The organism is Pseudoalteromonas sp. A757 (assembly GCF_004103285.1).
GTDB lineage: Bacteria > Pseudomonadota > Gammaproteobacteria > Enterobacterales > Alteromonadaceae > Pseudoalteromonas > Pseudoalteromonas galatheae.
This window is the reverse complement of the sequence record NZ_QNQN01000065.1, coordinates 115,343-173,013: the sequence shown is the minus strand read 5'-3', so window position 1 is coordinate 173,013 and position 57,671 is coordinate 115,343. Positions and strand designations below refer to the sequence as shown.

Sequence of the window (57,671 nt, the reverse complement as noted above, 5' to 3'; positions counted from 1 at the left end):
TGATTCTCAGGCAGCTGATTTACGATGCTCTTTGAATGTTAAATCAGGCGGAAACGTATGGGGAAATGGAAGTAATCACTGCTCTGGACTAGACTTTTCTTTTGGTAACTCGACTAGCGGTAAATTTTACATTGCTAACGCATCAAAACCGATCAGTAAAGTGATTTGGAACGGTGATGCGAGCTGTTCTGGCGGCACAACATGTTATATGACTATTCGCGCTTATCGCCAATATAATGCTACGGCAACTATTCTATACACTGACGGTACTTACGAGACAACAAACTCTGCTCATATTGATTATGAGACAGGTCATTAATTAACCGTCATGCAGCGAGAGACCTTCTCTCGCTGCAAGCGTTTAATCTTTGCTCCTATACTTCATCTTCCCACCTTAACCAGAGATCAAGCAGTTAATGCTTCAGTAATTTCTCTATTTTTTCCCAGCCTCAGGGAAAGCTCCTTTCATCGCTTTTAGCAGCCAGCTATTGGTGCGTAAATCGCCTTGCCGAATGGAGGTAGGTACCTTAGCCAGAGCAGCACGTGGAAGCGATGTTGCCCCGCAACTCTTTGGTTAGATGAGAAAATCACTTAAAGTGATGTTAAAGCAATGAGTTAGATCTTTACTTATCCTCAACTCAAGTTAAATAGAAAGTGTTGGTTTCTCTAATCGAAAATGAAGGAAGATTGGTTTGACACAACGCAATAATTGCATAACAATACTATTATATAATAAATTTATTATGTGTGGATGATGCAGCTTTCACCTCTTCAATTTTATAAATCTCTAGCAGATGAGATCCGCTTAAAAACGCTTGCCATGCTAATGCTAGAAGGTGAGTTATGTGTTTGCGAGCTAATGGTCGCGCTTGAACAAGATAGCCAACCCAAAGTTTCACGACATTTGGCTCAGCTTAAGAAAGCAGAGATCGTGTGTGATCGTAAGCAAAAGCAATGGGTATTTTATTCCATAAACCCAAGGCTGCAGCCATGGATGAAAGCGGTGATAGAAGCAACCGTGGTTAATCAACCAGAATACATTGAGGTAGAGTTGGGAAGACTCAACATGATGGGTGAGCGCCCAACACGTATGGTGGCTTGCTGTAACTAATAATTTGATATTGGAGGGTTTATGACGATTAAAGTAGGGATCAATGGATTTGGTAGAATGGGACGTTTGGCGCTTCGCGCGAGCTTTGACTGGCCTGAAATCGAGTTTGTACAAATTAACGATCCTGCGGGCAACGCCGAGACACTTGCCCATTTATTGGAGTTTGACTCGGTGCATGGCAAGTGGGCACACGCAGTTTCTCATCAAGATGACCATATCATAATAGCTGGTCATCAGTTATCGGTAACCCAAAATAAAGACATTGCTGATACTGACTGGTCACAATGCGATGTAGTTATAGAAGCCTCTGGTAAAATGAAAACCAAAGCTCTACTACAACATTATTTAGATCAGGGTGTTAAAAGGGTTGTCGTTACTGCACCAGTCAAAGAAGACGGCGTGCTAAACATAGTGATGGGTGTGAATGAGCATATTTATGATGAACAGCCACATGAAATAGTGACTGCAGCATCTTGTACTACAAACTGTTTAGCACCTGTTGTTAAAGTACTACAAGACAAAATAGGTATTAAGCATGGCTCAATGACCACAATCCATGATATCACCAATACGCAAACCATTTTGGATGCGCCACATAAGGATTTACGCCGCGCGAGAGCCTGTGGCATGAGTTTAATTCCGACAACAACTGGTTCAGCGACTGCAATCACCCATATTTTTCCAGAATTAAAAGGTAAGCTAAATGGCCACGCTGTTCGTATCCCATTGGCGAATGCATCCTTAACAGACTGTGTGTTCGAGGTCGAACGGCCAACCACAGTAGAAGAGATTAATCACTGGATGGAGCAAGCTGCTGCTTCCGAGCTTAAAGGAATTTTAGGATATGAATCACGACCTTTAGTTTCTATCGATTATAAAACAGATCCGCGCTCTAGCATCGTGGATGCTTTGTCGACCATGGTGGTTAATGGTACTCAGGTTAAATTATACGTGTGGTATGACAACGAGTGGGGTTATGCAAATCGTACTGCGGAATTAGTACGCAAAGTTGGTTTATCGTTAGGCGAATAAAACATTATGCAGCTGAGCACCTTACCTCAAGATATCAAGCAATACCTTATTGTGACAGGTAACTATTGGGCGTTCACATTGACCGATGGTGCGCTCAGAATGTTGGTGGTACTTTACTTTCATCACTTGGGTTATAACCCGCTTGAAATCGCCATGCTATTTCTCTTTTATGAAATTTTTGGTGTTGTCACCAATTTAATTGGAGGCTGGCTTGGTGCACGTATTGGCTTAAACCGCACTATGAATATTGGCTTAGGCTTACAAATAGCTGCATTATTGATGTTAGTTGTACCAACGCACTGGCTAAGCGTACCTTACGTTATGACCGTGCAGGCGCTTTCTGGTATCGCCAAAGATCTTAATAAAATGAGTGCCAAAAGTGCGATAAAGGCCATTGTAAAATCGGGTGAAGAAGGCACGCTATTTAAGTGGGTTGCAATACTTACCGGCTCTAAAAATGCACTAAAAGGCGTCGGATTTTTTCTTGGGGGGTTGTTGCTTACCTTACTTGGATTTACCGGCGCGATGTGGTTGATGGCAATCATGTTGCTATTAGTTTGGCTATTTAGCCTGATCAGCTTAAAAAGCGATTTAGGTAAGGCTAAAAGTAAACCCAAATTTAGTGATGTATTTTCAAAAAGCCGAGCAATTAATATTTTGTCTGCTGCGCGATTGTTTTTATTTGCCGCGCGGGATGTTTGGTTTGTGGTTGCGCTTCCGGTCTTTTTATCACAGCAGTTCGGTTGGGATCATTGGTGGGTTGGTGGTTTTATGGCTACTTGGGTTATCGGTTATGGCATCGTGCAATCAACAACACCTAGATTTATTAGTCGTGATAAGTTTGCATCAACACCAAGTAAAGTCAGTGGATGGGCGTTATATTTAGCGGCTATTCCGCTGTTGATTGCTATCTCACTTCAAGCACAGCTCTGGACAAGCTTAGCGGTAGTCGTTGGACTTTTGCTCTTTGGCATTGTGTTTGCTATCAATTCATCCCTTCATAGTTACCTTATTGTAAGTTTGGCTGATAGTGATGGAGTGTCACTTGATGTTGGCTTTTATTATATGGCGAACGCTATTGGGCGACTAATTGGTACAGTACTATCAGGTTGGATCTTTTTGGAGTATGGCTTGGCGGCTTGTTTGGTAGTATCAAGCATACTGTTGTTGTTGGCAGGAATAATTTCTCGACGATTACCGAGTTAGTTATAAATGAAGTCTTAGCCGTACTACCCACTTTATTAAAGTAACATTGGCCATACCTTAATTGAGCTTTATTAAAAGTTCGGCCGCTTCTATGTCATTTTGAGGTTATGTCTATGCTGATATTGAGGTGCGCAGGCACCTTCATTCGGCGTGTAATAATAGTTTATTATCTCAATCTGGTTTAAAGAAAATAGCTGATGGGGTATGATGCGCCATACTTTTATTGCAAATTGTTCTCATAATCAATGACATTAGATAAACTTTCCAAAAATAGCGCAGCAACCATCACTTCTCTTACCCATCCAGATACTGCGTTATTAAGTCGAATAATGGCACTTGGAATTATTCCCGGTGAGCAAATAAAAGTCATTAACGTCGCACCACTTGGATGCCCGATACAAGTGAAAATTGGCGATACCTTTGTGAGCGTGCGTAAGGCCGACGCACAGTTCGTTGAAATTGAAGTTTTATAGTTATAAAGGGCTCACGTATGAAAATTGCGTTAGTGGGCAACCCGAACTGCGGGAAAACCACATTATTTAATCGCCTGACCGGCTCTAAACAAAAAGTAGGGAATTGGCCAGGGGTAACTGTCGAGAAAAAATTCGGCTATTTTGCTTTAGAAAACACAAACGTAGAATTGGTAGATTTACCCGGTCTCTATAGCATGGAGCAAATTGAGCCAAGCCAAGATGAGCAAATCGCGTGTGACTTCCTAAAGCAAAATGAAGCTGATGTCATCATTAACATCGTGGATGCCGCTAACTTACAGCGAAATCTAGTATTAACTTCCCAACTGAAAGAGTTAGGTAAACCAATTCTCGTTGTTGCAAATATGGTTGATGTTGCAACTCAGCGCGGGAGAACGCTAGATTTAAAAAGACTCTCTGAACAGTTAGGATTACCTGTAGTGCCTTTCCACGGCGCTAAAGGTACAGGACAAGAAGCGTTGTTGGAACAACTCGCGCAGATCACTCGTTTTCCTAAAACTCCTGTGGCTGCAAATGTCGAAAGCACCAGCAGTGATCCCCTCGAAAAAGCGGTCGCCCGTCACCAAGCAGTAAAAAAATTGGCTGATGGCGTAAGTATCATTACGCCAAAACGTGCAGATACGACAGAAACACTTGATAAAATCGTGCTCAATCGTTGGCTTGGTGTGCCTATTTTCTTAGCCATGATGTATTTAATGTTTACTATTGCGGTTAATGTTGGTGCTGTATTTATCGACTTTTTTGACATCGCCGTGGGTGCCTTACTCATCGATGGTGTAAAGATCCTGCTGGCAGATATTGGCGCACCTCAATGGCTGGGTGTGTTATTGGCTGATGGTTTTGGCGCAGGTATTCAATTGGTGGCGACCTTCATCCCTGTTATTGCTGTGCTGTATCTGTGTTTATCCATTTTGGAAGACAGTGGATATCTTTCTCGGGCCGCGTTTGTGATTGACCGTTTGATGTCATCTATTGGTCTACCTGGCAATGCTTTTGTTCCTTTGATTGTTGGATTCGGCTGTAATGTGCCTGCGGTTATGGCGTCAAGAACGATGGGCCGAGAGTCAGATAGATTACTGACAATTATTATGGCGCCATTTATGTCTTGCGGCGCGCGTTTGACGGTATATGCGTTATTTGCTGCGGCTTTCTTTCCAACGAACGGAGCTAATGTTGTTTTTGGCCTGTATTTGCTTGGCATAGTGGTTGCGGTAGGCTCTGGCTTTTTATTTAGAAAGCAAGTATTCAAAACGCAAAAATTACCCTCGTTTACCGAGATGCCCGCGTATCATATGCCAATTTGGCGCAATATTTTCATCACTACTTGGCAGCGCCTGAGCGGCTTTATCAAACGTGCTGGCAAAACAATTGTCATGGTGGTTATTTTACTCAGTGCATTAAACTCGATTGGTACCGACGGTTCGTTTGGCAATGAGAATACAGATAAATCACTTTTGGCTAAGGCTGCACAAGTGGTCACTCCAATCTTTGAGCCGATTGGGTTAAAAGAGGAAAACTGGCCTGCTACAGTTGGTGTTGTGACTGGTATGTTCGCCAAAGAAGCTATCGTTGGCACTTTAGATGCGCTTTACACCGGTGCTGCAGATGAAGGGGGAGAGTTTTCATTGTTGGCTGCGTTAAAAGAAGCGCTGATGACGATAGTGGACAATAGTAAAGATCTTATTGCAAACCTTGGTGATCCGTTGGGACTTAACGAATTAGAGTCTGGCGCAGAAAGTGGTACTGCGCTACTCACCGCAATGGCCGCGAAATTTAATGGTCAAATCGGTGCATTTAGTTATCTTGTCTTTATCTTGCTCTATACTCCTTGTGTAGCGGTATTAGGTGCAATTAAACGTGAATCAGGCGGTAAGTGGATGTGGCTTGTTATTGGCTGGACGACCTCAATTGCTTATATCATGGCGACTTTAGTCTACCAAGCTAGCCAGTTAAGCACCTCGCCAACGAGTGCTTCGCTTTGGATTGTAGCGATGTTGTTGTTTGGATTTGCGTGGTGGAAAGGGTTGTCTCGACTTGGTAATAGACTCAATCAACCGCCAACCTATCAAATAAACTTAGGTTAGTTATTAAAAGCTTGGTTCCCGGCGCTTAGAGCGCCGTTTTTTATGTTTGGTATCAAGCAAAAAAAGCAGTGTCAACTGAGTCAACACTGCCAACAACTCTAAATCAATCAAGGGGAGTCTTCACAGAGCAGACTACGCTGTGTTATTGACGGAAGGGTGACGCAATAATGAAAGATTTATGACTGTGAAAATTTCACTTTGCTTCTCGCTAAAAATCGCTTAATTTTTAGTTCTATTTTGCTGTTAACAGGGACAATAATGATAACCAATGATACTTCTCTTATTTTGCGCCACCTTGATACTATTCATGCGCTACTCTCAAATTCATATTGGGCAAAACAGATGCCTAAAGCGTTGCTAGAAAAAGCCATTCAAAATAGCCTGAGTTTCATTTATTTGGATGACAAAGGCGAGTTTCAAGGCTTTTGTCGCGTGATAACCGACTATGCCACCTTTGCCTATCTTGCCGACGTGATAGTTGATGAAAGTGCTAGAGGTAAAGGGGTAGGCAAAGCGATTGTTCAAGCTGTGGTTGAGCATCCAGAGCTACAAGGTCTGAGACGCTTTATGTTGGCGACTCTTGATGCGCATACTTTATATGAAAAATTTGGCTTTGTAGCGGTGCCAGATCCAAGTATTTTGATGCAGATCTGCCATCCCACTATATATTCGGATTTACAAGATTAATTTCAGGTTTTTTACTCATTTATATTTTGTTTTTTAGAACGAATACTGGATAAATTCATTTACCCTGAACATAATAAAGACGATAACAACAACAGGTGTTTTTTATTATGTTACTGCTCGCGACTATCTATTTGGCTGCTGCGATATTTGCGGTGCCAATCGCTAAACGGCTAGGGCTTGGCTCTGTGCTTGGATATTTATTGGCAGGGATCTTAATTGGTCCTCACCTTCTTCATCTTGTGGGGGAGCAAACCGACGTCATGCACTTTGCCGAGTTTGGTGTAGTGATGATGCTATTCTTAGTTGGACTGGAGTTACAACCGAAAAGGCTATGGACGATGCGTCGCTCTATAGTTGGTCTTGGTGGTTTACAAGTGGTTATAACAACGGCTGTACTCTATTTCGCGATTGATTTAGCGCTTGGCTTTTTGTGGCAGCAATCATTAGCCATTGCATTAATGTTGGCACTGTCTTCTACCGCCATTGCACTGCAAACCTTAAATGAAAAAGGCTTGATTAAACAATCTGGCGGTCAAAATGCGTTTTCGGTGTTGTTATTTCAAGATATAGCCGTGATCCCCATTCTCGCGATTATGCCGTTGTTAGCATTTAGTGATTTGGCTGTGAGTGATGGTCACGGAAATTTATTACACGCTTTTCCGACTTACCTTCAAGTGGCTATTTCTGTTTTTGTCATTTTAGCTATTATCGCTGCTGGGCACTATGTCGCTGCGCCGTTATTTAGATATATCGCCAGCACTCGAATGCGCGAATTATTTACCGTGGTGGCGCTATTTATCGTTATCGCAACCGCGTTATTGATGCAAAGTATCGGTTTATCTCCTGCGCTTGGGACATTTCTCGCGGGTGTCGTCCTCGCGGAAAGTGAATTTCGCCATGAATTAGAAGCCGATATCGAGCCGTTTAAAGGGCTGTTACTTGGGCTATTTTTCATCACAGTCGGCGCATCAATTGACTTTGCTTTATTAGCTGAAAAGTGGTCATTTATTTTGGCTTCAGTGCTGCTGTTAATGGGGTTAAAGGCAGTTATTTTATATTTGTTGGCGATGGCGTTTTCACTGCACCAGCGAGCGATATGGTTATTTACTGCTGCCCTGTGTCAAGGCGGAGAGTTCGCGTTTGTACTACTTTCGGTTACTGGCAGTTTAGCAATCTTAACTCCAGATCAAGCCGCGTTAGTTACGTTGGTTGTTGCGGTATCTATGCTCGGATCGCCCCTCATTTTTATTCTTTATGACAAAATCGTTGAACGTCAGGCCAATACTACCCATGAAGAAGATAGCTTAGAGACGATGGAAGCGACACAAAACGTCATAGTGATCGGCTATGGGCGTTTTGGTCAAGTGATAGGACGTTTGCTCCACGCGCAGGGCTATCATTTGTCAATTTTGGATCACAGTCCAAGTCAAATTGAGCTACTACGTCGCTTTGGCAATCAAGTGTTTTATGGCGATGGTGCACGATTAGATTTGCTTGAAGCCGCAGGGGCTCACGAGGCGCAAATGCTGGTTGTGGCGATTGATGAACCAGATAAAACCCTCGAAATCGTCAGGTTGGCGCAACAACACTTCCCTCATCTAAAACTCGTGGTTCGTGCGACTGACCGTCGTCATGCCTACCAATTGATAAAATTGGGTGTTACTGCGTTTGAGCGAGAGACCTTTGTCTCTGCTGTGAAGTTAGGTGAACAGGCGCTCAAGTTATTGGGTCATAGTGAAGAAGATGTTGCACGAGCGGGCCACCTCTTTACCAAACACGATGTTGAATCTATGCATATGCTCGCTGATGTGTGGGGAGACGATGAAAGTTATGGTATTGCGATTCGTCAGCGTATGGCAGACCTCAAACAAGTGCTGCAGGCGGACGAAAAAGCACAAGAAGATCTTAATACCTGCCATGGTGAAAATTGTGAAGATAAACCATCAGCTATTGAACGATAGCGTATAAATATTGGATTAGATCAGTATGTTGAGAGTGACATTAGAGCAATGGCGCATGTTTAGAGCCGTTGTCGAATATGGTGGTTTTAATCAAGCTGCCAAAGAAGTACATAAAAGCCAGTCAAGTATCCACACTGCGGTCCATAAAATTGAGGAGGGCCTTGGTGTTAAGCTTTTTAGAGTCGAAGGGCGAAGAACTTTGTTGACCGAAGCGGGTGAAATGATGCTGCGCCGTGCCAATTATCTATTGGAAGAAGCGGCAAAAGTGGAAGCGGTTGGTCAGACGCTAGGCGAGGGAGTCGAGAGTCAACTGCGCATAGCGGTCGATGAAATTTTTCCACAGCAGGTGCTCTATAAAGTGCTAGAAAATACATCTGCACAATATCCCTTGCTGCGTGTCGAGTTAGTTGAGTCTGTATTAACGGGTGCATCTGAACTTTTGCAAAATACTGACGTAGACATCGCCATTTCTCCTGTGACTTTACAAGACGGGTTCAGTGAAGAGTTGTGCCAAATCGAGTTTATTGCAGTGGCAAATCCCAATCACGCATTACACCAATTTGGTCGCGCGCTTACATTCGAGGACTTAAAGTCCCATCGTCAAATCGTAGTAAGAGACTCTGCAATCTCGCGTAAAAAAGATGAAGGTTGGTTGGGGGCGCATCAACGTTGGACGGTGAGCCATATGACAACCTCGATAGATATGATAGCGCAAGGCTTAGGATTTGCTTGGTTGCCCATTCCGGCTATCAAAACGCAACTAGACTCTGGCGTTTTGAAACCGCTACCACTATCACAACATAGTCAGCGTAAAGCACAGCTTCATCTCATTTTTAAAGATGGTGACAGACTTGGGCCCGCCGCGCGCGCATTTATTGGTGAATTAAGATATCAGTGCATGCAGCTGGAAGATTCTATTGAGTAGAATGGTTGATATTAAATTATCAAATTTTATCCGTTTCAAACAGGCAATAGACTGAGATCATCAACATGCGTTTGGAGCGAAACATGCGATATATTCGAAAAGCACAAGATAGAGGTAAAGCAGATTTTGGTTGGTTACAAAGCCAACATAGTTTCTCATTTGGTCGATATTATGATCCCGCCCACATGGGATTTGGTAATCTTAGGGTGATCAATGATGATACCGTACTTGGTGGTCATGGCTTTGATACTCATGGTCACCGAGATATGGAAATTATTTCCTATGTCATTGACGGTGAATTAGCACATCAAGATAGTATGGGCAATCAGTTTACTGTGGCGGCAGGTGAAGTTCAGAGAATGAGCGCAGGTAGTGGCATTCTTCATTCAGAATATAATGCTTCAAAGACAGCGCCTGCCCATTTTTTACAAATTTGGATAGAGCCAAAGCTTAAAGGCATAACGCCGAGTTATGAACAAATTCAAATTAAACAAAGTAGTGCACTTACGCCCATTGTTACGCCTACAGGCGTGGGGGGCACTCTGAGTATCAATGCTGAAGCTGAAATACACCGTTTGCAGTTACATCAAGGTCAACAGATTCAACTGAATGCGCACGCGCAAAAAGCCTATTTGCACATTGTTGGCGGCGAAGTGACGCTCGATAGTGAGGCATTTCAGCAAGGAGACGGTATCGGCCTGAATGCCGGTGACAACATGCAGGTTACTGCAGTAACAGATGTTGAAGCGCTGTGGTTTTTATTACTTAATTAATAAATTCAGCGCCTCAAACTAAAGGAATTGAAGAATGACAGAACCAATTCAACTTGCGGTAATTGCCCTTGTCGTTCTGCTAAGTGGTATTTCAAAGTCTGGCTTTGCAGGCGCATTAGGGGCGTTTTCTGTTCCAATTTTGATGATGGTGTTGAATCCTAAGGACGCCATTGCTTTGATGCTTCCGCTACTTATCGTGGCGGATGTTTTTAGCCTGAAGAGTTACTGGCGCTTATGGAACATGACGGAACTAAAGCGGTTATTGCCAGGTACGCTAGTCGGGATAGCTTTAGCAACGCTTTTTCTTCAGGGCGTCAGTGAATTTTGGCTGACGGTTGTGATTGCAGCGATGAGCATAATATTTGCGCTTAAAAGCCTACTTATTAAAAATACACCTGAAAGTGTTGGGCACTTAAGGTTACTGGCAGCGAGCACCTCTACAGCAGCTGGTATCTCCACCACCTTAATTCATGCTGGCGGCCCACCACTTATGGTGTATTTTAACACTCGAAAATTGGAGCCAACGGCTTATATCGCGACGGTTGCGGTACTATTTGCACTGATGAATGTGATTAAGTTGGCGACCTTCTCTGCAACTGGGTTGTTACAGTGGCAACATGTGCTGCTTGCTATTTGTTTTACACCTTTAGCATTGCTCGGTAATAGACTCGGCGTGTACCTTGCGAAACGCTTGCCTAAAAAGCAATTTTTGCTGGTGATGAACGGACTACTGCTCATGCTTGGAGTGGTATTAATTGGTAAATTGCTGTGATGGTATCGGTTACCAAAATCTAGCAAAGTAAATGCCCACAACATGTTGTGGGCATAGAAAGCTATAGCTGCTCTTCCATCTCTTTTTGATACTCATCTGCAAGCTGCGACTTTTCACTTTTATCAAGTACCTTACCTGCACGTTGGAAAAATGCTTGCTCTTCGTCAGCTAAGTGATGCTCAACTTTGTCTTTGAGTTTTTTCAATTTAGTTAGCCAACTAGGATCGGAAAACTCCGTCTTATCCAGTGCTTCAATTAACTCATCAATCTCATGATGCTCGGCGATACCGTGGCGAGAGTCTTCGATCGTCATGTCGCTTTCCATTAACGGGGCGTAAAAGTACCTTTCTTCTGCGATGGCATGCGCTTCTAGCGCGTCTTTCAACTCTTTATAGTACTTTTCACGGACTTTTGAATCACCAGAAGTGTCAGCCAACATATTCAAAAGGGCGCGTTGATGATCATGATCTTGCTTTATTGCATTAAAAATTTCCATGTAGGTTACCTCTTGTTTTAGTTTAAAACGTCTGCTTTGGTAGTGTTTTTGAAAAACGATATGAGCTTGCTCCGGTGCGCTTCATTATTCGTTTTGATGATGAGCAGCCATTTGCCCTCTGCGATTTTATTCATTACTGCTTGATTAAATGCATCTTTATCTGGACGCAAAGAAATAAGGCCTGAAGCAAATAGCCCTATAAATAAGCCGGGGCTTAGTAAAGCGATAAACGTCAAATAAGGATTCGCTTGTGTAAAAGCGGGGCCGTAGCTCACTAACAGTCCGGCGATGAGAAAGCCTAATATCACCCCCATACTGCCAAGGTACAAATGCCAATTGAGCATATTTTTGGCAAGACGACTTTCGCTTTTAGATTCAAGCTTTTTGTCAGCATTCTTATCATTCGGATTGACCAATTCTAGATGCTCATGCTGAACAAGGTGACTATTTAGCAATTCATTTTGCAATTTTTCTGCGGCTACTCTCCCTGTTAGAACAGCCCCAACTCTATGATCTGCATAGGATAATATTTCAAGATTACCCATTACTCCTCCTAAATTCGTTGCAGCTTGTAATTATTCAAACTGCAAGTGTTATACCGACAGAAAGAGCTTTTTAATCTATTGAATTTTATGGATAATTCCGATTTCCGTGGATTCTAAGATTGAATAAATGAAGCACTAGCCAGAAAGAATTACCGAGTAGTTACTACATGTTTTGATACAACATAATGATTTTAAAGATAGGTTAGGGATGAAATTGGCATATTTACTCATATCGTATCAAAAAATTTACAAAGATATGTTTTGTTACTTAATTCAAGATATTAAGTTTGGGTCTGTTTTTTAAACAAATGCATGAAAGCATTGCATAAATATTTAAAGTAAATTAAATATTATTAAAATGTTAAATTTGGGGTTTATTTATTCGAATTGCTGCCTAGTCTAATAAGGCATGGCGAGTGCCAATGGGCCTGCCATGTCTTCTGCAGTTGAAGGAGAAAACAGTCATATTTCATCCAATGCTTCTTGTAAAGCGATGATGAAAAGGACAATAAAACAACAATACTAGGAGTGTAATTCGTGAAATTATCTACAGTAACTATGGCTACGGCATGTGCGATTGCGTTTACTTCGCTCAGTGCTCAGGCTGCGACAAAACAATATTTAAATCAGCAAGCTGACATTAATACTATGCTTAAATCGGCTTCTCAGACTGTGTTAAGTACACAGCCAGAGGTACTGATTGGCTTAGAAAGTGCGAGCCAGCTAAAAGAGCTTAAAAGCTTTAATAGTAAAAAAGGTGAAGTAACTAAGCGTTTCCAACAAATGTATCAAGGATTACCGGTGATCGGCGATTCGGTCATTTTAACCTTTGACGATGCCGGTACGCTTAAGAAGGCTCACGGCGCAGCAGTTTATAACATCGCGGCTGACATCGGTTCGGTAAAACCTAAGCTAAATGCCAAAATGGCATTGAGTCAGTTTGAAAAGCAATCACTTAGTGCAGGCAAAAAGCTTAAAAAGCATAATGAGAAATCTCGTCTTGCGATCTGGCTTGATAGTAATTCAACGGCGCGTTTAGTGTATGAAGTCACTTTTGTTACTTATGGTGATGAGCCTAAGCGCCCATATTTGATCATTGATGCAAATACAGGTGAAGTGTTAGAAAGTTTCAACAACTTGCAGCATGCCAATGCGACGGGTCCAGGCGGTAACCAAAAGACGGGTCGCTATCAGTATGGTACTGATTATGATCATTTAGACGTGGCGCAGTCAGGCAACACTTGTACCATGACTAATGCGAATGTTAAGACAATCAACCTAAATCACGGTAGCAGTGGTTCGACTGCACATAGCTTTACGTGCCCAGAAAATACAGTTAAAGAAATTAATGGTGCGTACTCACCGCTAAACGATGCCCATTATTTTGGCAATGTAGTATTTAACATGTACAACGATTGGCTAGGTACTGCACCATTGTCGTTCCAGCTTAAAATGCGTGTACACTATAGTAGCAATTATGAAAACGCGTTCTGGGATGGCAGCGCGATGACATTTGGTGATGGTGCAAATACATTCTATCCGTTGGTAAGTCTTGATGTATCTGCTCACGAAGTGAGTCACGGTTTCACAGAGCAAAACTCAGGCTTAGTATACCGTTATAAGTCAGGTGGCTTGAACGAAGCGTTTTCTGATATGGCTGGTGAAGCCGCTGAATTTTATATGAAAGGCAGCAATGATTGGTTAGTTGGTCAAGATATCTTTAAAGGTAGCGGGGCACTGCGTTATATGAATGACCCAACGCAAGACGGTCGCTCAATCGATCACCAATCTAATTATACGTCCAGCATGGATGTTCATCACACCTCAGGGGTGTTCAACAAAGCTTTTTACAACCTAGCAACTACGGCAGGTTGGGATACGAAAAAAGCCTTTATCGTAATGGCAAAAGCTAACCAAATGTATTGGACCGCGAATACTGACTGGGACTTAGCTGGTAACGGCGTAATGGACGCAGCATGTGACCTAGGATATGAGCCCGGTGATGTGCAAGCCGCGCTAGCTGCGGTTGGTGTTAACTCCAACTTAAGCTCTGGCAGTAGCTGTGATACAAATCCACCACCACCTCCCGGTGGCGACGAAGAGTTGACGAATGGTCAACCTCGTACTGGGATCAGTGGCGCGGCAAAAGAGCAAATGTTTTTTACCCTTGATGTGCCAGCTGATGCGACTAGCCTAAACTTCACCACTTCTGGTGGTAGCGGTGATGCTGACCTTTATGTGAAATTTGGTTCTCGTCCGACGCTAGACACCTATGATTGCAATAGCACAACGTCTACAAGCAACGAAAGCTGCGACATTAGCAACATTCAAGCTGGTAAGTACTACGTGATGGTTGAAGCGTGGAATCAGATTTCGGGTGTAACGTTGACTGGTACATATAGCTCAACGGGTGGAACTCAACCAATTGACCGCACTGAGTCAAATATCAGCGTGGCGTCTGGCGGTTGGACACGTTTCACGCAAGATCTAAATGCTAGCTACAACAACCTTGAAGTGAGTATTTCAGGTGGTTCAGGTGATGCGGATCTATACGTAAACTTTGGCTCTCAATCAACAACGTCGAGCTATCAGTGTCGCCCTTATAAAAACGGTAACAACGAGACTTGTACGATTGCAAACCCACAACAAGGTACTTGGTATATTGATTTACGTGGCTATAACGCAGCAAGCGGTGTAACACTGAATATCAAAGCGAACTAAGTAACAGCTTATAGGGAGCGCAAGCTCCCTTGTTGTTAGGGCCTAAATAAAGTCAGAAATTTATCTCATTTGAATAATCCTCTTATTTTGCTCAGTGCTTAAATCATGTTGTTATTCAAATGAGTTGAGGATACAACAATGAAATTAACTACATCTATGCTACTGAGCATTGCCTGTTTGAGTGGCTTTTCTGAAGCGTCTGAAGAGGTTTGGGTGACGATGGATGCGAAGTCTAGCCAGCATTTCCAAGTTCATAATTCTATTCGTGGTACTCACTTCGAGCAGCTTTCTTTACCAAACAGCGAAGTCAAAGCGTTAAAAGTACCCGCAAACTTACATGCACACCTGAGTGCATTTATGCACGACGAATATCACCGCTGCGGTGGTTTTGTCGCCCATGATTCCTTAGAGCAGGCGCAAAGCTATCTTGCACAGTTAGAAAGCGTAAATCCAAGTGCGACACTGGTTAATTACAGCATCGATAATCCTACACGGGTTAACAGCTTAATTTCAAAAGTCAGTACAGTGAGCTTAGACAGCAGTGTCAACTCGCTAACTAGTTTTTATAACCGCTATTATACCTCGCAAACAGGCATTGATGCCGCTGCATGGGTCAAGCAAACATGGAGTGATATTGCAGCAAGTCGCTCAGATATTAGTGTTGAATATTTTAGCCATTCTTGGGCTCAGCCCTCAGTGATTGTCACTATTCCAGGCAGCGAACTGAGTGATGAAATCGTTATTATCGGCGGGCATCTTGATTCAATTAACCAATCTAACTCAAATGGGCTTGCGCCGGGGGCGGATGATAATGCCTCAGGGATAGCTGTGCTGACCGAAGCGCTAAGCGCTATTGTTGAAGATGGGTATCAGCCTCAGCGGACAATCCAAATCATGGGTTTTGCGGCAGAAGAAGTTGGGCTTCGAGGTTCTAAAGCTATCGCGCAGTCGTACAGTTCTCAGGGAAAAAACGTAGTCGGTATGACACAGTTTGATATGACTGGACGCAATGGCAGTAGTGCGGATATTGTGATGATGACAGACTATACAAACAGCGCACAGAATCAGTTCTTAGGCCAATTAATTGAAACTTATTTGCCAAACCTAAGCTATGCCTATGACCAATGCGGCTATGGTTGCTCTGATCATGCATCTTGGTATCAGCAAGGGTTCCCAGCTTCAATGCCATTTGAATCAAGAATGTCTGAGATCAACAGAAAAATTCATACCACCAACGATACTGAATTTGATTCAACACATGCACAAAAATTTGCAAAACTCGCGCTGGCATTTGTTGCTGAGCTTGGTAAAAACGCGGGGGATACACCTCCGCCACCGCCAAACAATGAGCTTGAAAATGGTGTGGCTAAAACTGGCATTTCCGGTGCATCTAAAAGCCAACAGTTTTTCACCATGGAGGTTCCACAAGGTGCAACTAATTTAACTTTTACCACGTCAGGTGGTACTGGTGATGCCGATCTCTACGTTCGCTATGGCTCCAAACCTACTTTGGACACTCATGACTGCAAGAGCACTAACTCGTCTAGTAACGAGCAATGCAATATTTCCGCTGTGCAAACTGGTACGTATTATGTGATGGTTGAGGCATGGAATGCGATTTCGGGAGTTAGTTTGGTAGGGCAGTACGATACCTCGAGTGGCAATACGCCTATTGACGAAACCATTGGTAGTATTTCTGTTGCCAGCGGACAGTGGCAGTATTTTAGTCAAGCACTTGCTGCGGGATACCAAACCCTGACAATTACAACGTCGGGAGGCACGGGAGATGCGGATCTTTATGTTAATTTTGGCGCACAACCTAATACTAACACCTACCAATGTCGACCATACAAAAATGGCAATAATGAGGTATGTACGATCTCCAATCCTCAGGCTGGTACTTGGTATATCGGTCTACAAGGCTATCAAGCCGCAAGCAATGTAACGCTAAATATTAGCGCGAATTAAAACACGTTTAAAATCAAGATCGGAGATAAAACCTTGTTTATCTTCGGTCTTGGTGCTTAGTGATACATTGATTTAGAGAGATTTGATTTAATTGATATTCTGCTTCTGGTAGACTCGATGAGTTATATTAGGAGTTGCGTGTGCCACATAAGTTCTCAGTTAAGATATTAATTCATCTCTTATTATTATTTTGCGGATTGTGGGCAAGCTACTTGTTCAATGTAGCACAGGATGAAGAAAGTGTCCTTGTACAAACTAAAACTAACCTAGAAAAGCTCAATAGCTATATTCAGGCTGAGTTTACTCGCTATCAAGCCATCCAAACTCAATTGAGTCTAAGTACGTTGGTGCAATCAGGCTTACAGCAAGCAAGTACGAAAGACACCAATGAACTGGACAGGTACCTTCAGGACATCCAAATATCCAGTGGTGCGTCAGACGTTTACCTGTTAGACCTCAGTGGAACTGTGATTGCGAGCAGCAACTGGTATTTGCCGCATAGCTACAAAGGCAGTAATTTTGCCTTTCGCCCCTATTTTTACGAAACAATCGAGGGCAACGAGCATGTTTCTTTCGCGCTCGGTTTGCGTTCCAAAACCCGCGGGTTTTATTTTGCTAAGTCTGTCTACAAAGACGGAACACTTGTGGGCGTTGTGGTGATGAAGGTTAACGCCAGTAAATTTGAGTCTGATAAAGCCCAGCTTGATACAGGAACTGATAGTCATTTCTTAATCGTGGACGGCAATAATATTGTGCTGGCATCTGATGTTGAGCAGTGGCGGTTAGCCTCGTTAGGGGAATTGTCCCCTACAAAGCGCAAAGAAATTGAATCCTCAAGGCAGTTTGAAAATGAATCTCTGTTTCCGATTGATTGGCGCGTACTTTCACCAACCAGAGTTAAAACTTCATCTCATGGCAGCGACGCGCTGATGCAAAAGAGGCCGCTTAACAAGCAATATACACTTTATTTGCTGCATGATACTGCGCCCATCAAAGCAGCGCAATGGCCGCGGCTTGGGGTAACCGCACTGATATTAATCATACTCTTCGTTGTTGTTGAGTACACTTTGAGTAAACTGACAGGATACAGGCAGCTGCTTTTCAGCCAACGCAGTCTAGAGGCTGAGGTTGCCAGCCGCAAGCAAGCGCTCGAGCAGGCCCAAGATGCACTTATTCGTGCTGCTAAGTTGGCGACTATAGGGCAGCTCAGCGCCAGTATTAACCATGAAATCAATCAACCACTTAGTGCCATGAGTGCATATGTTGCCAGCGCTAAACGGTTGGCTCAAAAGGGAGATGTGAGCAAAGTAGTCGAAAACATGGTACTGATCCAATCTTTAATCACTCGGGTGCATAAAATCGTGGCGCAGCTAAAGTCTTTTAGCCAGCATCATGATAATAAAATGCTGGTGGCCAACCTTAAACACTCAGTAGATAACGCCTTGGTTATAGTTGGACCTGAACTCAAACGCTACGGTGTAGCAATCCAAAGTGAGGGGCTTGCGTGCAATATCTGGGTTGACCCATTTAAGTTTGAGCAAGTTTTGGTGAATATTTTGAGTAACGCGTGCCAAGCCATTGTTGAGCAAGATAACAAGTGTATTTATATTCGCGCCGTGGAGCATGAAGGCAAGATCCAGTTGTCTATTATTGACTCAGGCGAAGGGATTAAGCAACATGCATTATCCAACATATTTGAACCGTTCTACACCACTAAATCAGGTAATGGCTTGGGCTTAGGGCTATCCATTTCAAAGCAGATCATTGAATCATTTCATGGCAAACTCAGTGCCCATAATCATCCTCAAGGTGGTGCCGAGTTTTTAATTAGTTTACACACAAAGAATCCGCAAAATGACTGAAGAGAAAACACTGTTAATCATCGATGATGAACAAAGTATACGAGATGCACTAAAGCAACTATTCGAAATAGAAGGGTACTCAGTGCAATGTTTTTCCAGTGCGGCGCCTGCACTAAAAAAGCTAACTCGTCAGTTTCAAGGTGTTGTGCTTTGTGACATCAACATGCCCGAGATCAATGGTATTCAATTTTTAGAGCAGGTAATGCAGTTTGATTCTGAGTTACCTGTGGTATTTCTAACCGGCTTTGCGGATGTTGAAGTGGCGGTAAAAGCCATTCAAAAAGGGGCTTACGATTTTTTTGAAAAGCCTGTGTCAGAGCCGCTACTTGATTGCATAGAAAGGGCGCTTGATAAACGCCGGTTGGTGATGGAAAACCGACAACTCAAAGCGCAGGTCAAGAAAAAGTCTGCGCCGGGCGTGCGGATCTTAGGTGAGACAAAACAAATGCAGCAAATGCTACATTTGCTTGATGCCGTAATTGATACCCCAGCTGACGTACTGATTGAAGGTGAGACCGGTACTGGAAAGGAGTTGGTGGCGCGATACTTACATGACCATAGCGAGCGCTCAAATCATAACTTCGTTGCCATCAATTGCGGTGCCATACCAGAAGAACTGATTGAAAGTGAATTATTTGGTGCCAAAAGTGGTGCATTTACAGGGGCTAAAGAGTCTCGCGAGGGGAAGTTTTCTTTTGCCCAAGGCGGCACGGTTTTTTTGGATGAAATCGAAGCCATGTCTGCGGCTTTACAAGTGAAGCTGCTGCGCGTTTTAGAAGAAAGAAGCGTTACGCCTGTTGGCAGCAACACCGCGATAGCACTGGACATCAGGGTGGTTGCAGCGACAAAAGTGGATTTACAAACTTTAGTCGCGCAAGGTAAATTCCGCTCGGATTTATTTTATCGTCTTAACCTCGTCAAAGTAATGATCCCATCACTTCGTTCCAGAAAAGCTGATATTCCGCTGCTATATAAACACTTTAGCTCCATTGCCGCCACTCGCTTTCATAAACCTATGCAGCCTGTTAGCCCTGAATTAGAGGCGCAGCTACTGGCACAAGATTGGCCTGGAAACGTGCGAGAGCTGAGAAACCACGCCGAGCGCCATATTTTACTCGGTGGTGCGATGACTGCGAATAACAACATACAGAGCAATTTGTCTGATGAAACGTTGAGTTTGGCTGAGAAGGTGAGCTACTACGAGCAATCGTTAATTGAAGAAGCATTGGCGCAAAGCCAAGGCAGTATTAAAGATGCGATGAATTTGCTAAAAGTACCGAGAAAAACCTTGTACGATAAGATGAGCAAGTATGGATTAAATCGCACTATGTTCACCAATGATGATGGGTGAGTTTAGTGACACTATATAGATTTAAGTGTGTGGAAAGCCGCACAATTTAGCTGGTGTTAATCTTTTGTTTTAATTTATATATCTGATTTATATCAAAAAATAAACTCTGGTCTCAGAATTGCGTTGTCTTTAGCGACAATAATCAAAAAATGAGACAAGTTATGACAGCAAGTAAATCTTTAGTGGCGGTGGCAGTTGCCAGTGCAACGTTATCAGCCTCTGCGCTAGCCGCAGACTACAGCATTTATGGTAAAGCAGAAGTTCAAATTGCCAACACCGACAAAGGGGTGATGCGCTATACCAAAGAGGGCACACAAATTGACGCGCCATTTTCAAGAATTGGTGTAAAAGGTACTCACGGCTTATCAAGCGATCTAAAACTCGTCTACAAATATGAAGTACAAGTTAAAGGTTTTGAACACGACGATACCACCGAGCCATTTTCAGCAAGGAATACCTATGTTGGCCTTGAAGGTAAATTTGGTACAGTTTTAGTGGGCAGGAACGACACGCGTTTTAAGTTCAGTGAAGGTAAAATCGATCAATTCAACGAAACCCAAAGTGATATTGCCCAAGTGCTAGCTGGCCAAGACAGAGTTGGTGATTCAATTACCTATTCTTCACCTAAATGGAACGACTTTTCTTTTTCTCTGAGCTACACACCTAAAGACGACGCGAGCAACGATGAAACCGGATTTGCAGCAACCGCAATTTATGGTGACCGAGCATTAAAAAGTAAAGATTACTATGTTGCCTTAAGCCATACAGACAGTATTGGTAATTTAGTTGCTACACGTATCGCAGTGGCTTATAAGTGGCAAAAGCTACAACTTGGAGCCATTATCCAAGATAGCGAAAATCTAGCGAAAGACAAATCAGGAAATGGTTATGTACTAAGTGCAAGTTATCAACTCGACGATAATTGGCGTCCGAAACTACAGTTTGCCAAGGACTCAAGCGGATTACGTCACAGCGAAGATGCAACTCAGTGGACGCTAGGTACAGACTATATTTTTGATAAACAAACTAACTTATATGTGATGGCAACGCAGCTCGACCTTGAAACGCAAGACGATACTAGCATCGCAGTTGGCTTAAAATACAAGTTTTAAAGGCTCAAGACAATGACAGAAGAGAATAAAAAAACGATAAAAACGCAGCTGTTTCTGTGGCTTGGTCCCTTAGTTATGTTAGTGATCTGTTCGGTTGAGCCACCATCTGGCATGTCGGTTGAGGCATGGAGAACCGCTGGCTTAGCGTTTTGGCTAGCCTCTTGGTGGATAACGGAAGCAGTACCTATTCCAGCAGCCTCTTTATTACCCTTGGTTATTTCGCCTTTGGTTGGCATTGCTTCTATTAAAGCGGTCGCCGCGCCCTTTGCGCACCCTTTGATTTATCTATTCCTTGGTGGATTTTTGCTCTCGATTGCCATGGAAAGGTGGGGGCTGCATAAACGTATTGCGCTGAATACGATGTTGTTCGCAGGAACTAAACCAAGCATACAGATCTTGGCGATGATGGGCGTGACAGCATTTTTGTCCATGTGGATGTCGAATACGGCAACGGCGGTCATGATGTTACCTATTGCGCTCTCGGTTATTCACTTGGTGAAAGAGCAGGGGGGAGATAGCCAGAGCTTTGCCAAAGCGCTATTACTTTCTATCGCTTATGGTGCAAGCATTGGCGGCATTGCAACCTTAATCGGTACGCCACCAAATGCGTTAATGGCAGCGTATTTATCAGACAGTTATCAAATTGAGATTGGTTTTGCCACTTGGATGATGATTGGTGTGCCTCTGTCTTTGGTGATGCTGGCATTTGCTTGGTTTTGGTTGACCAAAGTGACTTACAAGGTCGATAAAGAAGAAATTAATGTTGATACTAAGTCGTTATTTACTTCCCAATTAAAAGCACTAGGAGAAATGTCTCGTGCGGAGAAAGGGGTTTTTGCGGTATTTATTTTAGCGGCAGTATGCTGGATCTTTAGGCCGCTAATTGGTGATGTTACGGGTCTTAAATTGTCAGATACTGGCATTGCAATTGCGGCTGCACTGTTACTCTTTGTTCTTCCAGCCAAGTCGGGAAGTGACGAACGTATTTTAGATTGGGAAAGCGCGGCTAAGGTGCCTTGGGGTATCTTGCTATTATTTGGCGGTGGTTTATCACTAGCAGCACAGATCAAATCTTCAGGACTTGCCGATTACATCGCTAACTTACTTGCGGGCGCGGATGCCATGGGCTTAGTACTTGGCGTGCTTGTTGTTGCCGCACTTATTACATTCTTAACGGAAATTACCAGTAATACCGCAACGGCAGCAGGCTTTTTGCCTTTACTTGGTCCGGTGGCTGAATCAATCACAGGTTCACCTTTAGCTTGGGTTATCCCAGCTGCAATCGCGGCCAGTTGTGCCTTTATGATGCCCGTTGCAACACCACCAAATGCCATCGTATTTGGCTCGGGTGAGATTAAAATTAAAGACATGATAAGAGCTGGATTTGTTTTAAACTTGGTCGCGATAGGGCTAATTACAATTGTTACCTTGACTTTGGCAAGGAGCATACTAGGGTTTTAAAGTTGCCATTCTCCACAGGCTGTGTCCATCGAAGGGCAACTCGGTCATACGCAGCCTGTCTCTATAGTAATACCTAGCTTTTTGAAGATAGACCCGTTGTTTTTTCCTTGCTATATTCGAATTAGACATTAGCAGGACCTGATAATGATTGAAGATAATACCAGCACCCTAATCGCTACATTTACTCAGTTAAAAAGTCGCTTTAACCAAGAACCTTATCCCGCGCTTGAAAAGCGTTTACGCCTATTAACCGAAATAAAATCACGCATGTTGCAGCGGCAAGATCAATTAGTCGAGGCGGCAGATCAGGATTTTGGTACTCGGAGTCGATTCGATACCGTGATTGCAGACATCATGCCTTGCATCAATTCGATTGATTATATCGCGAAGCACCTGCGCAAATGGAGCAAAGTGCAGCATCGTTCACCCGGTGCGCAGTGGCTACCATCTAAGGCAAAAATTGAGATTGTGCCAAAAGGAGTCGTGGGCGTGATAGCCCCGTGGAATTATCCAATTCAGTTGGCGATTGTTCCCGTGATTACCGCCCTCGCCGCTGGTAACAAAGTTATGCTTAAGTTAAGCGAGTTCACTCCCAAGGTGAATACGGTGATAAGAGCCATTTTTAAAGGATTGGACAATGAAGTGTGCGTCATTGAAGGCGGGCCTGATATTGCATCAACGTTTACTGAACAGCCATTCGATCACTTGCTATTTACAGGCTCAACAGCAGTTGGCAAAAAGGTGATGGCGGCTGCGGCTAAAAATCTCACGCCGGTCACCTTAGAGTTAGGGGGGAAATCACCTGTTATAGTGCTTGATGACGCCGATATCAGCGGCGCTGCGATGAGCGTGTTAATGGGTAAGCTCTCAAATTCAGGTCAAATCTGTGTTGCACCAGATTATGTATTAGTGCACGAAGAAAAATACGACGTATTTATTACTGAGCTAAAACAGCACTACGAAAAAACATATAAATCGAAAGTAGGTGTAAAAAACCAAACTTCAATTATTAACGACAGACAATTTCAGCGCTTAAATGACATTATTACTGATGCCAGAAGTAAAGGCGCGAATGTGTGGCAAGCTGAGACCGCACGCGACAATCGTCAGCTCCCTCTGCATATCATTACCCAGGTCAACAGAAGTATGAGGGTGATGCAAGAGGAGCTATTCGGAACGATTTTGCCCATTCTAAAAATATCCAACTTAAATGATGCAATGAGCCACATTAGAGACGACACCACACCACTTGCGAGCTATTTGTTTACGCAATCTCAGGGCGCCATAAATAAAGTGTCAAAGGAGCTCGCAACGGGTACTTTAGCTATCAACGAAACCATAGTGCAGGTGGCAGTTGAGTCTTTACCCTTTGGTGGCCTAGGTCACTCTGGTATGGGTCAATATCATGGCGAAGAAGGCTTTTATACCTTTAGCCATAAAAAGCCTATACTCCAGTCTAATAACACTAAATGGCGCAACAAGATGCTGCTTAGCCATTCAAAGCTGCTTACAAAGCCATTGGAGTGGCTCTTTTTGAGGAAAAAGTAGTATCGAGCTATTTAGATGCTGCTATATTATTGCTTTAGTTAGGTTTAAAGCTAACATGGCTCTAAAGTTAGGTTCGTGATTAGCTGCATCCCTTGAACTTCCGGTGTACAACTAATTTACAGATTTAAAAAGAAAACTTTTAATGAGGAATTGTAGGCTGAGCTGACACAAAACTGGGGCTATTAATGCTCGTTGTCTTCGCTATCTAATTTCTCACTTTCTTGCTGGGCTGCGATTTTCTCACGCTCTGCTTTTGAGATGTAGCGCGGTTTGTTGCTTTTGTGGAGCTTAGCATTAGCACGCTTGTCTTTTTTCTTTAGGGTTTCGTAAATTTTCTTTTTGCGGTTCATTTTCAAAGACCATTATGAATGAAGTGCTAGTTTACCTTAGTGTTAGCAGATTCAACAATGATAAAAAGATAGGCTTTTTTAATACAAATATCGAAGGAAATAAAAAATGGAATATACGTTAGTGAAAACCGCGACCTATAAAGGGTTAATCAAGGAGGTTAATGAACTAATCAAACAAGGCTGGATCCCTCAAGGAGGAGTCATGGAAGATCAAAATGGTAGATGTTTACAGGCAATGATTAATACCAATTGAATTAATTCTCTAATCAATTTGAAGGGTGAAATAGCATAAAGGCCTCTTATGAGGCCTTAGTTAATCAACTTTTTTCTTAATCTAAACTTAGACTATTTAGTGCGTGTTTCTGCCACGTATTTGCCGGCTTGAATCCGCTCGTAAATACTATTAGCGAGTTCTTTTGCTTGTTCGATTTGTGAAGGGGAAAGCTGTTTTTCGTCGAGCACTCGGCTCTTTGTGGCTTCAGCATAACCATTAAACTCGGCTAACGTGTTCCATACGTACGAGCGTTCAATACTTTTCTCGACTCCCAAGCCCTGAAAATACATGAGTGCTAAATTAAACATGGCTAGGGTGTAGTTGTTCGCGGCGGCTTTTTCATACCAGTTAAGTGCGTGGCGGTAACTTTGCGGTACACCGTCACCGTTTGCATACATCAGCGCTACGTTAAATTGCGCGGCTGGCATGTTTTTGTTTGCCGCTCTAGTCATTAATTCAACGTATTTAGAACGGTCTTTTTTAACACCGCGACCTTCGTCATACATGACTGCGAGCGCAAACATCGCATCGGCTTCACCAAGTTTAACTGCTTGTTGAAATAACTCTGCCGCTTTACGTGGATTTTTGATGACACCGTAGCCGCCTTCGTACATCACACCGAGTTGATATATGCCTGGGGCGTAATTCATTTCAGCTAAATAATTGAATTCTTGTAGTGCTTCTTCGAACCTGCCAGCATTGAGTGCATCTATGCCTTCTTCCAATCCAGCTGTTGCCAACGGTGCTTGGCTTAACAGAGCAATGGCGATACATGCTTTTGAAATCCTGCCTAACATCATAGACCTCCTTAAGGTAGCTATGCTAACTATGTTGTTAGTTATTCTAATGCCAGAAACACAGATTTACAAAATACAAATCTAAAATCGCAGATACTGCGTTAATATAAGGTAATAAAAACAAAAATTGAGGCAATGGGATGAAGAAATTAATAGCACTGGCGCTATGTTTACTGTGTTTGGCTGGATGTAGTCAAAGATTGGCCTATAACAACTTAGGATGGTTAGCGAGTTATTATATTTCCGATTATGTTGAGCTGACGGATGAGCAAGAGGAAAAGCTGGAGGCTGATGTAGAATCTTTGGTTGCGTGGCATCGACAGTCAGAGCTACCAAAATACAAATTTCATATCCAATCACTATTGAAGCGCTGGCAAACCATGACGGAGAGTGATTTGGTAGATATGGTGTATACCACAAGAAACTATTGGTATTCCGTCGTTGAAGCCGTATATCCCAAGTTAGAAACACACCTAAATTCGCTTAACCGTGAACAGCGAGAAATGCTGATAGCCAACATAGAAAAAGAAATGTTGGATGATGACTGGGAGGAAGGAGACCAATTTAACCGTTATGAGCGTTGGCTTGGTGATTTGAGTAATAAACAAAAGGAGCTTATTAACGAATATTATGAACAAGGCGAGTTTGCGCGTCAGGTTTGGCGTGCACATGAACAGAGGCGCTTTAGCCAGTTTAAACAAGCCATGTTATTGAGCGGCACTGAGCAGGTTTCACCTAAACTGTTGCAGCAAGCAATAGTCACTACACCCGCAGCGCTGCCCGAGCGCATCATAGATATTCAAGCAAGGCGAATAAATGAGTATGCAAATCTCGCTGTTAAACTCAAAGACACCATGAGCGACAAGCAAAAGAAGCACTTCAAAGAAGAGCTTGAAGAATTGCTTGAGCTCTTAGAGTCATTGTAAAAAATTAGCCGAGCAGCTTAATTCTGGTTGGCTTATTTGGTTTTGCATACTCTAAGCGATTAATACGCTTGGTACTGTGATACCCGTCTAAACTTGAAATCGCAACACAGTCGAGCGCCTCGATATCAATATAACCGTCTTCGAGTAACGCTTTTTCTTCAACGTGAAGCGATTCAATTTCGCCTATTACTAACTCTGTGTCATTAAGTTTAATGGTTTGATGATCTTTGAGTGCAAGTCCGTATTTTAATCTACTTTCTTTAACGAAAGGAGCAGGGAAATCATTTAAGTACTCTGCGGTTAATCCTGTTTGCTCAAATTCAGATTGACTCTTTTCATATCTGGCAGAGGTTTGATGAGCCGCCATATAAATTTGAATGTTAACTTGATTAATCGTGTATTTTTGCGTCGCTAATATGTTCTCTAGCGTGTGCCTTGGTACGCTATGGGGCCTAAAAATCACGCCAACGAGCGCCGGACTGGCGCCAAGGTGGAACACTGAACTAACAATAGACAAGTTTTCCTGACCTGTCCCATCAACTGTTCCGATTAAGTTAGCGCTTTTGAAACCCGATAATGAATTTATCATCAGTGCGCGGTAACGTTCGTCTAGGGTTTTAATATCGTCACTGGAGAAGTGTTTCATGAAGTGATCACCATTCAATTGATTTATTTTGCCAGTCAACATAGCTCACCGTGCCATCCGGGTGGCTCTTTGCTATGATGCTGCTGAGTTGATCTGCCACAAATTCTGGCGTAAAGAGTTTTTCATCTGGGACATTGGCTTGAAAGGGCTTTGAAAGTGGCGTATCGGTAGTGCCTGGATGGAACAAAATGAGCTTAATATTTTTTGCCCGACGCGCAAGCTCGACAGCCGCGGATTTAAACATCATATTAAGTGCTGCCTTTGAACTGCGATAGCTGTACCAGCCTCCCATCCGGTTGTCACTGATACTTCCAACACGGGCAGAGAGTGCAGTAACTACACATGACTGTTTCCCTTTAATGGTCGGCAATAAAGCTTGTAACCAAAGCATGGGGATCATGGTATTGATGTTGAAAAGTGCCATGCTGTAGCCGAGATCAACATCCTCAAGCTTTTTCTCTGGGAATTTATCAAACTCGTCATGGAGTAGCCCATTAAAAATGGTGACACTTTTAACCGTGCAGTCAAGCTCAAATATTTGTCTCCCAACTTTCTGGATCTGTGCCTCGGAGTAATCGCACTGAAAGTGCAGGGCACTCGCTTTTGAAGCCGCTTTAGCTTGCCGAGACACGGTGATTACTCTTACGTCGGAATTCTGCTCGACTTGCGTTTTTACAAAGGCTCGCGCGATCGCAGAGCTTGCGCCAATGACTATAATTGCGGGGTTAGTCACGATTGCAATCTCCACTATTTTGCATGCTGCATTGACTTGGGGACAAAAGTTTAGAAATTTTCATTCTATGTTTTGCAAAAAACAAATAAAGCCAGTCTGCAATCTTGCGAATTATTGGTAGCCTAAGTAATTTAATCCAGCGATGTTTACCGACTTGACCCCAAGCCGCTGCGGTAACATCCAGCCCGATAATAAGCTTGCCTTGGCTATCGTAACCATGGAGCTTTGCCATTGCTGCTTCACGCGATATCTCAGGAAACTCAGTATCGAATCGGGTATCGTGAATGTTCACCAAATCAATGCTATTGTGTTTATCAAAACGTTTAAGTTCATTCATTTCCCTCATACACAGCGGACAGTTACCATCGTAAAATACAATCATTCGCTCACTCGAATAATACTTATCTTTGTCATGTTGTTACGTTAACGTCTTGAAAATAGATCGTTCGCAAATCAATTTATTCTCGGTATAGTGGAGTTCGAGTATCTTTTCATCAAGGAGATTGTATGACTGAGCAATACGCAAGCCTACGTAGTAATGTGAGCCTTTTGGGGCAGATGTTAGGACACATTATTCAACAAGCGCAGGGTCAAGAGACGCTAGACAAAGTTGAAGAAATTAGGCACCTAGCAAAATCCTCTAGAAGTGGTAATGATTCAGATAGGCAAGCGCTGATTGACACATTACGTAGCCTAAGCGATGAAGCGCTACTTCCCGTTGCTCGCTCATTTAATCATTTTTTAAACTTAGCGAATGTCGCAGAACAATTTCACACCATTTCAAAATCGGGCTCTCCTGACGGCGTGATGATCGAAGTCGATAAGGCGCTTGATGAGTTGCAAAGTAAAGTTGATTCTGGCGCACTGGCACTTAACGAAGTTGCAGATGTAATAAGCAAACTAAAAATCGATTTGGTGCTAACCGCTCATCCGACGGAAGTAACACGCAGAACTATCATCAACAAACACGTCGAGCTGAGCGAATGTTTAAAAGTGCTTGAGGTGACCTCTGGTGAGGATCCTGTTTACGATGAGGTTATTGACCGCATTGAGCAGTTGATTTCACAGGCGTGGCACACCAGCGATATAAGAGAAAAGCGACCTACGCCACTGGATGAAGCAAAGTGGGGGTTTGCGGTTATTGAAAATAGTCTTTGGGAAGCCGTGCCAAAGTTTGTTCGATATTTCAACGCCCAAGTGAAAACGCGATTAAATTTACAACTACCCGCCAATTTTAGTCCTATTCAGCTCACTTCTTGGATGGGGGGCGATAGAGACGGCAACCCGTTTGTTACTTCTCATGTGACGCAATCTGTGCTTGATCATGGCCGCTGGATGGCGCTTGATTTATATCGTCGCGATCTAGAAATTTTGGGCGCAGAACTCTCTATGAGTAATGCGTCCGAAAGCTTTATAGCGCGAGCGGACGGCAGTAATGAACCTTATCGTCATGTGCTAAAGCAACTACGCGCTGAGGTCGAAGAAACCATTGCAGCATTGGAATATAAAATCAAAGGCACACCTTCTCAATATCAGGACAAGATTAAGCAGGTCTCACAGATAAGAGAGCCACTAGAGGCATGTTATCGCTCACTAGTTGATTGTCGTATGGCTAATATTGCTGATGGTTTGTTGTTGGATGTATTAAGACGAATTGACTGTTTTGGCGTGTCTTTATGTAAGTTAGATATTCGCCAAGATTCCGCCAGACATACCGAAGTGTTTTCTGAATTAACGCGCTATTTGGGTCTTGGCGATTATGCTCAGTGGCAAGAAGCAGACAAGCAAGCCTTCTTATTAACCGAGCTAAGCTCAAGACGACCGTTACTGCCGCGTCATTGGCAACCTTCTTCCAATGTTCAAGAGGTGCTAGAAACATTTGCAACGATTGCGGATCAAGACCAAAACGCACTTGGCATTTACATAATCTCAATGGCGCAAAGTGCCTCAGATATTCTCGCCGTGCACTTATTACTCCAAGAAAGCGGGTGTAAATTCAACTTACCGGTAGCGCCGTTATTTGAAACGCTGGATGACTTAAATAATGCACAATCAGTGATCAGCGGATTATTTGAGAACACTTGGTATAAAGGCACGATTGGTGCCAAGCAATATGTGATGATCGGCTATTCTGACTCTGCAAAAGACGCAGGAATGATGGCGGCAGGGTGGGCGCAGTATGATGCAATGGAAAAGTTGGTTAATCTTGCTGATGCCAAGGGCGTTGAGCTGGTGCTTTTCCATGGCCGTGGGGGGACGATTGGCCGTGGAGGTGCGCCTGCTGCACAAGCGCTGAGATCTCAACCGCCTGGTTCGCTAAAAAGTGGTTTGCGAGTAACCGAGCAAGGCGAAATGATCCGCTTTAAATTTGGTTTGCCTAAAGTCGCGATGCAAAGTCTATCCATTTATACCAGTGCGATTTTACAAAGTAATTTGTTGCCACCTCCTCGACCTGAACCTAAATGGGTAGAGGTAATGGAGACGATAAGTGAAGCTTCCTGTAAAAAGTATCGCAGTATTGTTCGAGAAAACCCTGATTTTGTTCCTTACTTTAGAATGGCAACACCAGAACAAGAGCTGTCTAAGTTACCACTAGGCTCACGGCCTTCTAAACGTAATCCAAACGGCGGAGTAGAGAGTTTGAGGGCGATTCCATGGATTTTTGCATGGAGTCAAAATCGCTTGATGTTACCTGCTTGGCTGGGGGCGAAAGAAGGTCTTGAAGCCGCCGTAGAAACGTTTGGTAAAGACATGCTGCAAGAAATGAGTGCAAAGTGGCCATTTTTTAGAACCCGTCTAGAAATGCTCGAAATGGTATTCTGTAAAGCCGACCTTTGGCTCAGCGAGATGTATGATGCAAGTTTAGTCAGTGATGAGTATAAAGGTTTAGGTGGTGAGTTGAGAGACAACTTGCAACAAGCCATCGAGCTTATTCGCGGCCTTGCGCCAGAGTCATCGCTGTTATCACAGCAACCTTGGATCAAAGAATCAATCGGGTTGAGAAACCCTTATACTGATCCACTTAACTTGTTACAAATTGAACTGTTAAAGCGGGTGCGTGAAGAAACCAATCATGATTTGGAACTGGCACTTATGATCACGATGACAGGTATAGCGGCCGGTATGCGCAACACGGGTTAGTGCAACAATTTGAACAATCTATTTTTGTAAAATTTTACATTTATAAGCATAGTAGCTACAAAACCAATCCTAATGGGTTGGTTTTTTTAGTTTGATTGGTTTTTTATTAGTATATTTATTGACAGTAATTCTCATTGATTTAAAATGCGCGGCTGGTTTAACCAGTCGTTTTATTTGTTTTATTCAAGAATTGTCGGTTGATAGGTCTACGATACATGCACAAAATTTCTACTAGTGTCACATTTGATGAGTGTAACGATCTAATTATGATGAAGGTCAGAGGTGTTGCGAGTGCAAACGATGTGGTCTCAGCATACGAGAAAGCAAATCTATATGCTAAAAAGCATAATAGTAGTAAAGTACTAGTGGATGTCAGTGAACTTGAGCATCGCTTTGCTGCGATCGATATTGTCAACATAATGCCAAAAGTTGCACACAACATTGGCAACATGCATATTGCAAGGGTTGTTGGCTTTGAAGGTTATATGCATGATCTTTTTCTTCAGAAAATTAAACGTTTTAATATCAGCGCTGAAAACTTTGAGTGTTTTAAATCTGCAAGAGAATGGTTGAGTCGGTTGTAACTCTTGCGTAAACTATCCTGCCATAGATAAACATGACAACAATATGGCAAAGATAGAACCATCAATAAAAAGTGCGTTAACGCAATACGCCACTGCACATCGTGGGATAATTAGTTATTCCCAGTTAACACAATACCAAAATCGCTTTAATTTATCTGATCTCGAGCTTGAAGCTGCTCTGCTTGAAGTTGCTGCTGAGTTTGCTACACCTCCTATTTCGCAATTTTATGTTGGTGCCATCGCGTGGGATGATAAATCTCATCAAGCGTTTTTGGGGGCGAATTTAGAGTTCTCACACCAAGCACTTTCTTTAGTTGTTCATGCTGAGCAAGCGGCAATTAACAATGCATGGTTAAATGGTGCAATTGAAATCTCTAAAATGACGATCAACGCCGCGCCTTGCGGGTTTTGTCGCCAATTTATGAATGAACTAAACACCGCAAAGAAACTTGAGATTTTATTGCCGACAGGCAAAACCTCGCTCTGTGATTTGCTGCCGACTTCCTTTGGTCCGGACGATCTGGGTAACAGTGAAAAACTTTTTTCTCAAACACATCATTTAGCTGAGGATAAAGCTTTGCCTGAATTAATTAGTGCTGCGCTTTATCATCATTATCTTAGTGCTTATTGTCCCTACACACATAATCAAAGTGCCGTGGAAATTAAACTAGACAGTGGCGAGTGTTTTTATGGACGTTATGCTGAAAATGCGGCTTATAATCCAAGCTTGTCACCATTACAAAGTGCACTAAGCCAACTAGCGATGTCGGGTAAAGTATTATCTGAGGTAAATGTGGCAGGGATCACTTTGCTAGAAAAGCAAGGCTTTGCAAATCAGTTGCAAGTAAGTCTAGCGGTGTTACAGGCATACAATGCTGAGCATTTACTAACACATATAGAGATTGAGTAATCACTCAATCTCTATATCTTCAGCGATTATTTCGAAAGTAAGATTTCAGCTGCTTTTAGCACAGCTGTGACGGCTTTCTTTTCAACAGCTTGATGGTCAACGTTGGGGATCTCTTGGCGTGTTCTGTTTACTAATACACCTGCAAGACATGCGGACTTCAATCCAAGTGCTGCACACATGGTAAACAATGTCGCAGATTCCATCTCATAATTCATCACGTTAAGCTTTTGCCATTCTGCACATAAACCCTGATACGCCTTTCTAACGTAGCCTGAGTATGTGTCATAACGTTCTTGCCCTGGGTAGAAAGTATCACTAGACGCCGTAATACCGACATGATGGGTAATACCTAATGATTCACAGGCTTGTACCATAGCGGCTGTAGTGTGGAAATCAGAAACCGCAGGAAACTCAATTGGCGCAAAATGCTGGCTAGCGCCATCTAAACGCACTGATGCCGTACTCACCAATATATCACCTTCATTGATATGTGGTTGAATTGCGCCAGTTGTACCTATGCGTAAAAAAGTAGTGATGCCAAGCTGCGCTAACTCTTCTACTGCAATTGACGTAGATGGGCCGCCTATACCAGTTGAGCAAATTACCACAGGACTTTCATTTAAAAACCCAAGGTAAATATGAAATTCGCGCGTTTGTGCTAAGCAGACAGGAGAATCGAGATATTCAGAGATGCGTTTTGAGCGCTCGGGATCACCCGGAACAATTGCCAGTGAAGCGCCTTGTAGGTCGGCTTTCGTAAGACCTAAGTGAAATACCTTTTCCATAGTAAACCTTAGTTATAATTAAAGCGTAATGTTTATAGTTAACGGCTATCAAGTACAGGACAGATGTCCTATTTAAGCGTGAGGTGTTTAAATTATACCAATCGTATTAAGTAAATGAGCGATTTTGAAGTGGGGAAATAGTGTTTAGTAGCATGCTCTTGCGTCCTGCCACTGACAAGCTATCTACATCCGTATAAGCAAAGAAAAGTTTTTCTAATCATTTGTTTTAATTAAAAAACTTAAAACACGCTTATATGATAATTTACCCTTCAAATTGGTTGGAGAATTAAAGCGGTTAGTATTATAACTCACAATAGCTTGCGGGATTGTCGATGTTCCACTAAACCTTAACATGAGAGCAACAATGAGGAATGGTTATGCCTGCTACACATTCTATAAATAAAGACAACGAATTTGCACGTTGCTTTGAGTGCAACAAAGTCCCGGTCATGGCACCGTTTCACTGGCTCGCATTAGCCTTTAAAGATATTGCGAATGCGCCATTACTTAGCCTAGTGTATGGACTTATTTTTACCTTGATCCCCGCCTTTATCATGTGGTTAGTATATCAATCAGGAACTCACCTGGTTATTTTGCCTGCTGCGGTTGCCTTCGCACTTATTGGACCTGCTTTCGCAGCAGGTTTGTATGATGTCGCGTGGGAGTTAGAAAAGGGTCATAAACCAACGTTAACACATAGCCTTAAATCTATGTTTCGCAATCCCGCTGGTGAATGGGGGTTTGCGGTGCTACTAATGGTCATTATGATTGTTTGGATGCGCTTGGCAGCACTCATTCATGCGCTATATCCTAATGTTCCTAACCCAACGTTTGAACAGCTTTCGGCGTTTTTAGCCCTCGGCTCAATTGTGGGGGGCATTTTATTGGTTTGCGTATTTGCAATCTCAACATTTACCCCACAAATAATGATGGAGCGTCGAGTCGATATCATGACTGCGGTCATCAGTTCAATGCATGCGGTAAAAGAGAATGTCGGCGCCATGGTGGTATGGTGCGGTATATTAGTGTTTTTGGTGATGCTAGGATTTGCAACTGGGACTGCTGGTTTTATCGTTATTATGCCGTTACTAGCGTACGCAAGTTGGCATGGCTATATTGCTGTAATTAAAACAAAAGTTCCACGCCACTACGAATAACTAAACGCCCTCTATGAATAAACAACCGCAGCGCCAACGAGCATTGTTGGTACTGTGGTTGACTTCCTATTTGAACCTGTTATATGTGCTGCAACAACGACCTAACGAACAGGTAAAGCCTTCCAAAAACTAAGTTTGAAATCAATGAAACTCTATGAATTATAAGGTTTTTTATTTTAAATTTATGGTTTTTACGCATTTTAAATCGACCGTATTTTGAATGTGACGCACACTATAATGCGTAATGGGGAAGGTTTTTCTGGATCGCATGATTATGCACTTAAGAGGGGATAGCGATGTCTGAGAGCAAAAAACAATTCCATAAAAAACTTGAGCACTGTTTATGCCCACCGGGAGATGGTGTGTTTACAGTAAACACAGCGAAAGAAAGAAAAGATGCGCTAAGACAAAAGCTATACGGGCAAACAGAAGATATTGATGCTCTTTGGAAAACATCGCTAGAACAGCTGGGCGAAAGTGAGCATAAAGCGGCAATTCTTGGGATTAGTTCAGATTGTGGTGGTGGAATTTTACGCGGTGCCAACTGGGGGCCGTTATTTTTGCGCTCGACATTAATTGAGCAGCAGCCGCAAACGAATGCGTTTGACCTTGGAGATGTGCGTGTTATTCCACATTTACTTCATGATAAATACTTGAATGAAAGCACGATCAGCAACTGTCAAAAAGCACTTTATGCGGATCCTGAGAGTGAATATTACGTGTCACCTTTATCTATTACAGAAGATGTTTGTGATGGTTTTTACGAAAATTATCCAGATAAAGGTGTGTTTGGTATTGGTGGCGACCACTCAATCAGCTACCCATTAACAAAAGCGTATCTTAAAGCAAAGCGTGCTCGCGGTGTAAAAACAGCAATTATTCATTTTGACGCCCATACGGATTTACTTGTCGAACGCTTAGGTATCGATTTATGTTTTGGCTCTTGGTGTACGCATATCCTAGAGTTCCTGCCTGCACCACACCACTTAGTGCAATTTGGGATCCGCTCTAGTGGCAAACCTAAATCTCATTGGGAGTCAACGTTTGGTGTTAAGCAGCATTGGGCTCATGAAATTAGGGAGCGTGGTGCACAAACGATTGTTGAAGAAGTTATTACACAGTTAAAGGCTGATGGCGTTGAAGAACTTTATGTCAGCTTCGATATTGATGCACTAGATGAAGAATTTGCTTCTGCAACAGGTACTCCTGAAGCGGGTGGTATGACTCCTGACGAAGCGATGCTAATTCTACAAGCGCTGCGAGGCGAGTTTAAAATCACAGGTGCAGACATGATGGAAATTGCACCATTTACCGATAGCTCCCTCGTTGGTCAAACAAGCTCAGAAACGACGCTCAAAGAAGGCGCCAAGTTGAGTGCATTTTTAATTGATGCTATCAACAATAGCTAACGCAATTAAGTAACTAAACAGCTCTGTGATAGGCGTGGGGATCCATGTCTATCACTCATTCACTTCAATAAATTACCCATAATACGCTTTTTAAAGAACCATTCAGCCTTTTTAAAAATTGCTCAACCTTTAAGTTAAGACTATATTATTCAAGTAGCTATGGGGAGAGTTTCAGATGGGTGTATACTCAATTGGTCTTTGTATTTTACTGATGAGTTTCAGTGCGCTTGCCTATACGCTAAATATTGTCACTGAGAACTTTCCTGATTTCCAATACCTTAATGAAAAAGGAGAGTTGATTGGTCGCTCTGCGGATAAAGTTAGGGCCGTGCTTGATGGCGCTGGCGTGGATTACACCATCAACGTACTTTCATGGCCTGCAGCCTATAATGCCGCATTGAGAAAAGAAGATACCTGCGTATTTTCAACAGCCAGAAATACCATTCGCGAAAATGAGTTTAACTGGGTATTTCCAATTGATACTTTTTCTACATCTTTTTATGCGCTACGTGAAAGCAAAATCAAGTTGAATAAATTAGAGGACGCGCAAGTTTATCGAACTGCAGTGATCCGGGATAATTTTAGCCACCAGTTTTTAATGGAACATGGTTTTCAAGAGGGAAGGCAGCTGATCCTGATTAACTCCTTTGACAAGGTTTTTGAACTACTCAAAGCGCGAAAAGACTTTGTTGACTTGGTGATACTAAGTGATGCTCAGTTTCGATTTCGAAGTGCAAAAGAGCAAACGGCTCAATTACTTGAGCCGGTATATACCTTAGATAAGTTTAATACGTCACTTTACTTAGCCTGTAATAAAAATGTTCCCAAACACATCCTTGAGAAACTTCAGGAAACCTACAACGCGCTTTATTCAGCCAAATAAGCTTGAAGAAAACGGATTATTTTTTTATCTCTGGCCACTGAAAGCCGTGAAATGTATCTAGATACAGTTGCTCTACTTTGGTTCTTGCCCAAGGTGTGCGGCGCAAAAACTTGAGACTAGATTTAACGCTTGGATTATCTTTGAAGCAGTTGATATCTACGGCGGCTGCCATTTCTTTCCAGCCTAGCTGCTGTTCAAGTTTTACAATAATTTCTTCTAACTTGATACCATGAAGGGGGTTATTTGCTTGGGTTGTCATCTTCTACTTCTATATAACTTGAGATATTACACCTAGTTTACCCTAATTTTATTTGAAATTTCAGGTCTAATTGGCGTACCAGATGCGTCAGCTTTTACCCACATAAGTTTACTGTTATCTTCGTTGTATTTTTTTGTGGCACAGACAAACAGCATATCAAACTGTAACAACAGTGCGCCTTCGCTATATGATTTACCTTCATACCAGCACACTTCCTTTGGTATTTCTGTATACAACCTTAAATCAGCGGGCGTCGCAGCCAAAATCGGCAGTGAGATCAAATTAACAGCGATTAAACAAATTAAAAACTTCATCAAATTTAGTTTTTTGAACTAGAGTGTTAAATGACTATAGAAGAATAAGGAAAAATGACAATGGCTTTAGACCAAAAATTATTGGATGAATTGACCTTACTAGCTAGATTTCCAAGACATAGTTTGCATCAGGGAATAAAAATTCATAGCAGTGCGCCAGAAGGTGTGCAAGGTGCGGCGGTGCGGCTGTTTGAAAAAGGGGTCATTGACAGTCCTGACGGGGGATATTTGACTGATCTGGGTCATGACCTTATTGGTCACTTTGACCATGTCTATAGCGCACTGAAATAACAAACATTCGTTTAATTGAAAGAGTGATACGCTTAGCATATCACTCTTTTTAATAGCCTTATTGTGCGTCTAATTGATTTTCAGGCGCAGCATCAGAAAACGCGCTTAGCGTATTGCAATATTCATATACTCGGGCGATCTTAGGAAATGCAGTCATATCCACTTTAAAACGCAGCGCATTAAATACTTGTGGCACCAAACAAACGTCGGCTAGTGTAGGTTCTGTACCAAAGCAAAATTGACCGTCGCCTATCATAGGCTCTAGCTTTTTAAAGCCCTCGATAACCCAGTGACGATACCATTCGTTTTTCTGGTCGTCAGATGCGCCTAGCTCGTTTGATAAGTATTTAAGTACACGTAAATTATCAATAGGGTGGATATCACAAGCGATGGCATAGCAAAAGTTTCTTACCTGCGCTTTTTGCCATGGGTCTTGTGGTAACAAAGCTTGGCCGCTTTGCGTTTCTTCCAACCACTCCAGTATTGCTAAAGACTGTGCAAGAACGCCATGCTCAGTTTCTAGTGCTGGAAGCAACCCTTGACCATTTTTACTTAAATATGCCTCGCCGTTTTGCTCCGATTTAAGCAAGTTTACAGGGACTAACTCGTGGTCTAATCCTTTAAGATTTAAAGCAATACGCACTCGATAGGCCGCAGATGAGCGAAAATAAGTATAGAGTTTCAACATAATCTTTATGCTCCTTTAAAGTACTTTTTAATGCCTTTCCAGCAATCAGCATAGTTAGGCTGACGCGCTTTGCCTTCTAAAGCATACTTAGTTGGAGAGATAATGTAACGTGACTCAAACATAAACGCGAGCGTGTTTTCATAACGCTGCGGTGCAAGTTCTGCATTGCTTGCTTTTTCAAAGACATCCGCTTCTGGTCCATGTGGAGACATACAGTTATGCAGGCTCATGCCACCAGGTACAAAGCCATGCTCTTTGGCGTCGTAGACTCCTTCGATCAACCCCATAAACTCACTCATGATATTCCGGTGATAATAAGGAGGGCGGAAGGTATTTTCTGCCACCATCCAGCGCGGTGGGAAGATCACAAAGTCTACATTGGCAACACCTGGTGTGCCTGATGGAGAAGTAAGCACAGTAAAGATTGACGGATCTGGGTGATCAAAGCTTACGGTGTTCATTACGTTAAATCGTGCTAAATCATATTTGTATGGGGCGCTATTACCTGTCCACGCTACTACATCAAGAGGTGAGTGGCCAATGTCACAGCGGAATAAATTACCGTTGAACTTAGCAACCAGTTCAAAGTCGCCTTCTATGTCTTCAAAGGCAGCCACTGGGTATTGGAAATCACGCTCGTTTGTATAACCATTTGCGCCAACGGGGCCTCGCTCCGGCAGGATGTAGGGATTGCCGTAGTTTTCACAAATATAACCGCGCACTGCATCGCTGAGTAACTCAACTCTAAACTTGATCCCACGAGGGATAACGGCAATCTCACCTGGTTTAATCGCGAGTTTTCCGCACTCTGTATGTAAAATGAGTTCACCTTGCTGTGGGACGAATAATAATTCACCATCCGCATTATAAAAGTAACGTCCCTCCATTGATGCGTTAGCAACGTAAACATGAATGCCTATCCCGCTTTGTCCGTTGGCACTGCCGTTAGCAGCCATCGTTACTAAGCCATTGATAAAGTCTGTTTTTTCTTGTGGTACCTCGATAGGGTTCCAGCGCAACATGGAAGGGGGGGTAACGGCTTCAGTTATTGGTGCTGTGCGCAGTAAACCATTATCAATGGCCTCGTATTCCCCTTGTAAAACAGAGGGGCGAATACGGTAAAACCAATTTCTACGATTATCAGCACGAGGTGCTGTAAATGCTGTAGTGTTATATTGCTCTGCATAAAGGTCGTATTTTACTTTTTGCGGTGAAAATTGACCAATAGGTAAAGCGCCCGGCAATGCTTCACTTTCAAACTCATTACCAAACCCAGTTAAATATTGAAGTTCTTGGCTCATGTGTCTCGACTCCTTAATGTTTTATAGTAAGATACTCTCATGTGAGAGTATTTTCAATGTTTGTCATCTAGTCGCCCTGTAAAGCTATAGTGACAGTTGGGAGTGTGGAATAATGTCTAAAAATGATGAAAAGCTGCTGAATATAAACGAATTTTTGCCGTATCAGCTCGTTTCACTGTCAACAAAAGTGAGCAGTGACTTTGCGCACGTCTATGAACAAAAGGGAGAATTAACTCAGCCACAATGGCGGGTGTTATCTCACGCAATACAGAAGGAGGGGAGCACCGCTAAGCACATTTGTGAACTGGCAAATATGGACAAATCGACAGTTTCGAGAGCGATCAAACAGTTACAAGACAGAAAGTTGATAGAGATGTTAGTAAGTTCAAGTGATAAACGTGCAAAAACTATTGCGGTGACAGAGCAAGGAAGAGTGCTTTATCAAACGTTAACGCCGTTTGCATTGGCTTGGGAAGCTGAGCTACTTAGTTGTTTTAGCGATGAGCAGAAAGAGAAATTTATTGAACTGTTAGCGGTGCTTCAAAATAGACTAGTAAACAGTCATACAAGTAATGCTGATTAACGAAAAAAGGCCAACAATCGTTGGCCTTTGGGAGATTATCTAATTACGTGTTAGATATTAGAATGTGTAACGAATACCAATTTTAGCTTGCCATGCTGACGCGCCTTTATCGATAGTCGAGTAGTTACGAACATCTGCACCGTTGTAGCGTGGCTCGATGATTAGCTTGCCATCGTCATCTAGGCCACCGAAGTCATAAACAGCTTGGTCAGAGTAACTTAGTTTCTTCTCTACACCCCAGTCACTATTTAGTAGGTTAGCGAAGTTTTCGATCATAAAGTAAAGTTCACCTTTATGGTCTTTATAGAAACCTGGGATTTCTTGTTTAAAGCTAACATCCATAGTGGTAACCCAAGGCTGAGTTCCCGTATTGCGGTCTAGTAGTTGTCCACGCTCAGTAATGCCAGCACGATTAAGTAAGGCTTCTAGCTGGTTCCATGATAAATCTGACTGTTCCCAGTTTACATTGGCATCATCAGGACCAGACGGAATGTACGCTAGGTATGCTGATGTACGTGCAAAGTCACGAGTATCGCCAAAATCGTAGTCGTTGTATGAGCCCATAGTGTAGCTAAATGGACGGCCAGATCGACGTTCAAAGAACACATTAAACTTAGACGCATAACCGTCAAAGAATTCAGTAGTGTAGCGCAAGTTAATCTTGAAGCTATGTTCTACTTCGTAGTGACCACGACCTACTAAGTCAACATTACGGCTGTGCGTAGTTGCGTGTTTGTAGTTACCATCTGCTTGAGAAGCGCTACCAGGTGATACATCTTCAACATCTTGATTCGTGTAACTTGCAGAAACGTAAAGGCCGTTATCCCACTCTTTAGCAATTGCGGTGCTTAAAATAATAGAACGTGCGTCTTCATCTGCATTGGTCATCATAATGTCATAGTTATCTCTAAGCTCACCAGAGTACTTGTTGTCATAGATGATTCGACCAGTTGCAGAGCGCACGATATTACCGTTTTCATCAAGCTTTGGCGTGATAGAAGTGTTATGCCATACCGCTTCGTCTTGCTTGTTGTGGTAAGCAAGTTCAGCAGTCCACTTGAAGCCATCACCTAATAGTTCAGAATCAAAATCATATTCAAAACCAACCTGTGCACGAATGCTCGATGGTAGCTCGAAGTTAGGATCCGTATAAGCTGTGCTGCCAGCACCTTGTTGTAGAGAATCTTGAATTGGCTGTGGTACACGAGTGAAGTCAACTTGTTCAACACCAGCGAAATAATCGTTGATAGCGTCCTGGTTTGCGCTAACCTGCGTTAACCCGTCTTTTTGGAATGGGTTGTTAAACCAAACATTGGGGATACCGCCATGGAAACGACCAACACCACCATTAATGGTGAGTGATTCAGTTGCATAATACTTGAATCCGATACGTGGTAAAATGATATCAGCACCATCCAAGTTTTCCTGGTTCGTATAACCATAAGTTTCTTGGAATGCGGTATTTAACGTTGGCTTATCGCTTGAAGATAAGCGTTCGTAACGAACACCCGCTGTCATTTCAAGATCATCAGTCACATAGAACTTATCTTCAATATAAAGCGCAAGTTGCTCACGCGTGGCATCATAAGCTAAGTCATTGACATCGTTAGTATAAGCATTGGTATAAGAGAATTTGTAGTCATCATACTTGTTCAAGAACAGCTTTTTGTTTTCAAAATCTTTTATGCTACCAAACGTCCAGCTACCTCTTGAATCTTCACCGAACAAGTTGTACAGGCGTTTGCTCTCGTACTGACCACCGAAGTTAATCTCGTGGTCACCCATTAGGTAAGTTGCATCAAGTGTAAACGCAAAAGTTTCAGTTTCAGATTCATTGACATGGCGGTATACATCGCGACCGAATTGGAAGCCTGCGCCACGGTCGCCATTCAAGTACACCTTAATGGTGCCTAAATCTGAGTTTGTTACGCTGTCATTAGTTACATTTTTGTAGGCAAGACCAATTTCTGTCGAGAAATCATCAGACCAATCTGAATACAATTTAGCGGCAAAATTATCGAACTTGGTTGTGTAGGTATAACGACTTGACGCCATTGATACTGTTTCGCCACCTGTTGCGAAGCCTCTTGCATCTTCTTCATCTTGCCATTGGTAAGTAAAGTCTGCACGGTGAAGATCTGAAATGTTCCAGCTAAGCTTAATTAACACGCTATCGCTGGTGTCTTCTGGATTACCACCAAATCCATCTTCGATACCATATACGCTGTTTAATGTAGTAATGAATTTATTGTAGTCATTTTCACTCACATCAAATTCATGCGCTGTACCCGAACCATCAAAACCGTAGTCCATGTCCATCTCTTGTTTCCAAGAGTTGTAGTTAACAAAGTAAAATAACTTGTCTTTAATAATCGCGCCACCGGTGCTAAAGCCCAAACGCTTTTCGGTAACGATAGGATCTGTGCTTGCCACCTCGAAAGTCTTATGACCATCTTGATCAAGAATATTTGAACCCGCACGGTGAATTACTTTACCGTCAGCATCTTTTACATCTTCTTTGTATTTAGCTTCAGAAATGTTATCAAGCTTACCTGCTAGACTTGGTGTGCTGGTTTCGTAGAAGCCAGTGAAAGTATATTCATTAGAGCCAGACTTAGTAACAGCATTGATTGTGCCACCACCAAAGTTACCTTTTTTAGCAGAAAAAGGTGAGGTATCAACTGAGATCTGTTCAATTGCATCAAGTGCTACAGGTGGTTGCGCCGTTGGGTAACCACCAAAGTTTAGACCAAAATCATCATTTTGACCGATACCGTCAACGGTTAAACCGTTGGTTCTTGGGTTATTACCCGCAATCGTTAGTTCGCCATTACCATTGATACTGGCTAGTGGGTTTAAGCGTGCAATATCTTTGATATCATTATTGAAGCTAGGCACGTTTTCAATGGTATCTGCACCAAATACACTGCTTGAGCCACCAGCTTGTTGCACTAGCTTATATCCAGTGACTTCGATTTTTTCTATTTGTTGTAATGGCTGAAGCTGGTTATTTAGGCGGTGAGTATCACCAAGCTCTAGATAAATATTGTCAAGTTGTGTATCTGAATACTTGTTGGAATCCAAGATTACGCGATAAGGACCACCTACACGGAGGCCTTTTGCGATAAACGTACCTGACTCGTTGGTTAGAAAAGTACTTGTTGTTCCAGTTGGTTCGTGAATAACTGTAACTTTAACGTTTGCAGCGGCTTCACCTGTTGGCGTTGTAATTTTACCACGCATTGCAGATGACGTGTCAGCAGCATAAGCACTCGCTGATACGCCAAGTGCAAGAGCTAGTGCGCCAGCTACTTTAGTTAAGCGAACGTTTTTCATTGTTTCATTTCCCGTGTAAGTAGATTATGAGAGTTAGATTTTTAGATGTGATTAAACGACACCTAATACTACAATTCTCTAACTATGTTGATTAATTTATAAAGCAAAACCATCTGCTGGTTTACGACGTAGTACGGCTAGCTTCTAAAGAAGGTAGCCGTGTCGTAAAAGTGATAAATTCAATCTGAACTTATCATTTAGAAGTTATATTTAACACCAAAACGGATTTCATATAACGATGGCTTAATTTCAAAGTCAGTGCCTGAAGGGTTATTGAACTTCTCAAACACATATTGACCATTGTCATTGATAGATGCTGTCACTGCGTTTTGCATTGACGTACCACGTTCTAATGTGCCCCAGTCATCGTTAAGTAGATTGCCAACATTCTTTATTACGAAGAATGCAGAACCTTTATGTCCATCAGCAAAGCCGCCAAACTCTTGTTCAACTTTTAAATCGAAAGTAACAAACCATTCGCCGTCTTGAGAGTTTCGGTCTTGAATTTGACCTCGTGATAGACCTTCACGACCAATCCATGAGTCAAATGCAGCTTTATCAAACTCTTCACCATAGACTACACGCTGGTCGCCTTCAGAAGGTACGTATAGCAAATCGCGCTTTTCATCAGCATAACCGAACATACCTGTGTTATTAAACGTGTACGAGTATGGGTTTGTCATACTTGCTTGACCGAATAGGCTAAAGCGAGTTTCTAAGCCATCAAATAGCTCAGTTTTATACGATAGAGACATTGTTGCACGATGTGGTACTTCGTAATCTGAAGTCGCGACTTCTGGGTTTTGCGGATCCGCAGTTGCTATTCTGTGATAGTTCGAAAACGCGACAGAGCTACCCATTGGATGCACATCTTTTGCAACTGTGTATGCGTAAGAAAGCGCTAAATCTATACCGTTATCAAATGATTTGTTCATGCCGAAAGATAGAACATGACTATAACCATCATCACCCGACACATTGGTTAGCATTAAGTCTGATTCGCGAGAATGAAGTTTATCATTGTAAATTGGGCGGCCATCGGGTGCAGTTTCATCAGATGCTAATGTGATATTCTTGATAACCGCTGAATCTTGTTTATCTGTGTATAAGTAGTCAACACTGAATACATAATCAGATTCAGTAACATAAGTTGCACCCAGTGAAAGCTTCCATTCAGAAGGAATTTCAAAATCAGGGTCAGTTACGTTAGTGCTATCGTCAGCTCCACCCGCAGAGACAGTATCGTATAATTCCTTAGGAATATCGAAACCAGCTTGACCGTCGCCAACGAACGCAACTGCATTTGGGCCTAGCAACTGAAGGTTTTTCTTGTCTGTTTGGATGTTACGAATACCATCGTTTGAGTAGCTGTTTGAGATCCATACATTTGGGTTACCACCAGAGTAAAGGCCTATACCGCCACGCAATTCTAGCTGGTCATTGTAAGTCCAATTAACACCTAAACGCGGTTGTAACAGGTCAACGCCATCCAGATTCTGTTGGTTTGAAAAGCCAAAACGCTGTTCAAAATTAGGATTATATGCTGGCACGTCATCGCTTGTATACCAGTCGTAACGAACGCCTGCCGTGATGGTCATATCGTAATCGATAAAGTCGAACTTATCTTGGAAGTACAACGTATTTAGTGCGTACTTAAATTCACCAGCTGCATCTTCAGGGTTATGTGATGAAGCATTGCCATAGTAAACGCGCGCAATACCATTACTGAGATCTTCAATGCTGCTAAAGCGATATTCACCTTCGTTGTGTTGCACGAACATATTGAATACATCGAGTTCTTCACGCTCATATCCGAAATAAAGCTCATGCTCATCAAGGTAATAGGTACCTGCAAGTTTCAGAGAAAGGTTATCGTACTTTAATTTGTTTGCTTGACGAGAATCATCCGGACCTAAGTAAACAGTGACATCATCGACATTTACTTGAAACTCACCAAAACCAGATGCTTTATCTAGCGATAATTGACGGTTATCAAGCTCTGAATAACCAATACGGACTTCGGTCGAAAACACATCGCTCCAATCTGAATAGATTGAAGTAACAAAGGAGTTGAGCTCTGCGCCACGTTCATAGAAATGGTTTGATAAAGATAGCCTATCAGAACCAGAATCAGATTGAGACAAAGAAAAGCCATCGTTATAGTTATATACGAAGCTTGCACGATGATCGTCGTTGATGTTCCAGTCTAGTTTTACCAGTAGCTTTTCATCTTCTACAGGCAAACTTGGGATCATACCGCCGGCATCATAACCGTATTTTTCTTGCGTTATAGCGGTGATACGGTCGATGCTGGCCTGACTGATTTTTCCATTTGCGAACGGTGTATATTCGAAGATCTCTGATCCTTCTAGCTTTTCATAGCTTGTAAATAGGAACAGTGAGTCTTTAATCAGCGGTAGGCCGACGTTAAAACCGTAACGTTTCTCGTCATAATCGCCAATATTTTGTTTTTGACCATCAATTTTATCACCAGATAGCGAATCACTGGTATAGTCAAAAAATAGACCGCCCGTTAATGTGTTCGTACCTGACTTTGTTACGGCATTGATGTTACACGAAGTAAAGCCTCCGTATTGAACATCGAATGGCGCAAGTTCTACAGCAACTTGATCAATAGAATCAAAAGAAAAAGGCATACGCTCAGTTGGGTAACCATTGCTATTCAAGCCAAAGTTATCGTTCATTCGCATACCATCAACAGTTAAACTGTTGAACCTAGGATTACCTCCTGCACATAAAATAGCGCCTGAACTGCTCTCGTCTACGTAGATTCTAGGGTCAGTACGTACAATATCTTTCAAATCACGATTAATCGCAGGCTTATTTTGTAATTCAGCCAGAGAAAAGTGAGATGCGGGACCTGTTCCGCCAGATTGTGCAGTTAAAGGACGTCCAGTCACCACTATTTGCTCAATGTCTTGTAGTGATTGCAGTTGAACTGAAACAGGGTAGGTTTTACCTAAAGATAGATAAACATCATCAACTCTAGTATCTTCAAATTTATCAGAGTCAATAATAATTTGGTAAGGACCACCAACGCGAAGGCCTTTTGCAGAGAATACACCGCTTTCATTTACTGTGGCTGTTTTTACGGAGCCCGAAGGGGTATGAATAATTGTTATTTTTGTACCAGTAGCTGGATTACCCATAGGGCCTACGACTTGACCTTTTAAGCTAGAAGCTGTGTCGTTTGCGTGTGCAAAGCCGCTTGCAGCTAAACTTGCTGCAATAGCAAGAGACAGTGCTGTTTTGCGTAAAAGAGTATTCATTATGTTGTTTCCCGTATATTTCAGAACTTACTAAAGTTATTTTATATTCGCAGTGTTAGAAGTCTTTTTTAATGCTTCTTTTAATGGCTGCGAGTCCTTATCAAAAATTTGGTTTAATAAACCAGCAAGTCTAATACCGCCTTGTTGCAGTCTAAACTTCACTGTTGGCATATGCTTGTAAATGTACCCATAACTTATTTCAGTTTCATTGCTGTTATATACATTTTCGGCAATATTATTTGATTCAAGCAACCAGTCGGCTGGTGAGCTGTCTAAGTATTCAGCAATTATTTCATTATTTGTGGTTTGAATAAAACGTGTAAATTCTGTAAATGAAAGATTTTCATTTTCGATTAATTTGGTGTCCCAGGTACTGTGTAGGTTTGAGTCACTACCAAAAAACTTTACTTTAATCATGTTTCCGCCGCGGTCCTTACCTCTGCCGGCATGGAAAGGTTGGTGACTATCGCCGACAAGGTGGACAAGGAAGCGCAATGCAAAACGTTTTTCGTCTATGGATTTGGAGTCGGATTGGAGAGTGTTAATAGAGTAATAAATGCCATCTAGAATATTTTTTACTTTTTCTTTATCGTCTAGATTTGAATGGACATGTTGGTGCATGTTTTTAGGGTCTTCGATATTGATGTAATGCCATTTCGAAGATTGTTTGCGCCAAAACGTGCTTGGATCCGACCGCATTTCATCTGCCCAAGTAGATATCTCCGCTAGTGAGTCACCTTCTAATAAGGGTTGAATAGCAACACGCGTCTGCTCGGTTAAGTGTGCTTCAGCTAGCTCACCGATAATTCTGTGGCCATTTTGGCCCCATGCGTACGCATTTGACGCAGTGAACGTCATTCCTACCGCAAAAAGTAATGACAAGCTTTTACGTAACATTTGTATCTCTTGTAGAAAAGGGAACAATCTTCCCAACCAAAAAGTGAGGCCAATTGTCCGCATTTTTCAACAAAATAAAAGGACTCAATAAGATTCATAATTTCCTGTCAATAAAGTAATAAATTCAATTATTTATAGGTTATTAGTAAAATTACCTATTGCAATGAGTAAAGAAAATTGATCTAATAGAAGTCAAGAAAGAGTAGGTTATTCCAATTAGTGATACATAGTAACATTTTGACTGGTAAATCAACAATTGTATCTTTGTTGTTTATAAGCGCATTATTGTGCTGGGTTTTAGGGGCTCGATTAATATCGGCAAAGCCCCTCATTCTTGATCCTGTTGTTCAGTACTCAAATACCTGCAAAACACGTTCAGTGTCTAATATCAATACTTTGAAAATACATGTTCCGATTAAGAGTCTTGCGTTAGATGTATTAGTTCGAGCCTGTGAGGATGAGGTTGTGACCAGACAGTATGGACAAGTGAAAGTGTATTGGGGAGGGAGCTTAGCTGAACAAATTGAATTCTTAGCAAAGGGGATCGCCGATCTTATTTTAACGAAAGATAATATCATGTCGGCTCTGATGGCTGAATCAACGCATAGTTATAAGCCTGTCATAGGGTATCCGGCCTATTCAGCCTTTTTCATTTCAAACACAGAAAAACCCCGACTATCTAAATCTTATTTCTTAGATAAAAAAATAGGTTTGCTTGACTATCCTACAAGCCGCTCTGGTCATATATTGCCCAAAAGTGCGTTTAAAGAATTAGATATAGATATTAATGCGCTCGATATTACCTATTTGAGCTCGCATCAAGCACTCCGCGATCGTTTAGCGGCTGGCGAAGTCGATATTATTGCATCTTACTGGTCCGAAGAAGATGATAAACGTTTCTCTAAGAATTACATAACGCCAATTGCAAATAATGTCAGTGGAAGTAAATGGTATTTAAAAATGAGCAACAATAACACTGATTTGGCTTGTGCAATGCAAGGAGTTATTAACCAAGTAGCGCAATTAAGAACATCTAGTTACTTTGATAAGGTAGATAGATACTGGCAATGTGAAGCCTTACCTTATGGCTTTGTTGGAGAAGAAGATGGACATTAGCCAGCGTAATATATCCATTTTTATTGCTTTGGCATTATTGTTTAGCGGCATTTTTTACATTTCTCAAAGCATAGAAACTAAGCGTGTTTTGAAGCAACAAAAAGAAGCGGTTGCACTTCGTGTTGCTATTGATATGAATCGTTTACCTGTTGCGGATCCTTTTTTACATTATGCCGGCAATGAAACAGAGTTAAGAGAATATATAAACTCTCTAAATCTTGTTTTGGAAGCACAAGGTGCCCGTTTAACTGTTCTCGATATTAATACGTCCGGAGCAGGGCTGGGAGAAAAAAGCGAGTTACTCACTTTATCTGCGCCACATAGAAACTTCTATGTGGCGGTTGTAGTAGATGACACCAAACCAAAATCTACCTATATTTTTCCTCTGATTATGGCACTTATCGGCGTCGCGGTATTTAACTGGGTGAGTAGAAAGGCTACTGAATCGAGAGTAAATTTAAACACTACACTAGAAAATTTACCTGAATTTAAGCTCGTTATTGATTTGTATTCAAAAACAGTGACGACGAATAGAGATAAACTAGTAAGCGTCCAGCTTGCTAATAAGCCATTATGCTTCTATTTGGCACTTGTTGAATTTTGTGATGCAAATCCCGATACTGTTCTCAATCAAAATAAAGAAATGCCAAATGAATTATTGGAACTCGCTGATAAATACTTTTACCGTTTGGTTGAGCTTGGTCATACTATTAGAAAAAGACCTAATTTTACCAATAGCCTCGAGAAAACACTAAGTGAAATCAGAGCTGCGCTTGATGAGGTACTAGAAGCATTTCCAGAGAAAAAGGTGCTTTTCTACCCCCCTAAAGCACACGGAGAGGGCTCACGTTCTAAGCTGCATAGTTATGGACTGAGTGGAGTGAAAAAATCAGATATTGAGATTATTGGTAAATAAGATAGATTACTGTAGGCGGTGCGTTACACCGCTCTACAGGGTTGCCTTTTTATAAATCTACAGCCTTTATTGGGCTGTTCTTTTGGAAGTAATCTTTTAAGACCTGTGCATCAGTAAGGTCTGTCGCAGTGTATTCTGGAAGGTGATTAATCTTTGGATAACCGTCACCACCAGATGCGTTATAGCTATTCACACTCATGCGATAGGTTTTACCGTCAGTCAATGGTTTGCCCGCTATGCGCACATTGGTTACTTTATTGTTCTTAATGTCAAACGTAATATGGTGGAACTGTAAGTAAGCACCAGAGTCAGGTGGGAACTTAGCGACAGTATTTAAATAGTCAATAAGGTCGCTGGCCTTCCAATCTATGTACGTAATACGATTTTTAAAAGGGTGAACTTTCAGTACATCTTTGTAACTCACATCACCTTGCTCAATACTATCTCGGATCCCGCCACCGCTAATAATGCCAAAATCTGCTTCAACAGCTGCCATTTGCGCGTTAATGATTAAATCAGCTAGATTGCTTTGCTTAAATCTAACTGTACTGCGACGCCCATCTAAGAAACTATCAACGTATCCCACAGCGCCTGCAATTTGTGCTTGTCCTTTTTCTTGAAACGGCTTTAAGAAAGCAAGCATTTGCGGATCTTCTTGAATAGTTGCGCCAATAACTGCTCCGGATTTGTCTTTTAAGTTTACTGGGATCAAGTTGTAGCTGATCAAGGTTTTGGTATCACCATCAAGCCTAAAAACGGCTTTGCCTACATACTTACCCCACTCATGTGCTTGCATAATCCAAACACCATTTTGCTTATCCGGCTTACATGTTTTACCGGGAGCAAATGCAATATCCGCGTTACCATTGTCATCGACACAGACCGGCTCTTGAGAGTGTCCTCCGACTATCAAATCAAGCATACCAGTCGGAAGTTGGCGTGCGAGCGTTACATCACCAGGTGCATTGATCCCATGATTAGCACCGTGATAGTGACCCATGTGTGTCACAGCTATCATCACATCTGGCTGATATTTGGCTTTGATCTTAGGAACCCAGTTTTCTGTGGCAGCTAAAGGTTCAATAAAAGTCAAACCATGAACATGTTTTGGATTGGCAATTTTGACGGTATCAGTTGTGGTAAGTCCAAGTACGGCAATGGTCAATCCTGCACGTTCAATAATCGTGTAAGGCTCGTATGCAGGCACTTGATTTGTATTATCAAGAATATTTGCTGATAGTACAGGGAAGTTTGCCCACTCAATTTGTTTGGCTAGTACATCTCGTGTGTTGTCAAATTCATGGTTACCAATCGCCATGGCATCATAACCCAGCCTGCTCATTCCTCTAAAATCAGGTTCAGCAAATTGTAAATCAGATTCTGGTACACCCGTGTTTATATCGCCGCCAGAAAGCAATATAACGGCATGACCTGCTCTCTCGGCATCGCTTTTTAATTGGTCAATTAAGGTTTTTCTGGCAGCCATGCCATATTCACCTTTTTCATTTTGCCAAAAACGACCATGATTATCGTTAGTGTGTAATACGGTCAAGTATTCTGCTTGTTGCGATTGCTTTGGGGAGGAAAAATGGCACGCCGATAATAGCACAGCCGTGGAAAGAATAAGTAAGTTGCGCATAATTTAGAAACTATTTGATAAATTATGCGCGTATTCTAGAACATTAGAATTATTTTAATAGTGCTAACACTCAAAATTGCTATATTTTCTGGCGTTTTGTGCAACTGCAGATACTCTTCTGTCTAGTTCAAACTTTGCAAACTCACATTTTGCATGACCTGTTTCTATCATCCAGTTTAAAAAGCTCGCTGGCAGAGTTGAGTATGGTTCTCCTGCATGAAGTCCAAAATCGCAGATATCATTATCCTGTTTCATCTATGTGCCCCTGTTGTTCTTTTAACCATCGCCATGCTAACAAACTGAGTCAAGTAGAAAAGAACAATTAGATAAAACAAATGGTGTTTTTATAGTTTTTAGTTATATAAGTGTTAAAATTAATGTGATCCACTGAAGAATAATAAAGATACAACCCACAAGGTAGAGGCGAAAACGTGTTCTGAGGTGATTGCTACCGATATGAACATAAGTATGTGCAATACGGCTAATTACAAACAGTAGAGCGAAAGTACTGAACCACAAGGTAACGAGTTTCATCGCGAGTGCGGTAAGAGAAACAACAAAAAACAATACGGGAATTTCGAATTGATTAGTAAAGTTTCTGGATGCCAATATGACTTCTTCTGGCCCATTGTCCAGCGCCATGGTTTTGAACTGGTCAAACTGGATCTGTTTTTCTCGCACTGCTTTAAAGCGGCGTTTACCCATAATCACCATGATGGTTAAGGTTAACAGAGTTTGTAAAAATAACGCGGCAAGTAATAGATAAATAGATATTTGCATGATCCCTCCAATTTACGATGTGTTACAAAACAAAAAATTTCTATATTGCAAAAGCTTAGTTGAATGACGATGATAGTCTGGTCTTAAAAAGTAATTATCACAAGAATGGATTGTTTTATGAAAAAGCTATTCGCGATCAGTACGCTTACCTTAGCAGTTTTGACTGGATGTAGCACAACATCATCGCTTAATAATTCTGGCAGCGTTCAGAGCCTCCTTTCAGAGCAGCTTGTCGTGAGTCCAAATGATGATAGACAATATCAAACGCTAACTTTGGAAAATGGTATTGATGTTATCTTGGTATCAGATCCGTCGGTATCAAAGTCTGCGGCAGCGCTGAGCGTTGGCGTAGGTCTACTTCATGACCCGATGTCCCAACAAGGAATGGCACACTATCTTGAACATATGCTATTCCTTGGTACAGAAAAATATCCAGACAGTAAAGGTTATTCTGAGTTTATGACCAAAAACGGTGGGGCGCATAATGCATACACTTGGCTGGATATTACTAACTATATGTTCAAAGTGAACAACGATGCCTATGACGAGGCGTTAGACAGATTCTCCGACTTTTTTAAATCTCCAAAGCTTTACCCTGAATACACAGAAAAAGAAAAAAACGCAGTCAACGCAGAGTGGTCCATGCGTCGTGAAATGGACTTTTTTGGTCAATTTAAGCTCGCACGAAACATGATGGGTGACCATCCCGCTAATCGTTTTCTTATCGGCAACCTAGAAACGTTAGGAGATAAAGAAGGCAGTAAGTTACATCAAGAGACCGTTGCTTTTTATGATAAGTACTACTCTGCGAATATTATGAAGTTAGCCATGATTTCAAACGAACCGATTGAACAGATGGTGGCAAAAGCGAAAAAGCACTTCACGACAATCAAAAATAAAAACATCGAGAAGCCAGAGGTTAAACAATCGCTTAACTTCGACAACGTTGGGCAAAAATTGGTTCACTACAAACCAAATGAAGACGTTAAGACCTTACAGCTTGATTTTACTATCAAAAACAACGCAAGTGCGTTTGCGGTTAAGCCAAATTATTTCATTACTTATCTTCTAAGTAATGAAATGGCCGGAAGCCCAGCTCAAGTGCTAAAAGATAAAGGTTTAATTTCATCGTTAAGTGCATTCGCGACACCAAACAGCTACGGTAACTACGGCACATTACAGGTTGATATTCAGTTAACCGATGAAGGCTTAAAGCAACGCGAGTTAATTACTGGTACGGTACTGGATTATATCGATATGATCCGTGATAAAGGGGTCGATAGCCGTTACTTCAAAGAAATTCAGACATCGCTAAATAATCAATTTAGGTTTTTAGAAAAGGGCGATGAGTTTGGTTACGTCAGTAACCTTGCAGGTAGCTTGCAGCAGTACCCAATGAACCATGCTATTAATGCGAGCTACTACTATGCACAGTTTGATGCTAACGCCGTCAAGGCAGTCTTGGAACAACTAACACCCGAGCAAATGCGAGTATGGTATATCAGTAAAGGTGAACCTACTAATGCAAAACTACACTTCTATGATGGTGAATATCAGATTGTAGATTTAAAGCGTAGTGATTTTGATAAATGGAAAGAAGAGGCAAATTTCGATTTGGCACTTCCTAGTGTAAATACCTTGCTACCTGAAAACTTCGCACTAAAAACATCGGCAGACGATGCGAAAAAGGGCGTTCAGAAGGTGATTGACGCTGATGGCGTAACAGTTTGGCATGCTGCGAGTGAGCGTTTCTATCAACAGCCTAAGGGTAGTCTGAAAATTTACGTCAATAACCCAAGTCCATTAAAAGACATTAAAACCGAGGTTGCGCTGTCGGTTTGGGCAGACTTATACCGTTTGGATAAAGCAAAGCTAATGACGGAAGCCAGTATTGCGGGTATGCATCTTGGACTGACTCCCGCAAATGGGGTTATGCTAGATATTTCAGGCTTTACTGATAAGCAAGCTTTATTGTTAAAGGATGCACTCTCAGGTATTCGTGTAGAAACGAATAAACGAGCATTTGACCAAGCTATTGATCGTTACGTACGTGGCATTAAAAATCAAGAGAAAGAATTCCCATTCAGACAAGCTTTCGGTGTTTATCAAAAACTTATCCGTTCAGGAAGTTATGATGATTCTGCATTGATATCAGCGGCTAAGTCTTTGACTTTGTCCGATTTAGATAAAGTGCAAAATCAAATTCTAACGAATAACCAAGTTCGTGTTTTTGCTTATGGCAACTACGATAAAGCGGATTTACAAACGGTAAAAGAGACGCTTGATAATGCACTGCCCAAACGCCAAAAAGTGACTGAGTATGCACGTGCTAAATATTGGCAACCAGAGCAAAATCAGACACTCGTATGGCAGCAAGACATTGATGTTGCAGATGTCGCTGTAATCGACTTTGCAGTGCACCCAATTAAAGGCTATGCGCAAAAGGCGGCGGCGATGGTGCTTCAAGGGCACTTAAGAACGGCGGCATTTGAACGTCTGAGAACTGAAGAGCAGCTGGCGTATGCAGTTGGTGCAACGAGCGTCGCTATTGACGAGTATTCAGCGCTAGGCTTTTATATTCAGACACCGGTAAAAGATGCTAAGAGTATGCAAGCTCGCTTTGACGCGTATAAAGATGAATACGCTAAAGATTTAGCAGCGCTAGATAAGACGACTTTCGAGCAGTTAAAAAATGCAGTGCTAGTCTCATTAACTGAAGAGCCAAAAAATCTTTCTGAAGAGCTACAACCGTTAATGGGCGATTGGTTCAAAGAAAATATGGCATTTGACTCTGAAGCTAAGCTAATCGCTGCAGTTGAAGCGGTCACATTAGAAGATATTAAAGCGTACTATCAGCAAACTGTAATGAACCCCGATGCTGCTAGACTCAATATTCAATTACGTGGCGCTAAGTTCCAAGCCGAGCCATTTGCAGATTTACCGAAGCAAACTAAGCTAAACTCAGTTGAACAAATGTACGAAAACGTCAAATACCAACAGTAGCCTGTTGATATTTCAATAGTAATCAAAAGCTGGGCTAATTCGTTTCCCAGCTTTTTTATTCGCTTGTGTAAATGCTAAAGTAACAATGGAAGTTTATTTAGATGTTTTCGGAGACTAGATGAAGATTGCGACAGGAGAAAGGGTATTTTTAAGAAAGGCAAATTTAAATGATGCGGGATTTTTACTTAGGCTTTTGAATCAAAAAAGCTTTATCGATAATATCAGGGATAAAGGTATAAAAACGCAACAACAAGCTGAGGAGCATATCGAGCAAGCTTATCTTATTCCCTATCAAATTGGCACACCTGCAGCTTACATCGTAGTAGAAGCAAGCAGCAATACGAGTATTGGCGTATGTGGCCTGTATCAAAGACCCTTTTTTAATATTCCGGACCTAGGTTATGCGTTTTTAGATGATTTTACTGGCAAGGGTTATGCTTCCGAGGCCGCCAGATTGCTAATGGAATATGTTAGATCAGAAGAGAGCCACCCGAAGCTGAGCGCTATCACATTAGAGAGTAATACAGCTAGCATGAATCTGCTCAGTAAGGCAGGATTTAGGCCTGTTGGCAAAATAATAATTGATGACGATTTTACACCCGTAGTCGTATTTAGGTGCCAATTATAATTGCTGACTTATTTGTGTCGTTAGTTGAGAAAAATTTCTCTGATGTGCCGCCACCAGTGCGCTAAAGCCATCCTGCTCAAGAGCTGTTGCAAATTGGAATGGCTGCACTTGAGTTAGCTGATAGCTCCCTTCTTTGTACTGATAAAGATACCAAGTCCCACTCATTACAGCGCCTTTTTCAAAGTGTCCCGCAAACTCATTAATTTCTACAACTAGGCGTTGATGCTCTTGCGTATTACGATAAAACTTATCGCTTTTCATTACAGTGGTCTTGTTGGTGGCATTTAATGAATTGACTAAGTTCCATGTCAACATATCGGAAGGTGGCTGAGCCCAAAAGTGAAAGTTAGCGATATTTACTTTGTTCTCTGGTTGATATTGCACTAATGCTTGTTGATCGAACAATTCAATTAATTGAACTTTATCAATCAAAAGTATCTGATTAAGCTCAGCGTTTTGTTTGTTTTCTATACTTTGAGCTTCTAACTGATAATAGTTGACGGGCTGCGAAGGGTTGGTAATACAGCCCGTTAAAAATAATAGCACCAGAAAAGTCACTAACCCCGATTTCATTTATTCTTCCTCGGTAGCGGATCCGCGCCACTTTCTTTATTAAAAATAAGCATATTCGGTTGTTCATTCAGCCCTTTGGAAATAGGTTTTAAGCGATTGGACAGACTTTCAAGTTCTTCGAGGGTATTACTGAGCTGATCCATAACACCCGAGCCTTTTTGGTACTGTGTCATGGTTTGCTCAAACTGCTTTAGGCTTGAGGTGAGCTGGCTAAGCGTATCTTTTAAGCTTGTTAAATTACTGCCAACCTTGTCTGTTAATTTATTATTATTGATAGACTCTACGAGTTGATTCATTTCCATTGCTAGTAACCTGTGTTGCTGAAGGGCACCCTCTAACTCCTTAACAGTTGTTTCAAGAGGTAACCCATTTAACTTGTTCAATAAGCTCGTGACTTGTTCAGAAAGTGCCGTAATACCGCTTGGAACACTCGGTAATACGGGATAAATAGTTGCTTTGTCTGAACTAACTACTTCCGCATTTGGATAGAAGTCTAACTCTATATATACAGCACCTGTTAACAAATTGCCACTTTTTAGTGATGCTCTAAGACCACTGCTAATCCATTTGTCTATATTTTCTGACCAATATGCTTGTGCAAGCTGTGCGTCCTCATAGATGCGGCCATACTCAATTTTAACCAATACAGGTACGGAGGTGTTGTTTTGCTGAAAGTATAAGGGCCGATCGTCACTAACACCGGTTGCTGGTACTTGTTCTATGGTGCCAATACGCATACCTCGGTACTCAACTGGTGCACCAGCTCGAAGACCCCGAATTGATTGCTCAAACTCAATAAGGTAATAATCAAAATGGTCAAATCGCTGTTCTAAAGCCATCGAAAAGTTTTTGTGTAGAGCGTAGGTTTTATTTTCGAGCGCTACTGTGCCGCTCGGCATAGTTGGTGGATAGTCAACAGAAATCCCACCCTTGATCATTTTTGCCAGTGATCCTGTCGAAACTTCAACGCCCTCTGTTGATAGCTTAAAATCAATACCGGAACTCACCCAGAAAATAGCATTATCTGTGATGAGCGTATCGTACGGCGAATAGATAAAAATACCGTACTCCATTTTCAAGCTTTCAACACTAAAATGCGCTGACTCAACTTGACCCACTTTATAATTGCGGAAAAAAATACTGGATCCAACGTCTAAAACTTCAGCATCAGAAGCCACAAGTTGATAACGTTTTCCGTGTACCTCTGAGCCAATTAATGCAGGCTCATCCATTAAGGTGAAGATGCTCGAGCGTGTTTTTGCTTCACCAGGAGAAAGCTCTATATATACGCCAGAGAGTAACGTATTCATGCCTGAGATGCCGGATTCGTCAATTCGAGGTTTTACTACCCAAAAC

The 57,671-nt window shown here is 42.1% G+C and carries 52 protein-coding genes (2 of these 52 running past the window's edge); 32 read left to right on the top strand and 20 right to left on the bottom strand.

What is annotated here, in order from left to right; translation table 11 throughout:
* From DRB05_RS09210 to DRB05_RS09160, 11 genes are all read left to right on the top strand, one after another.
* Window positions 1-319: the 3' portion of a hypothetical protein gene (locus DRB05_RS09210; protein WP_128726681.1), read on the top strand. It extends 53 nt beyond the left edge of the window; only the last 319 of its 372 coding nucleotides appear in the window; its start codon lies off the left edge, out of view; the stop codon is at window positions 317-319.
* 435 nt (window positions 320-754) lie between these two features.
* Complete coding sequence (locus DRB05_RS09205; RefSeq protein ID WP_240036229.1) at window positions 755-1,111, top strand: metalloregulator ArsR/SmtB family transcription factor; 357 nt, start codon at window positions 755-757, stop codon at window positions 1,109-1,111.
* 21 nt (window positions 1,112-1,132) lie between these two features.
* Window positions 1,133-2,143: an ArsJ-associated glyceraldehyde-3-phosphate dehydrogenase gene (locus DRB05_RS09200; protein ID WP_128726679.1), complete on the top strand. Its 1,011-nt coding sequence runs from the start codon at window positions 1,133-1,135 to the stop codon at window positions 2,141-2,143.
* Between the two features lie 6 nt (window positions 2,144-2,149).
* Window positions 2,150-3,349, top strand: a complete 1,200-nt coding sequence (gene arsJ, locus DRB05_RS09195) for an organoarsenical effux MFS transporter ArsJ (protein ID WP_128726678.1) — start codon at window positions 2,150-2,152, stop codon at window positions 3,347-3,349.
* A 245-nt stretch (window positions 3,350-3,594) separates the two neighbouring features.
* Entirely contained in the window at window positions 3,595-3,822 is a 228-nt protein-coding gene (locus tag DRB05_RS09190; protein WP_095729668.1) for a FeoA family protein, read from the top strand.
* A gap of 17 nt (window positions 3,823-3,839) precedes the next feature.
* Window positions 3,840-5,924: a ferrous iron transport protein B gene (gene feoB / locus DRB05_RS09185; RefSeq protein ID WP_128726677.1), complete on the top strand. Its 2,085-nt coding sequence runs from the start codon at window positions 3,840-3,842 to the stop codon at window positions 5,922-5,924.
* A 258-nt stretch (window positions 5,925-6,182) separates the two neighbouring features.
* Window positions 6,183-6,611 carry a GNAT family N-acetyltransferase gene (locus DRB05_RS09180; protein WP_128726676.1) on the top strand — a complete coding sequence of 143 codons (429 nt, stop codon included), beginning with the start codon at window positions 6,183-6,185 and terminating at the stop codon, window positions 6,609-6,611.
* Window positions 6,612-6,718: 107 nt separating this feature from the next.
* Complete coding sequence (locus DRB05_RS09175; RefSeq protein ID WP_128726675.1) at window positions 6,719-8,572, top strand: monovalent cation:proton antiporter-2 (CPA2) family protein; 1,854 nt, start codon at window positions 6,719-6,721, stop codon at window positions 8,570-8,572.
* 25 nt (window positions 8,573-8,597) lie between these two features.
* On the top strand, window positions 8,598-9,497 hold the full coding sequence (locus DRB05_RS09170) for a LysR family transcriptional regulator (protein WP_128726674.1): 900 nt from the start codon (window positions 8,598-8,600) through the stop codon (window positions 9,495-9,497).
* An 83-nt stretch (window positions 9,498-9,580) separates the two neighbouring features.
* Window positions 9,581-10,270, top strand: a complete 690-nt coding sequence (locus tag DRB05_RS09165) for a pirin-like bicupin family protein (protein WP_128726673.1) — start codon at window positions 9,581-9,583, stop codon at window positions 10,268-10,270.
* 34 nt (window positions 10,271-10,304) lie between these two features.
* Window positions 10,305-11,042, top strand: coding sequence for a sulfite exporter TauE/SafE family protein (locus tag DRB05_RS09160; protein ID WP_128726672.1), 738 nt, complete (start codon window positions 10,305-10,307; stop codon window positions 11,040-11,042).
* 61 nt (window positions 11,043-11,103) lie between these two features.
* On the opposite strand, the gene DRB05_RS09155 is transcribed toward DRB05_RS09160, so the two are convergent.
* A complete protein-coding gene (locus DRB05_RS09155; RefSeq protein WP_128726671.1) occupies window positions 11,104-11,538 on the bottom strand; it encodes a hemerythrin domain-containing protein in 435 nt (144 codons plus the stop codon).
* A gap of 17 nt (window positions 11,539-11,555) precedes the next feature.
* On the bottom strand, window positions 11,556-12,083 hold the full coding sequence (locus DRB05_RS09150) for a hypothetical protein (RefSeq protein ID WP_128726670.1): 528 nt from the start codon (window positions 12,081-12,083) through the stop codon (window positions 11,556-11,558).
* Window positions 12,084-12,620: 537 nt separating this feature from the next.
* Here DRB05_RS09150 and DRB05_RS09145 point away from each other — a divergent pair.
* The 7 genes from DRB05_RS09145 (at window position 12,621) to DRB05_RS09115 (ending at window position 24,106) form a co-directional block, all read left to right on the top strand.
* Entirely contained in the window at window positions 12,621-14,804 is a 2,184-nt protein-coding gene (locus DRB05_RS09145; RefSeq protein WP_128726669.1) for a pre-peptidase C-terminal domain-containing protein, read from the top strand.
* Window positions 14,805-14,942: 138 nt separating this feature from the next.
* On the top strand, window positions 14,943-16,772 hold the full coding sequence (locus DRB05_RS09140; RefSeq protein WP_128726668.1) for a M28 family metallopeptidase: 1,830 nt from the start codon (window positions 14,943-14,945) through the stop codon (window positions 16,770-16,772).
* A 140-nt stretch (window positions 16,773-16,912) separates the two neighbouring features.
* On the top strand, window positions 16,913-18,634 hold the full coding sequence (locus tag DRB05_RS09135) for a cache domain-containing protein (RefSeq protein ID WP_128726667.1): 1,722 nt from the start codon (window positions 16,913-16,915) through the stop codon (window positions 18,632-18,634).
* Window positions 18,627-19,985, top strand: coding sequence for a sigma-54 dependent transcriptional regulator (locus DRB05_RS09130; protein ID WP_128726666.1), 1,359 nt, complete (start codon window positions 18,627-18,629; stop codon window positions 19,983-19,985). Before DRB05_RS09135 ends, DRB05_RS09130 begins: the two co-directional genes overlap by 8 nt.
* Window positions 19,986-20,146: 161 nt before the next feature.
* On the top strand, window positions 20,147-21,097 hold the full coding sequence (locus tag DRB05_RS09125; protein ID WP_128726665.1) for a porin: 951 nt from the start codon (window positions 20,147-20,149) through the stop codon (window positions 21,095-21,097).
* A gap of 12 nt (window positions 21,098-21,109) precedes the next feature.
* Complete coding sequence (locus DRB05_RS09120) at window positions 21,110-22,558, top strand: SLC13 family permease (RefSeq protein WP_128726664.1); 1,449 nt, start codon at window positions 21,110-21,112, stop codon at window positions 22,556-22,558.
* Between the two features lie 144 nt (window positions 22,559-22,702).
* Complete coding sequence (locus tag DRB05_RS09115; RefSeq protein WP_128726663.1) at window positions 22,703-24,106, top strand: coniferyl aldehyde dehydrogenase; 1,404 nt, start codon at window positions 22,703-22,705, stop codon at window positions 24,104-24,106.
* 182 nt (window positions 24,107-24,288) lie between these two features.
* On the opposite strand, the gene DRB05_RS09110 is transcribed toward DRB05_RS09115, so the two are convergent.
* The gene (locus DRB05_RS09110) at window positions 24,289-24,456 is read right to left on the bottom strand and encodes a DUF2986 domain-containing protein (RefSeq protein WP_128726662.1); all 168 of its coding nucleotides are present in this window, start codon (window positions 24,454-24,456) and stop codon (window positions 24,289-24,291) included.
* A 106-nt stretch (window positions 24,457-24,562) separates the two neighbouring features.
* Between DRB05_RS09110 and DRB05_RS09105 the strand changes: the two genes are divergently transcribed.
* On the top strand, window positions 24,563-24,709 hold the full coding sequence (locus DRB05_RS09105) for a DUF1737 domain-containing protein (RefSeq protein ID WP_095729633.1): 147 nt from the start codon (window positions 24,563-24,565) through the stop codon (window positions 24,707-24,709).
* Between the two features lie 92 nt (window positions 24,710-24,801).
* On the opposite strand, the gene DRB05_RS09100 is transcribed toward DRB05_RS09105, so the two are convergent.
* On the bottom strand, window positions 24,802-25,527 hold the full coding sequence (locus tag DRB05_RS09100; protein ID WP_128726698.1) for a tetratricopeptide repeat protein: 726 nt from the start codon (window positions 25,525-25,527) through the stop codon (window positions 24,802-24,804).
* Between the two features lie 140 nt (window positions 25,528-25,667).
* Here DRB05_RS09100 and DRB05_RS09095 point away from each other — a divergent pair, with 140 nt between their 5' ends.
* Entirely contained in the window at window positions 25,668-26,453 is a 786-nt protein-coding gene (locus tag DRB05_RS09095; protein WP_128726661.1) for a DUF6279 family lipoprotein, read from the top strand.
* Window positions 26,454-26,457: 4 nt separating this feature from the next.
* On the opposite strand, the gene DRB05_RS09090 is transcribed toward DRB05_RS09095, so the two are convergent.
* From DRB05_RS09090 to DRB05_RS09080, 3 genes are read right to left on the bottom strand one after another with little or no spacing between them, the layout of a single operon-like run.
* On the bottom strand, window positions 26,458-27,099 hold the full coding sequence (locus tag DRB05_RS09090; RefSeq protein ID WP_128726660.1) for a flavin reductase: 642 nt from the start codon (window positions 27,097-27,099) through the stop codon (window positions 26,458-26,460).
* Window positions 27,100-27,106: 7 nt separating this feature from the next.
* Window positions 27,107-27,832, bottom strand: a complete 726-nt coding sequence (locus DRB05_RS09085; RefSeq protein ID WP_128726659.1) for an SDR family NAD(P)-dependent oxidoreductase — start codon at window positions 27,830-27,832, stop codon at window positions 27,107-27,109.
* The gene (locus DRB05_RS09080) at window positions 27,825-28,214 is read right to left on the bottom strand and encodes a DUF393 domain-containing protein (protein ID WP_128726658.1); all 390 of its coding nucleotides are present in this window, start codon (window positions 28,212-28,214) and stop codon (window positions 27,825-27,827) included. Before DRB05_RS09080 ends, DRB05_RS09085 begins: the two co-directional genes overlap by 8 nt.
* 125 nt (window positions 28,215-28,339) lie before the next feature.
* Between DRB05_RS09080 and ppc the strand changes: the two genes are divergently transcribed.
* The 3 genes from ppc to cdd all read left to right on the top strand — a co-directional run bounded on the left by ppc (window position 28,340) and on the right by cdd (window position 32,467).
* Complete coding sequence (ppc, locus tag DRB05_RS09075) at window positions 28,340-30,973, top strand: phosphoenolpyruvate carboxylase (protein ID WP_128726657.1); 2,634 nt, start codon at window positions 28,340-28,342, stop codon at window positions 30,971-30,973.
* A gap of 266 nt (window positions 30,974-31,239) precedes the next feature.
* Window positions 31,240-31,557 carry a hypothetical protein gene (locus DRB05_RS09070; protein WP_235956687.1) on the top strand — a complete coding sequence of 106 codons (318 nt, stop codon included), beginning with the start codon at window positions 31,240-31,242 and terminating at the stop codon, window positions 31,555-31,557.
* A gap of 43 nt (window positions 31,558-31,600) precedes the next feature.
* A complete protein-coding gene (cdd, locus tag DRB05_RS09065) occupies window positions 31,601-32,467 on the top strand; it encodes a cytidine deaminase (RefSeq protein WP_128726655.1) in 867 nt (288 codons plus the stop codon).
* Window positions 32,468-32,493: 26 nt separating this feature from the next.
* Here cdd and udp read toward each other — a convergent pair whose 3' ends face one another.
* On the bottom strand, window positions 32,494-33,252 hold the full coding sequence (udp, locus tag DRB05_RS09060; protein WP_128726654.1) for a uridine phosphorylase: 759 nt from the start codon (window positions 33,250-33,252) through the stop codon (window positions 32,494-32,496).
* A 377-nt stretch (window positions 33,253-33,629) separates the two neighbouring features.
* On the opposite strand from udp, the gene DRB05_RS09055 reads away from it, so the two are divergent.
* From DRB05_RS09055 to DRB05_RS09045, 3 genes are all read left to right on the top strand, one after another.
* Entirely contained in the window at window positions 33,630-34,409 is a 780-nt protein-coding gene (locus DRB05_RS09055; RefSeq protein ID WP_128726653.1) for a DUF2189 domain-containing protein, read from the top strand.
* Window positions 34,410-34,705: 296 nt separating this feature from the next.
* A complete protein-coding gene (locus DRB05_RS09050) occupies window positions 34,706-35,818 on the top strand; it encodes an arginase family protein (RefSeq protein ID WP_128726652.1) in 1,113 nt (370 codons plus the stop codon).
* Between the two features lie 175 nt (window positions 35,819-35,993).
* On the top strand, window positions 35,994-36,701 hold the full coding sequence (locus tag DRB05_RS09045) for a transporter substrate-binding domain-containing protein (RefSeq protein ID WP_128726651.1): 708 nt from the start codon (window positions 35,994-35,996) through the stop codon (window positions 36,699-36,701).
* A 16-nt stretch (window positions 36,702-36,717) separates the two neighbouring features.
* On the opposite strand, the gene DRB05_RS09040 is transcribed toward DRB05_RS09045, so the two are convergent.
* Together DRB05_RS09040 and DRB05_RS09035 are read right to left on the bottom strand one after the other, a co-directional pair.
* Window positions 36,718-36,960 carry a VF530 family protein gene (locus DRB05_RS09040; RefSeq protein WP_128726650.1) on the bottom strand — a complete coding sequence of 81 codons (243 nt, stop codon included), beginning with the start codon at window positions 36,958-36,960 and terminating at the stop codon, window positions 36,718-36,720.
* 32 nt (window positions 36,961-36,992) lie between these two features.
* Window positions 36,993-37,274, bottom strand: coding sequence for a DUF1496 domain-containing protein (locus tag DRB05_RS09035; protein ID WP_128726649.1), 282 nt, complete (start codon window positions 37,272-37,274; stop codon window positions 36,993-36,995).
* Window positions 37,275-37,334: 60 nt separating this feature from the next.
* Between DRB05_RS09035 and DRB05_RS09030 the strand changes: the two genes are divergently transcribed.
* Window positions 37,335-37,565, top strand: coding sequence for a TIGR02647 family protein (locus tag DRB05_RS09030; RefSeq protein WP_128726648.1), 231 nt, complete (start codon window positions 37,335-37,337; stop codon window positions 37,563-37,565).
* A 58-nt stretch (window positions 37,566-37,623) separates the two neighbouring features.
* Here DRB05_RS09030 and maiA read toward each other — a convergent pair whose 3' ends face one another.
* Window positions 37,624-38,250 carry a maleylacetoacetate isomerase gene (gene maiA / locus DRB05_RS09025; protein WP_193554566.1) on the bottom strand — a complete coding sequence of 209 codons (627 nt, stop codon included), beginning with the start codon at window positions 38,248-38,250 and terminating at the stop codon, window positions 37,624-37,626.
* A gap of 8 nt (window positions 38,251-38,258) precedes the next feature.
* The gene (gene hmgA, locus DRB05_RS09020) at window positions 38,259-39,554 is read right to left on the bottom strand and encodes a homogentisate 1,2-dioxygenase (protein ID WP_128726646.1); all 1,296 of its coding nucleotides are present in this window, start codon (window positions 39,552-39,554) and stop codon (window positions 38,259-38,261) included.
* Between the two features lie 112 nt (window positions 39,555-39,666).
* On the opposite strand from hmgA, the gene DRB05_RS09015 reads away from it, so the two are divergent.
* Window positions 39,667-40,137 (top strand): MarR family winged helix-turn-helix transcriptional regulator, encoded by a 471-nt coding sequence (locus DRB05_RS09015; RefSeq protein ID WP_128726645.1) that lies wholly within the window; start codon window positions 39,667-39,669, stop codon window positions 40,135-40,137.
* Between the two features lie 57 nt (window positions 40,138-40,194).
* Here DRB05_RS09015 and DRB05_RS09010 read toward each other — a convergent pair whose 3' ends face one another.
* From DRB05_RS09010 to DRB05_RS09000, 3 genes are all read right to left on the bottom strand, one after another.
* A complete protein-coding gene (locus DRB05_RS09010; RefSeq protein WP_128726644.1) occupies window positions 40,195-43,473 on the bottom strand; it encodes a TonB-dependent receptor in 3,279 nt (1,092 codons plus the stop codon).
* A gap of 197 nt (window positions 43,474-43,670) precedes the next feature.
* On the bottom strand, window positions 43,671-46,763 hold the full coding sequence (locus tag DRB05_RS09005) for a TonB-dependent receptor (protein ID WP_128726643.1): 3,093 nt from the start codon (window positions 46,761-46,763) through the stop codon (window positions 43,671-43,673).
* Window positions 46,764-46,799: 36 nt separating this feature from the next.
* Window positions 46,800-47,660, bottom strand: a complete 861-nt coding sequence (locus DRB05_RS09000) for a S1/P1 nuclease (RefSeq protein WP_128726642.1) — start codon at window positions 47,658-47,660, stop codon at window positions 46,800-46,802.
* 237 nt (window positions 47,661-47,897) lie between these two features.
* Here DRB05_RS09000 and DRB05_RS08995 point away from each other — a divergent pair, with 237 nt between their 5' ends.
* Together DRB05_RS08995 and DRB05_RS08990 are read left to right on the top strand one after the other, a co-directional pair.
* Window positions 47,898-48,776: a PhnD/SsuA/transferrin family substrate-binding protein gene (locus tag DRB05_RS08995; protein ID WP_209319183.1), complete on the top strand. Its 879-nt coding sequence runs from the start codon at window positions 47,898-47,900 to the stop codon at window positions 48,774-48,776.
* Window positions 48,766-49,692, top strand: coding sequence for a hypothetical protein (locus DRB05_RS08990; RefSeq protein WP_128726641.1), 927 nt, complete (start codon window positions 48,766-48,768; stop codon window positions 49,690-49,692). Before DRB05_RS08995 ends, DRB05_RS08990 begins: the two co-directional genes overlap by 11 nt.
* Window positions 49,693-49,741: 49 nt before the next feature.
* Here DRB05_RS08990 and ushA read toward each other — a convergent pair whose 3' ends face one another.
* From ushA to DRB05_RS08975, 3 genes are all read right to left on the bottom strand, one after another.
* Window positions 49,742-51,331: a bifunctional UDP-sugar hydrolase/5'-nucleotidase UshA gene (ushA, locus tag DRB05_RS08985; protein WP_128726640.1), complete on the bottom strand. Its 1,590-nt coding sequence runs from the start codon at window positions 51,329-51,331 to the stop codon at window positions 49,742-49,744.
* A 63-nt stretch (window positions 51,332-51,394) separates the two neighbouring features.
* Entirely contained in the window at window positions 51,395-51,586 is a 192-nt protein-coding gene (locus DRB05_RS08980) for a hypothetical protein (protein ID WP_128726639.1), read from the bottom strand.
* A gap of 102 nt (window positions 51,587-51,688) precedes the next feature.
* Entirely contained in the window at window positions 51,689-52,111 is a 423-nt protein-coding gene (locus DRB05_RS08975; RefSeq protein ID WP_128726638.1) for an MAPEG family protein, read from the bottom strand.
* A 117-nt stretch (window positions 52,112-52,228) separates the two neighbouring features.
* On the opposite strand from DRB05_RS08975, the gene DRB05_RS08970 reads away from it, so the two are divergent.
* Window positions 52,229-55,114: an insulinase family protein gene (locus DRB05_RS08970; protein ID WP_128726637.1), complete on the top strand. Its 2,886-nt coding sequence runs from the start codon at window positions 52,229-52,231 to the stop codon at window positions 55,112-55,114.
* A 118-nt stretch (window positions 55,115-55,232) separates the two neighbouring features.
* On the top strand, window positions 55,233-55,742 hold the full coding sequence (locus DRB05_RS08965; protein ID WP_128726636.1) for a GNAT family N-acetyltransferase: 510 nt from the start codon (window positions 55,233-55,235) through the stop codon (window positions 55,740-55,742).
* Here DRB05_RS08965 and DRB05_RS08960 read toward each other — a convergent pair.
* Together DRB05_RS08960 and pqiB are read right to left on the bottom strand one after the other, a co-directional pair.
* The gene (locus tag DRB05_RS08960) at window positions 55,737-56,315 is read right to left on the bottom strand and encodes a PqiC family protein (protein ID WP_128726635.1); all 579 of its coding nucleotides are present in this window, start codon (window positions 56,313-56,315) and stop codon (window positions 55,737-55,739) included. The genes DRB05_RS08965 and DRB05_RS08960 overlap by 6 nt on opposite strands.
* Window positions 56,312-57,671, bottom strand: partial view of an intermembrane transport protein PqiB gene (gene pqiB, locus DRB05_RS08955; RefSeq protein ID WP_128726634.1) — the 3' portion only. 299 nt of this gene lie beyond the right edge of the window; the window shows 1,360 of its 1,659 coding nt (coding positions 300-1,659); its start codon lies beyond the right edge, outside the window — the gene reads right to left on this strand; the stop codon is at window positions 56,312-56,314. Before pqiB ends, DRB05_RS08960 begins: the two co-directional genes overlap by 4 nt.

Excerpts from the sequence above, each read along its gene's own strand:
- DRB05_RS09205 (WP_240036229.1), top strand. The coding sequence starts at position 755 with ATGCAGCTTTCACCTCTTCAATTTTATAAATCTCTAGCAGATGAGATC.
- DRB05_RS09200 (WP_128726679.1), top strand. The coding sequence starts at position 1,133 with ATGACGATTAAAGTAGGGATCAATGGATTTGGTAGAATGGGACGTTTG.
- arsJ (WP_128726678.1), top strand. The coding sequence starts at position 2,150 with ATGCAGCTGAGCACCTTACCTCAAGATATCAAGCAATACCTTATTGTG.
- DRB05_RS09190 (WP_095729668.1), top strand. The coding sequence starts at position 3,595 with ATGACATTAGATAAACTTTCCAAAAATAGCGCAGCAACCATCACTTCT.
- feoB (WP_128726677.1), top strand. The coding sequence starts at position 3,840 with ATGAAAATTGCGTTAGTGGGCAACCCGAACTGCGGGAAAACCACATTA.
- DRB05_RS09180 (WP_128726676.1), top strand. The coding sequence starts at position 6,183 with ATGATAACCAATGATACTTCTCTTATTTTGCGCCACCTTGATACTATT.
- DRB05_RS09175 (WP_128726675.1), top strand. The coding sequence starts at position 6,719 with ATGTTACTGCTCGCGACTATCTATTTGGCTGCTGCGATATTTGCGGTG.
- DRB05_RS09170 (WP_128726674.1), top strand. The coding sequence starts at position 8,598 with ATGTTGAGAGTGACATTAGAGCAATGGCGCATGTTTAGAGCCGTTGTC.
- DRB05_RS09165 (WP_128726673.1), top strand. The coding sequence starts at position 9,581 with ATGCGATATATTCGAAAAGCACAAGATAGAGGTAAAGCAGATTTTGGT.
- DRB05_RS09160 (WP_128726672.1), top strand. The coding sequence starts at position 10,305 with ATGACAGAACCAATTCAACTTGCGGTAATTGCCCTTGTCGTTCTGCTA.
- DRB05_RS09155 (WP_128726671.1), bottom strand. The coding sequence starts at position 11,538 with ATGGAAATTTTTAATGCAATAAAGCAAGATCATGATCATCAACGCGCC.
- DRB05_RS09150 (WP_128726670.1), bottom strand. The coding sequence starts at position 12,083 with ATGGGTAATCTTGAAATATTATCCTATGCAGATCATAGAGTTGGGGCT.
- DRB05_RS09140 (WP_128726668.1), top strand. The coding sequence starts at position 14,943 with ATGAAATTAACTACATCTATGCTACTGAGCATTGCCTGTTTGAGTGGC.
- DRB05_RS09130 (WP_128726666.1), top strand. The coding sequence starts at position 18,627 with ATGACTGAAGAGAAAACACTGTTAATCATCGATGATGAACAAAGTATA.
- DRB05_RS09125 (WP_128726665.1), top strand. The coding sequence starts at position 20,147 with ATGACAGCAAGTAAATCTTTAGTGGCGGTGGCAGTTGCCAGTGCAACG.
- DRB05_RS09120 (WP_128726664.1), top strand. The coding sequence starts at position 21,110 with ATGACAGAAGAGAATAAAAAAACGATAAAAACGCAGCTGTTTCTGTGG.
- DRB05_RS09115 (WP_128726663.1), top strand. The coding sequence starts at position 22,703 with ATGATTGAAGATAATACCAGCACCCTAATCGCTACATTTACTCAGTTA.
- DRB05_RS09110 (WP_128726662.1), bottom strand. The coding sequence starts at position 24,456 with ATGAACCGCAAAAAGAAAATTTACGAAACCCTAAAGAAAAAAGACAAG.
- DRB05_RS09105 (WP_095729633.1), top strand. The coding sequence starts at position 24,563 with ATGGAATATACGTTAGTGAAAACCGCGACCTATAAAGGGTTAATCAAG.
- DRB05_RS09100 (WP_128726698.1), bottom strand. The coding sequence starts at position 25,527 with ATGTTAGGCAGGATTTCAAAAGCATGTATCGCCATTGCTCTGTTAAGC.
- DRB05_RS09095 (WP_128726661.1), top strand. The coding sequence starts at position 25,668 with ATGAAGAAATTAATAGCACTGGCGCTATGTTTACTGTGTTTGGCTGGA.
- DRB05_RS09090 (WP_128726660.1), bottom strand. The coding sequence starts at position 27,099 with ATGAAACACTTCTCCAGTGACGATATTAAAACCCTAGACGAACGTTAC.
- DRB05_RS09080 (WP_128726658.1), bottom strand. The coding sequence starts at position 28,214 with ATGATTGTATTTTACGATGGTAACTGTCCGCTGTGTATGAGGGAAATG.
- ppc (WP_128726657.1), top strand. The coding sequence starts at position 28,340 with ATGACTGAGCAATACGCAAGCCTACGTAGTAATGTGAGCCTTTTGGGG.
- DRB05_RS09070 (WP_235956687.1), top strand. The coding sequence starts at position 31,240 with ATGATGAAGGTCAGAGGTGTTGCGAGTGCAAACGATGTGGTCTCAGCA.
- cdd (WP_128726655.1), top strand. The coding sequence starts at position 31,601 with ATGGCAAAGATAGAACCATCAATAAAAAGTGCGTTAACGCAATACGCC.
- udp (WP_128726654.1), bottom strand. The coding sequence starts at position 33,252 with ATGGAAAAGGTATTTCACTTAGGTCTTACGAAAGCCGACCTACAAGGC.
- DRB05_RS09055 (WP_128726653.1), top strand. The coding sequence starts at position 33,630 with ATGCCTGCTACACATTCTATAAATAAAGACAACGAATTTGCACGTTGC.
- DRB05_RS09050 (WP_128726652.1), top strand. The coding sequence starts at position 34,706 with ATGTCTGAGAGCAAAAAACAATTCCATAAAAAACTTGAGCACTGTTTA.
- DRB05_RS09045 (WP_128726651.1), top strand. The coding sequence starts at position 35,994 with ATGGGTGTATACTCAATTGGTCTTTGTATTTTACTGATGAGTTTCAGT.
- DRB05_RS09040 (WP_128726650.1), bottom strand. The coding sequence starts at position 36,960 with ATGACAACCCAAGCAAATAACCCCCTTCATGGTATCAAGTTAGAAGAA.
- DRB05_RS09035 (WP_128726649.1), bottom strand. The coding sequence starts at position 37,274 with ATGAAGTTTTTAATTTGTTTAATCGCTGTTAATTTGATCTCACTGCCG.
- DRB05_RS09030 (WP_128726648.1), top strand. The coding sequence starts at position 37,335 with ATGGCTTTAGACCAAAAATTATTGGATGAATTGACCTTACTAGCTAGA.
- hmgA (WP_128726646.1), bottom strand. The coding sequence starts at position 39,554 with ATGAGCCAAGAACTTCAATATTTAACTGGGTTTGGTAATGAGTTTGAA.
- DRB05_RS09015 (WP_128726645.1), top strand. The coding sequence starts at position 39,667 with ATGTCTAAAAATGATGAAAAGCTGCTGAATATAAACGAATTTTTGCCG.
- DRB05_RS09010 (WP_128726644.1), bottom strand. The coding sequence starts at position 43,473 with ATGAAAAACGTTCGCTTAACTAAAGTAGCTGGCGCACTAGCTCTTGCA.
- DRB05_RS09005 (WP_128726643.1), bottom strand. The coding sequence starts at position 46,763 with ATGAATACTCTTTTACGCAAAACAGCACTGTCTCTTGCTATTGCAGCA.
- DRB05_RS09000 (WP_128726642.1), bottom strand. The coding sequence starts at position 47,660 with ATGTTACGTAAAAGCTTGTCATTACTTTTTGCGGTAGGAATGACGTTC.
- DRB05_RS08990 (WP_128726641.1), top strand. The coding sequence starts at position 48,766 with ATGGACATTAGCCAGCGTAATATATCCATTTTTATTGCTTTGGCATTA.
- ushA (WP_128726640.1), bottom strand. The coding sequence starts at position 51,331 with ATGCGCAACTTACTTATTCTTTCCACGGCTGTGCTATTATCGGCGTGC.
- DRB05_RS08980 (WP_128726639.1), bottom strand. The coding sequence starts at position 51,586 with ATGAAACAGGATAATGATATCTGCGATTTTGGACTTCATGCAGGAGAA.
- DRB05_RS08975 (WP_128726638.1), bottom strand. The coding sequence starts at position 52,111 with ATGCAAATATCTATTTATCTATTACTTGCCGCGTTATTTTTACAAACT.
- DRB05_RS08970 (WP_128726637.1), top strand. The coding sequence starts at position 52,229 with ATGAAAAAGCTATTCGCGATCAGTACGCTTACCTTAGCAGTTTTGACT.
- DRB05_RS08965 (WP_128726636.1), top strand. The coding sequence starts at position 55,233 with ATGAAGATTGCGACAGGAGAAAGGGTATTTTTAAGAAAGGCAAATTTA.
- DRB05_RS08960 (WP_128726635.1), bottom strand. The coding sequence starts at position 56,315 with ATGAAATCGGGGTTAGTGACTTTTCTGGTGCTATTATTTTTAACGGGC.